54 protein-coding genes and 1 riboswitch (2 of these 55 cut by a window edge) are annotated in these 57671 nt (G+C 47.6%); of the genes, 19 read left to right on the forward strand and 35 right to left on the reverse strand.

Features of this window, described 5'->3' with window-relative positions:
* Window positions 1–1630 carry the 5' portion of a BamA/OMP85 family outer membrane protein gene (locus tag PKOR_RS05860; protein WP_235337278.1) on the reverse strand. Its footprint begins 191 nt before the window's first position, so only the first 1630 of its 1821 coding nucleotides appear in the window; it begins with the start codon at window positions 1628–1630; the stop codon falls past the left edge of the window.
* 171 nt (window positions 1631–1801) lie between these two features.
* Here PKOR_RS05860 and hemW point away from each other — a divergent pair, with 171 nt between their 5' ends.
* The gene (gene hemW, locus PKOR_RS05865) at window positions 1802–2935 is read left to right on the forward strand and encodes a radical SAM family heme chaperone HemW (RefSeq protein WP_046309670.1); all 1134 of its coding nucleotides are present in this window, start codon (window positions 1802–1804) and stop codon (window positions 2933–2935) included.
* Window positions 2936–3009: 74 nt separating this feature from the next.
* On the opposite strand, the gene lhgO is transcribed toward hemW, so the two are convergent.
* Entirely contained in the window at window positions 3010–4230 is a 1221-nt protein-coding gene (gene lhgO / locus PKOR_RS05870; protein ID WP_046309671.1) for an L-2-hydroxyglutarate oxidase, read from the reverse strand.
* Between the two features lie 247 nt (window positions 4231–4477).
* On the opposite strand from lhgO, the gene PKOR_RS05875 reads away from it, so the two are divergent.
* A complete protein-coding gene (locus PKOR_RS05875) occupies window positions 4478–5239 on the forward strand; it encodes a cyclase family protein (protein ID WP_046309672.1) in 762 nt (253 codons plus the stop codon).
* 62 nt (window positions 5240–5301) lie between these two features.
* Here the strand turns inward: PKOR_RS05875 and metF are convergent, their stop codons facing one another.
* From metF to rplU, 4 genes are all read right to left on the reverse strand, one after another.
* Entirely contained in the window at window positions 5302–6258 is a 957-nt protein-coding gene (gene metF, locus PKOR_RS05880) for a methylenetetrahydrofolate reductase [NAD(P)H] (protein ID WP_046309673.1), read from the reverse strand.
* 75 nt (window positions 6259–6333) lie between these two features.
* Window positions 6334–10044 (reverse strand): methionine synthase, encoded by a 3711-nt coding sequence (gene metH / locus PKOR_RS05885; protein WP_046309674.1) that lies wholly within the window; start codon window positions 10042–10044, stop codon window positions 6334–6336.
* A gap of 74 nt (window positions 10045–10118) precedes the next feature.
* Window positions 10119–10223: riboswitch (SAM riboswitch) on the reverse strand.
* 253 nt (window positions 10224–10476) lie between these two features.
* Window positions 10477–10746, reverse strand: coding sequence for a 50S ribosomal protein L27 (rpmA, locus tag PKOR_RS05895; protein ID WP_046309676.1), 270 nt, complete (start codon window positions 10744–10746; stop codon window positions 10477–10479).
* A 70-nt stretch (window positions 10747–10816) separates the two neighbouring features.
* Window positions 10817–11125, reverse strand: a complete 309-nt coding sequence (gene rplU / locus PKOR_RS05900; protein ID WP_046314148.1) for a 50S ribosomal protein L21 — start codon at window positions 11123–11125, stop codon at window positions 10817–10819.
* Between the two features lie 637 nt (window positions 11126–11762).
* Between rplU and PKOR_RS05905 the strand changes: the two genes are divergently transcribed.
* Together PKOR_RS05905 and PKOR_RS05910 are read left to right on the forward strand one after the other, a co-directional pair.
* Window positions 11763–12722 (forward strand): ribonucleoside-diphosphate reductase small subunit, encoded by a 960-nt coding sequence (locus PKOR_RS05905; RefSeq protein ID WP_071843118.1) that lies wholly within the window; start codon window positions 11763–11765, stop codon window positions 12720–12722.
* 368 nt (window positions 12723–13090) lie between these two features.
* On the forward strand, window positions 13091–15475 hold the full coding sequence (locus tag PKOR_RS05910) for a ribonucleoside-diphosphate reductase subunit alpha (protein ID WP_046309677.1): 2385 nt from the start codon (window positions 13091–13093) through the stop codon (window positions 15473–15475).
* 304 nt (window positions 15476–15779) lie between these two features.
* Here PKOR_RS05910 and PKOR_RS05915 read toward each other — a convergent pair whose 3' ends face one another.
* The 3 genes from PKOR_RS05915 to PKOR_RS05925 all read right to left on the reverse strand — a co-directional run bounded on the left by PKOR_RS05915 (window position 15780) and on the right by PKOR_RS05925 (window position 17882).
* Window positions 15780–16499: a hypothetical protein gene (locus tag PKOR_RS05915; protein WP_046309678.1), complete on the reverse strand. Its 720-nt coding sequence runs from the start codon at window positions 16497–16499 to the stop codon at window positions 15780–15782.
* 129 nt (window positions 16500–16628) lie between these two features.
* Window positions 16629–17261, reverse strand: coding sequence for an OmpA family protein (locus tag PKOR_RS05920; protein ID WP_084694735.1), 633 nt, complete (start codon window positions 17259–17261; stop codon window positions 16629–16631).
* Between the two features lie 216 nt (window positions 17262–17477).
* Window positions 17478–17882, reverse strand: coding sequence for a hypothetical protein (locus PKOR_RS05925; RefSeq protein WP_046309679.1), 405 nt, complete (start codon window positions 17880–17882; stop codon window positions 17478–17480).
* A gap of 284 nt (window positions 17883–18166) precedes the next feature.
* Here PKOR_RS05925 and PKOR_RS05930 point away from each other — a divergent pair, with 284 nt between their 5' ends.
* A complete protein-coding gene (locus tag PKOR_RS05930; RefSeq protein ID WP_046309680.1) occupies window positions 18167–19693 on the forward strand; it encodes an FAD-dependent oxidoreductase in 1527 nt (508 codons plus the stop codon).
* Between the two features lie 121 nt (window positions 19694–19814).
* Here PKOR_RS05930 and PKOR_RS23365 read toward each other — a convergent pair whose 3' ends face one another.
* Window positions 19815–20978 (reverse strand): T9SS type A sorting domain-containing protein, encoded by a 1164-nt coding sequence (locus PKOR_RS23365; protein WP_148561639.1) that lies wholly within the window; start codon window positions 20976–20978, stop codon window positions 19815–19817.
* A 566-nt stretch (window positions 20979–21544) separates the two neighbouring features.
* Between PKOR_RS23365 and PKOR_RS05940 the strand changes: the two genes are divergently transcribed.
* Complete coding sequence (locus PKOR_RS05940) at window positions 21545–21931, forward strand: Hsp20/alpha crystallin family protein (protein WP_046309681.1); 387 nt, start codon at window positions 21545–21547, stop codon at window positions 21929–21931.
* Between the two features lie 51 nt (window positions 21932–21982).
* Here PKOR_RS05940 and PKOR_RS05945 read toward each other — a convergent pair whose 3' ends face one another.
* From PKOR_RS05945 to PKOR_RS05955, 3 genes are all read right to left on the reverse strand, one after another.
* On the reverse strand, window positions 21983–22246 hold the full coding sequence (locus PKOR_RS05945) for a hypothetical protein (RefSeq protein WP_046309682.1): 264 nt from the start codon (window positions 22244–22246) through the stop codon (window positions 21983–21985).
* A gap of 144 nt (window positions 22247–22390) precedes the next feature.
* Window positions 22391–22570 carry a hypothetical protein gene (locus PKOR_RS05950; protein WP_046309683.1) on the reverse strand — a complete coding sequence of 60 codons (180 nt, stop codon included), beginning with the start codon at window positions 22568–22570 and terminating at the stop codon, window positions 22391–22393.
* Between the two features lie 81 nt (window positions 22571–22651).
* A complete protein-coding gene (locus tag PKOR_RS05955; RefSeq protein ID WP_235337280.1) occupies window positions 22652–22870 on the reverse strand; it encodes a hypothetical protein in 219 nt (72 codons plus the stop codon).
* Between the two features lie 560 nt (window positions 22871–23430).
* Here PKOR_RS05955 and PKOR_RS05960 point away from each other — a divergent pair.
* Window positions 23431–23736 (forward strand): hypothetical protein, encoded by a 306-nt coding sequence (locus PKOR_RS05960; RefSeq protein WP_046309685.1) that lies wholly within the window; start codon window positions 23431–23433, stop codon window positions 23734–23736.
* Between the two features lie 30 nt (window positions 23737–23766).
* On the forward strand, window positions 23767–24525 hold the full coding sequence (locus PKOR_RS05965; protein ID WP_046309686.1) for a hypothetical protein: 759 nt from the start codon (window positions 23767–23769) through the stop codon (window positions 24523–24525).
* Window positions 24526–24560: 35 nt separating this feature from the next.
* On the opposite strand, the gene PKOR_RS05970 is transcribed toward PKOR_RS05965, so the two are convergent.
* Window positions 24561–24914, reverse strand: a complete 354-nt coding sequence (locus tag PKOR_RS05970; protein WP_046309687.1) for an MmcQ/YjbR family DNA-binding protein — start codon at window positions 24912–24914, stop codon at window positions 24561–24563.
* A gap of 105 nt (window positions 24915–25019) precedes the next feature.
* Here PKOR_RS05970 and PKOR_RS05975 point away from each other — a divergent pair, with 105 nt between their 5' ends.
* The 3 genes from PKOR_RS05975 to PKOR_RS05985 all read left to right on the forward strand — a co-directional run bounded on the left by PKOR_RS05975 (window position 25020) and on the right by PKOR_RS05985 (window position 26687).
* Window positions 25020–25736 carry an alpha/beta fold hydrolase gene (locus tag PKOR_RS05975; protein ID WP_046309688.1) on the forward strand — a complete coding sequence of 239 codons (717 nt, stop codon included), beginning with the start codon at window positions 25020–25022 and terminating at the stop codon, window positions 25734–25736.
* 3 nt (window positions 25737–25739) lie between these two features.
* Complete coding sequence (locus tag PKOR_RS05980) at window positions 25740–26177, forward strand: septal ring lytic transglycosylase RlpA family protein (protein ID WP_084694736.1); 438 nt, start codon at window positions 25740–25742, stop codon at window positions 26175–26177.
* 129 nt (window positions 26178–26306) lie between these two features.
* On the forward strand, window positions 26307–26687 hold the full coding sequence (locus PKOR_RS05985) for a hypothetical protein (RefSeq protein WP_046309689.1): 381 nt from the start codon (window positions 26307–26309) through the stop codon (window positions 26685–26687).
* 391 nt (window positions 26688–27078) lie between these two features.
* Here the strand turns inward: PKOR_RS05985 and PKOR_RS05990 are convergent, their stop codons facing one another.
* From PKOR_RS05990 to PKOR_RS06015, 6 genes are all read right to left on the reverse strand, one after another.
* The gene (locus PKOR_RS05990; RefSeq protein ID WP_046309690.1) at window positions 27079–27834 is read right to left on the reverse strand and encodes a ZIP family metal transporter; all 756 of its coding nucleotides are present in this window, start codon (window positions 27832–27834) and stop codon (window positions 27079–27081) included.
* 8 nt (window positions 27835–27842) lie between these two features.
* On the reverse strand, window positions 27843–28586 hold the full coding sequence (locus PKOR_RS05995; protein ID WP_046309691.1) for a class I SAM-dependent methyltransferase: 744 nt from the start codon (window positions 28584–28586) through the stop codon (window positions 27843–27845).
* 168 nt (window positions 28587–28754) lie between these two features.
* Window positions 28755–29063, reverse strand: a complete 309-nt coding sequence (locus PKOR_RS06000; protein ID WP_046309692.1) for a hypothetical protein — start codon at window positions 29061–29063, stop codon at window positions 28755–28757.
* Window positions 29064–29171: 108 nt separating this feature from the next.
* Window positions 29172–29762: a hypothetical protein gene (locus PKOR_RS06005; protein ID WP_235337283.1), complete on the reverse strand. Its 591-nt coding sequence runs from the start codon at window positions 29760–29762 to the stop codon at window positions 29172–29174.
* 102 nt (window positions 29763–29864) lie between these two features.
* Window positions 29865–30722, reverse strand: a complete 858-nt coding sequence (gene nadC, locus PKOR_RS06010) for a carboxylating nicotinate-nucleotide diphosphorylase (RefSeq protein ID WP_046309693.1) — start codon at window positions 30720–30722, stop codon at window positions 29865–29867.
* A 66-nt stretch (window positions 30723–30788) separates the two neighbouring features.
* A complete protein-coding gene (locus PKOR_RS06015) occupies window positions 30789–31202 on the reverse strand; it encodes a DUF4783 domain-containing protein (RefSeq protein WP_046309694.1) in 414 nt (137 codons plus the stop codon).
* 236 nt (window positions 31203–31438) lie between these two features.
* On the opposite strand from PKOR_RS06015, the gene gpmI reads away from it, so the two are divergent.
* From gpmI to PKOR_RS06030, 3 genes are all read left to right on the forward strand, one after another.
* Window positions 31439–32965, forward strand: coding sequence for a 2,3-bisphosphoglycerate-independent phosphoglycerate mutase (gene gpmI / locus PKOR_RS06020; RefSeq protein WP_046309695.1), 1527 nt, complete (start codon window positions 31439–31441; stop codon window positions 32963–32965).
* 12 nt (window positions 32966–32977) lie between these two features.
* A complete protein-coding gene (locus tag PKOR_RS06025; RefSeq protein ID WP_046309696.1) occupies window positions 32978–33556 on the forward strand; it encodes a hypothetical protein in 579 nt (192 codons plus the stop codon).
* 117 nt (window positions 33557–33673) lie between these two features.
* Window positions 33674–35176 (forward strand): M43 family zinc metalloprotease, encoded by a 1503-nt coding sequence (locus tag PKOR_RS06030; protein ID WP_046309697.1) that lies wholly within the window; start codon window positions 33674–33676, stop codon window positions 35174–35176.
* Window positions 35177–35218: 42 nt separating this feature from the next.
* Here PKOR_RS06030 and PKOR_RS06035 read toward each other — a convergent pair whose 3' ends face one another.
* From PKOR_RS06035 to prfA, 3 genes are all read right to left on the reverse strand, one after another.
* Window positions 35219–35641, reverse strand: a complete 423-nt coding sequence (locus tag PKOR_RS06035; RefSeq protein ID WP_046309698.1) for a secondary thiamine-phosphate synthase enzyme YjbQ — start codon at window positions 35639–35641, stop codon at window positions 35219–35221.
* A 34-nt stretch (window positions 35642–35675) separates the two neighbouring features.
* Window positions 35676–37046: a hypothetical protein gene (locus PKOR_RS06040; protein ID WP_046309699.1), complete on the reverse strand. Its 1371-nt coding sequence runs from the start codon at window positions 37044–37046 to the stop codon at window positions 35676–35678.
* A 132-nt stretch (window positions 37047–37178) separates the two neighbouring features.
* A complete protein-coding gene (gene prfA, locus PKOR_RS06045; RefSeq protein ID WP_046309700.1) occupies window positions 37179–38255 on the reverse strand; it encodes a peptide chain release factor 1 in 1077 nt (358 codons plus the stop codon).
* 309 nt (window positions 38256–38564) lie between these two features.
* Here prfA and PKOR_RS06050 point away from each other — a divergent pair, with 309 nt between their 5' ends.
* Together PKOR_RS06050 and PKOR_RS06055 are read left to right on the forward strand one after the other, a co-directional pair.
* Entirely contained in the window at window positions 38565–38885 is a 321-nt protein-coding gene (locus tag PKOR_RS06050) for a thioredoxin domain-containing protein (protein WP_046309701.1), read from the forward strand.
* 6 nt (window positions 38886–38891) lie between these two features.
* Window positions 38892–39134, forward strand: coding sequence for a DUF6952 family protein (locus tag PKOR_RS06055; RefSeq protein ID WP_046309702.1), 243 nt, complete (start codon window positions 38892–38894; stop codon window positions 39132–39134).
* Between the two features lie 68 nt (window positions 39135–39202).
* Here the strand turns inward: PKOR_RS06055 and PKOR_RS06060 are convergent, their stop codons facing one another.
* The 4 genes from PKOR_RS06060 to PKOR_RS06075 all read right to left on the reverse strand — a co-directional run bounded on the left by PKOR_RS06060 (window position 39203) and on the right by PKOR_RS06075 (window position 42625).
* On the reverse strand, window positions 39203–39814 hold the full coding sequence (locus PKOR_RS06060) for a hypothetical protein (RefSeq protein ID WP_046309703.1): 612 nt from the start codon (window positions 39812–39814) through the stop codon (window positions 39203–39205).
* Between the two features lie 130 nt (window positions 39815–39944).
* Complete coding sequence (locus PKOR_RS06065) at window positions 39945–40625, reverse strand: carotenoid biosynthesis protein (protein WP_046309704.1); 681 nt, start codon at window positions 40623–40625, stop codon at window positions 39945–39947.
* Window positions 40618–42120 (reverse strand): 1-hydroxycarotenoid 3,4-desaturase CrtD, encoded by a 1503-nt coding sequence (gene crtD / locus PKOR_RS06070; RefSeq protein ID WP_046309705.1) that lies wholly within the window; start codon window positions 42118–42120, stop codon window positions 40618–40620. Before crtD ends, PKOR_RS06065 begins: the two co-directional genes overlap by 8 nt.
* A 64-nt stretch (window positions 42121–42184) precedes the next feature.
* Window positions 42185–42625: an SRPBCC family protein gene (locus tag PKOR_RS06075; RefSeq protein WP_046309706.1), complete on the reverse strand. Its 441-nt coding sequence runs from the start codon at window positions 42623–42625 to the stop codon at window positions 42185–42187.
* 141 nt (window positions 42626–42766) lie between these two features.
* On the opposite strand from PKOR_RS06075, the gene PKOR_RS25495 reads away from it, so the two are divergent.
* Window positions 42767–43066 carry a hypothetical protein gene (locus PKOR_RS25495; RefSeq protein ID WP_235337286.1) on the forward strand — a complete coding sequence of 100 codons (300 nt, stop codon included), beginning with the start codon at window positions 42767–42769 and terminating at the stop codon, window positions 43064–43066.
* Window positions 43044–43412: a hypothetical protein gene (locus PKOR_RS25500; protein ID WP_235337288.1), complete on the forward strand. Its 369-nt coding sequence runs from the start codon at window positions 43044–43046 to the stop codon at window positions 43410–43412. Before PKOR_RS25495 ends, PKOR_RS25500 begins: the two co-directional genes overlap by 23 nt.
* Window positions 43413–43488: 76 nt before the next feature.
* Here the strand turns inward: PKOR_RS25500 and PKOR_RS06085 are convergent, their stop codons facing one another.
* The 4 genes from PKOR_RS06085 to rbfA all read right to left on the reverse strand — a co-directional run bounded on the left by PKOR_RS06085 (window position 43489) and on the right by rbfA (window position 49127).
* Entirely contained in the window at window positions 43489–46413 is a 2925-nt protein-coding gene (locus tag PKOR_RS06085) for a DEAD/DEAH box helicase (RefSeq protein WP_046309707.1), read from the reverse strand.
* Between the two features lie 169 nt (window positions 46414–46582).
* A complete protein-coding gene (locus tag PKOR_RS06090; RefSeq protein WP_046309710.1) occupies window positions 46583–47806 on the reverse strand; it encodes an ABC transporter permease in 1224 nt (407 codons plus the stop codon).
* A 92-nt stretch (window positions 47807–47898) separates the two neighbouring features.
* Complete coding sequence (locus PKOR_RS06095; protein WP_046309711.1) at window positions 47899–48708, reverse strand: class I SAM-dependent methyltransferase; 810 nt, start codon at window positions 48706–48708, stop codon at window positions 47899–47901.
* A gap of 23 nt (window positions 48709–48731) precedes the next feature.
* Window positions 48732–49127: a 30S ribosome-binding factor RbfA gene (gene rbfA / locus PKOR_RS06100; RefSeq protein ID WP_046309713.1), complete on the reverse strand. Its 396-nt coding sequence runs from the start codon at window positions 49125–49127 to the stop codon at window positions 48732–48734.
* Between the two features lie 218 nt (window positions 49128–49345).
* Here rbfA and PKOR_RS06105 point away from each other — a divergent pair, with 218 nt between their 5' ends.
* Window positions 49346–50746 carry a hypothetical protein gene (locus PKOR_RS06105; RefSeq protein ID WP_148561640.1) on the forward strand — a complete coding sequence of 467 codons (1401 nt, stop codon included), beginning with the start codon at window positions 49346–49348 and terminating at the stop codon, window positions 50744–50746.
* 51 nt (window positions 50747–50797) lie between these two features.
* Here PKOR_RS06105 and rpiB read toward each other — a convergent pair whose 3' ends face one another.
* From rpiB to PKOR_RS06125, 4 genes are all read right to left on the reverse strand, one after another.
* A complete protein-coding gene (rpiB, locus tag PKOR_RS06110) occupies window positions 50798–51235 on the reverse strand; it encodes a ribose 5-phosphate isomerase B (RefSeq protein ID WP_046309716.1) in 438 nt (145 codons plus the stop codon).
* Window positions 51235–52077, reverse strand: coding sequence for a twin-arginine translocase subunit TatC (gene tatC, locus PKOR_RS06115; RefSeq protein WP_046309720.1), 843 nt, complete (start codon window positions 52075–52077; stop codon window positions 51235–51237). Before tatC ends, rpiB begins: the two co-directional genes overlap by 1 nt.
* A gap of 34 nt (window positions 52078–52111) precedes the next feature.
* On the reverse strand, window positions 52112–53386 hold the full coding sequence (gene glyA, locus PKOR_RS06120) for a serine hydroxymethyltransferase (protein ID WP_046309726.1): 1275 nt from the start codon (window positions 53384–53386) through the stop codon (window positions 52112–52114).
* Window positions 53387–53569: 183 nt separating this feature from the next.
* Window positions 53570–57671: the 3' portion of an IPT/TIG domain-containing protein gene (locus PKOR_RS06125; protein WP_084694737.1), read on the reverse strand. The gene runs 1679 nt beyond the window's last position; 4102 of the gene's 5781 nt are visible here — the last part of the coding sequence; its start codon lies off the right edge, out of view; its stop codon occupies window positions 53570–53572.

Below are 57671 nucleotides of genomic sequence, written 5' to 3' on the forward strand. Positions count from 1 at the left end.
CATAGAAAAGCAGCGCATAGGAGTCGGCAGCGGTGAAGAGGCGATACTCCAGCGTACTTACAGCATAGCTCGAAGCATAGAAGAAAAAGTCGTCGAAGCCGCGCAAGGAAGCCAAGCCACCCAGCCTGTACATGTCGTTCAGGAAGATGTGATCACTGAAGAGCGCCTCCCCACGTAGCCTTGTAAGCAAGGCGCTGTTTTTGCCCAGACGCAGGAAGTTCTCAAAGCGCAGACTAACACTTAACTGAGATGCCTTCATGTCCAGTGCATCATAAAAACTCTTCTCCAGCTCAGCATTGCGCAGTAGCTTCTTTGTACCGGCAGCAAACTGCAGCTCCAACAGGCGGCCACGCCTCGGAAAGTAAAAATCATCCAGGTTATTCCAGAGATAGTTTAGACCATAGGAGGTAGTTTGGGCATCAGATAGCTCTAGCTGCTGTAGCTTTTGTGGGCTAACTTCAGAAAGGATGCGTGAATTACGCCACTCAGTGAACACGCTAAACTTGCCATATTTCAAAGTATAATACCCTAGCTGTAGCCTTGGTTGCACAGTAATAAACGTGGAGTCTTGTTTGAGCAAGCTAAACTTGGTGCCGGCCTCAAACGGGCTGCCCAGCAGGTTAGGGTGCAGGTACTCCCCATTTAGTATAACAGACCCAGCACTTACCCGCCGCCATTGTAAACCCAGCTGCTTACCAGAACCCCGGATGTTGCGGATATTCACGTTAGCTTCTCCGGTAATCAGCAGTTTATTTTCCCGGTTTGGGTCAGGCAGAAAGCCTACTACTCCGTCTAGCTGGTTTGCCTGTCGATCCTCCAGGAAATAATGCACTTTGGCCTTATCGCTAACAAACCGTACTTGTGGGGCACGGGAAGCTTTTATGTAAGGAAGCTGCGTCAGCATCCGTTGCGATGCGTTTACCTGGTCCTGATTGTAGAGCTGGCCCGGCAACAGCTGTAAATAGCGCATCAGGAACTTTGGCTGCGTTTTAGTTTTACCAACAATCTCCAAGGTGTCATAAGTCACGACAAAAGCTTTGTCCAGCATCAGGGTGGCAGCCACCTTATTGTCTTCTATAGTAACCGAATCTAGCCAAACTGAGGCAAAAGGGTAGCCGTTGCGCTCGGCATAATCAAGAATACGCTGTTGCAACCGCACAAACTCAACAGGCTTGAAGGGTACGCCACGGTAAAACTTCTCCCTGAATCCAGACTCCACCAGAAGCCCTTCACCAATATTCCCGTTACGAAGCTGCGCCCACTCAAATGGTTGACCTACATGAAGTTTCACGTGGAGCGTATCGCGAGAGAAGTATAAGCTATCGGCAGAGGTAAGCAGGTAAGCATCCTGCTGCAGCCGGTATATCAACGCCCGCACCTCCTTTAGCGCCTCTGCAGAGTCGGCAAGCGTTTCCCGGAAGTTATACCTCTTGAGCACCTGTCCTCCAGCTGGCTCTATGGCCTTCACCTGCAACTGCACCTTGTTGGCTGGGGCTTTTTCCGGCTGCTTCTCGGGTTGCTTTTTCTGCTCCTGCTTTACAACAGGCACAGGCTGTGGCGGAGCCTCCTGGGCCCACAACTGCGGTAGCCAAAGCACCATGCAAAATAAGAAGGCAGCTATTTTGTACATTTGTGCAGTTGATTGTTGAATTGTTTGAGGGCTGAATTGTTAATGGTTACAGACACGCCATACTTTACACCTGCAAAGGTAAGGAGTGCTGATAGATTATCTGTTGTACAGGCAACAACTCCAGCTAGTGCAACAACAATCTAATTTACAATCAATTTAAGAATAAAAACTTTGGCCGGAATATACCTCCATATACCCTTTTGTAAGAAAGCCTGTCATTACTGCGACTTTCATTTCAGCACCTCCATGGGGCTGAAAACCACAACCATACAGGCTATTGCCCGCGAGCTGGAATTACGCCAGGATTACCTACAAAATCAGCTCGTAGAAACTATTTACTTTGGCGGCGGCACTCCATCTTTGCTCACACGGGAGGAGTTGCAGTTACTCCTGCAAACCATCAAGAGGCTGTTTATAGTTTCGGACAATGCAGAAATTACCTTAGAGGCTAATCCAGACGACCTGTCGCCAGCAAAACTGCAGGAGCTGCAGGCTACAGGCATCAACCGCCTGAGCATAGGATTGCAGTCGTTTCATGAGCCTCACCTGCAGTTGATGAACCGCGCCCATACCGCCACAGAGAGCCTTCAGTGCGTAAAGGATGCCCAGGCGGCAGGCTTTAATAACATCACAGTCGATCTTATTTATGGTATACCGGCCCCAGACCATAGCGTATGGTACGAGGACCTGAAAACGCTTTTCCCGCTAGGTGTACAGCATGTGTCCTGCTACGCGCTTACCATTGAGCCAGGCACAGCCTTCGGGCGCTGGAGCCAGAAAGGCCGTTTTAAGCCTTCTGAGGATGACTTCACGGCACAGCAGTTTGAGATTTTGTTGGAGCAAATGAAACAGCACGGTTTTGCGCAGTATGAGATATCCAACTTCTGCCAGCCGGGCTACGAATCGAAGCACAACAGCAACTACTGGCGAGGCGTGCATTACCTGGGCGTAGGACCAAGCGCGCATTCTTTTAACGGTTATAGCCGCCAATACAATGTAGCCAATAACAAGAAGTACACAGAGGCCATTAACCAAGACATTGTGCCGTTCGAGTTGGAAGAATTATCATTGGCTGATCAGGCTAACGATTACCTCCTGACGACCCTTCGCACTATCTGGGGCTGTGACCTAAGCCTTCTTGGCAGCAAGTATAACTATCATGTGCAGGCAACACATGCTACCTACCTGCAGGAGCTCCAGGAAAAGGAACTGGCAAGTATAAAAGATGATATACTGTACTTAACAGACAAAGGCAAGCTACTTGCCGACCAGATTACACTGGAGTTGTTTGTTGAGGAAGTATAAAAGAAGTAAAACGGCCTTTACGATAGTGTAAGCCCAATCGTAAAGGCCATTTTGTAGCTGAGTATCGTCTGAATTTATACCAGTGCTTCCTGCCCGCTTAGTTGGTTTACAATATACTTGCCTATAGCCAGCGAGGATGTTGCAGCAGGCGAAGGAGCGTTACGCACATGAATAATGTTTCTGCTCTTTAGAATATCAAAGTCATCAATCAGCTTACCGTTTCGATCACATGCCTGGGCTCTCACACCTGCTCCGCCTTCTACCAAGTCGTTTTCCTGCACTTCCGGAATCAACTTTTGGAGCGCTTTTGTAAAGGCAGCCTTCGATAAAGACCTGTACATTTCTCCTAAGCCTGTTTGCCCGTATTTGGCCGCAATCTTCCAGAACCCGGGCCAGGTGAAGGTATCTTTTGTGTCCTTTAGGTTAAAGTTCTGGAATTTATACCCTTCCCGCTTGAAAGCTAGCACAGCGTTTGGCCCTGCCTCCACACCGCCGCGAATCATGCGTGTAAAGTGCACTCCCAGGAAAGGGAAGCTAGGGTCTGGCACAGGATAGATCAGAGTTTTTACCAGGTGCTCTTTCTCCTTGCTTAGTTTGTAGTACTCCCCTCTAAAAGGAATGATACGCAGATCGTTCTCTTTCTCCGTCATGTTGGCCACCCTGTCTGAGAATAGACCTGCACAACTTACGATATTGTCCGCCATGTAGGACAGCTTGTTTGTCTCTACGAGCACCATATTTCTTTGAGTATGGATGTTAATCACCTTCTCCCCAAAGACAGCCTCACCTCCATACTTATTCTGATAAAGATCCAGTAGCTTATCAGCCATCTTAGGATAGTCGATGATTCCCGTTTGTGGAACATGGATGCCCTTGATGCCTGCACAGTGAGGTTCTATTTCCTGTATTTCCTCCCTAGACGACAGCTTTCTCAGGTTCATCAAGCCGTTGTTGATACCTCTTTCATAGATATCATTCAACTTATTCACCTCTCCTGGCGTGGTGGCTACTATAACTTTACCACAAAGCTCATAGGGTATGTTATGCTCATCGGCAAACTCTATCAAAGAGTTGTAGCCGGCTATGCAGTTCTTAGCCTTGAGGCTACCTGGCGCATAGTATATGCCGCTGTGCATTACACCACTGTTGTTTCCTGACTGGTGCTTGGCCACACTACTTTCTTTCTCTATGATCAGGACTTTGGCATCCGGGTTCTTTTGCTTTAGATGGTATGCGACGGAGAGGCCGACCAAGCCCGCTCCTATTACAATAGTATCGTATTTTTTAACTGACATGTTGCTAGGTATCCTTTCGTTGAAATAAGCACTCTCACTCACAATCACTCTCGCGTTGTAGGAAAGCAAGCAGGCTTCTATACGATAGGGTATATCTAAAGATCAGAATATACCTAAATATTTGTGCAAAAATTCCTGACGAATAACTAAGGCTACCCTTCTTCTGCTTTAACCTGTCTTCTGTAGATGCAACACCAGAAGTAACAAGTCTCGTCTATTTCTGCTATACTTGCCAAAAGCACGAAGTATGACAACAGCCACTATCACTTACCTGGATCAGACCTACTCTTTTAACCCACTGGAGCCACAGGACATTTCGATGCCCCTGCATAACGGGCAGCCACAGCCGGAGTGCTTCTGGGCAGAGCCGGTTGCGTTCGATGTAATCAGGGTAGGGGACTTTGTCGGAAGTGTGGCAGAAGGAGGCAACACAAATTATAAGCGCGTACACGTAACACCCCACGGCAACGGCACTCACACCGAGTGCTACGGACATATATCTCCCGACGAAAGTGCTACCATTCATAATTGCCTGAAGCGTTTTTTATTTGTGGCGCAGCTTATCACTGTTACACCCAGGCAGCAGGAAAACGGAGACGAAGTAGTGATGCTAGAGGATGTACTAAGCCAACTGCAGGAGATAAAGCCAGAGGCAGTTATACTTCGCACGCTGCCCAATACGGATGCTAAACTTACCCGCCACTACTCTGGCACTAATCCACCTTACCTGGACTACCACATTGGTGAGTACTTGGCAGAGCAAGGTATACAGCACCTGCTGCTCGACCTGCCCTCGGTAGACAGGGAATCGGATGAAGGCAAACTCTTGTGCCACCACGCCTTCTGGCAGTACCCGCACAATACCCGCAGCAGTGCCACCATCACCGAACTGATCTTTGCTCCACAGCACATTTCGGACGGTTTATACTTGCTGAACCTGCAAATCGCCAGCCTGCAGCTAGATGCCAGCCCCAGCAAACCAGTACTGTACCGACTGCAGCAGCTATAAAAAGTAAGGCTGGAGCTATTGCCCCAGCCTCAGGTAGTTTAGTTGTTTAAGGTGTGTGGTTTCTAAAATAAGGCTTCTGCCACTTTTCTTACTGAGCCAGACTTACCCATTGAGTAGTAGTGCAGGCATGGTACGCCAAACTCCATCAGCTCTTTTGACTGCTGTATTGCCCATTCTACGCCTACTTCGGCGGCGGCCTTGTTATCTGCGCAGGCCTCCACGGCATCAGCCAAATCGCACGGAATGTCTATGTGGAAGAGGCTTGGCAACAGCGACAGCTGTGTTTTAGTTGTCAACGGCTTTAGCCCTGGAATAATGGGCACGTCAATACCTTCCTCGCGGCACAGCTTCACAAAATCGAAGTACTTCTGGTTGTCGAAAAACATCTGCGTAACGATGTAATTTGCGCCCAGCTCAATTTTCTTCTTCAGCCAGCGCAGGTCCGACCTCAGATTTGGCGCCTCAAAGTGCTTTTCAGGGTAGCCAGCCACTCCGATGCAGAAATCGGTGCCATTGTTGTTCAGTTGCTCATCATCCAGATAGCGGCCATTGTTCATATCTACCACCTGCTCTATTAGTTCGGAAGCGTAGTTATGTCCGCCTGCCTCTGCCACAAAACGCTGCTCGCTTTTCACGCAGTCGCCGCGCAGCACCAGCACATTATCTATACCCAGAAAGTGCAGGTCGATAAGGGCATTCTCTGTTTCTTCTTTGTTAAAGCCCCCGCAAATCAGATGCGGCACAGTGTCTACTTTGTAATTGTTTTGGATGGCCGCACAAATACCCACCGTACCCGGGCGTTTTCTGGTGGAGCGTTTTTCCAACAGGCCATTTTCCCGCTGCTTGTACACATACTCCTCGCGGTGGTATGTCACGTCGATAAACGGCGGGTTAAACTCCATCAACGGGTCAATGTGGTTGAATAGAGTCTTCATGTTTTCTCCCTTCAGCGGAGGCAGTATCTCAAAAGTGAATAAGGTCTTCCCGTTGGCGTTATTGAAGTGGTCCGTTACTTTCATATATATTGAAAGGGTGAATTTTTAGTTAGGTTTAAGGTGCAGTTTAAATAAGACAAAGCTTTTACTGTGTCTTATTTAAACTGCCTGTTGTGCTACTGGCTTCGGTTCGTAGTTCAGGTTCGGCGACAACCAGCGCTCCAGCTCTTCTTTTGGCATGTTTTTGCGCTTCGCAATGTCGGCCACTTGGTCTTCTCCTATCTTGCCCAGGCCAAAGTAGCGCGACTCCGGATGCGAGAAGTATAAGCCGCTTACTGCTGCTGTCGGGTACATGGCCAGGTTCTCGGTCAGGATAACGCCTGTTTGTTCTTCAGCCTTCAGCAGGTTAAACAGCGTGATTTTCTCCGTGTGGTCCGGACAACCAGGGTAACCTGGCGCAGGACGTATGCCCTGGTACTGCTCTTTAATTAGCCCCTCATTGTCCAGGTTTTCCTGCGGTGCATAGCCCCACAGTTCCTTGCGAACTTTGGCGTGCAGCAGTTCGGCAAAGGCTTCGGCTAAACGGTCGGCCAGTGCTTTCACCATGATGGACAAGTAGTCATTGTGGTCAGCCTCGTACTTCTCTACCAGCTTCTCAATACCAAAGCCAGTGGAAACTACAAACCCGCCGATGTAATCCTGTTTGCCTGTTTCTTTCGGCGCCACAAAATCAGAAAAAGCCAGGTTTGGCACATTGCCGCCTTTCTTACCCTGCTGCCGCAGCGTGTGGAACTCCGTGAGCATGTTTTCACGTGAATCATCGGCATAGACTTCTATGGTATCATCGGCTTCCACGTTGGCAGGATAGAAACCTACCACCGCACGTGCTTCCAAAAGTTGATTGTCCACTATCTCCTGCAGCAGTTGCTGCGCATCGGCAAACAGTTTGCGCGCCTCTGCTCCGTATTCTGCATCATCCAGAATCTTCGGATACTGGCGCTTCAGCTCCCAGGTATGGAAGAACGGAGTCCAGTCAATGTAAGGCACGATTTCTGACAACGGATAGTTTTTAAACACTTTGGTGCCCAGGAAGCTTGGCCTCGTTGGCTGTGTGGCCTCCCAATCTACCTTGAGCTTATTGGCGCGCGCTTCTTCAATGGTGGCGAAAGAACGCTCTTTGGTGCGGCTCAGGTGATCTTCGCGCAGCTTCTGGTATTCTGCTCTGATTTCGGCCACATACTCCTTTTTATTGCTGCCCAGCAGGCTACCTACTACGGTTACACTACGGGAGGCATCGTGCACGTGCACCACCGGCCCGCTGTATTGCGGCGCGATTTTAACGGCTGTGTGTACGCGGGAGGTAGTGGCTCCGCCAATCAGCAGGGGAATCTTCATGCCTCTTCGTTCCATCTCCTGCGCCACATACACCATTTCATCCAGTGAAGGCGTAATCAGACCGCTCAGGCCAATGATATCCACCTTCTGTGCTTCGGCCTCTGATAATATCTTATCCAGCGACACCATCACGCCAAGGTCAATCACCTCATAGTTGTTACAGGCCAGTACCACGCCCACAATGTTTTTGCCGATGTCGTGTACGTCGCCTTTCACGGTCGCCATCAGGATGGTGCCTGCCGTTGATTTGGAGGTATCGGATGCCAGTTTCTCCTGCTCCATGAACGGCAGCAGGTACGCTACGGACTTCTTCATCACACGGGCACTCTTCACGACCTGTGGCAGGAACATTTTACCGGCACCGAACAAGTCGCCTACTACGGTCATACCGGCCATCAGCGGACCTTCAATCACCTCTAAGGTTTTAGTGGCTTTCTGTCGTGCTTCCTCGGTGTCCTCTTCTATAAATTCTACAATGCCTTTTACCAGGGCATGCTTCAGGCGCTCTTCCACAGGCACTTTGCGCCAGCTGTTGTCCGCCTGTGCAGCACCCTTGCCTTTGCCCTTGATGGTATCTGCATAGGTTACCAGTTTCTCTGTCGCATCCGGGTGGCGGTTGAAGATGACGTCCTCAATCAGGTCGCGCAGCTCTACAGGTACCTCGTCATAAACACCCAGCATACCGGCGTTCACAATACCCATGTCCATGCCGGCCTGCACCGCATAGTACAGGAAGACTGTATGCATGGCCTCGCGCACCAGGTCATTACCGCGGAATGAGAACGACAGGTTACTTACCCCACCACTCACTAGCGCGTGTGGCAGGTTAGCTTTTATCCATTTTACCGACTCCAGGTATTCTACTGCATAATTGTTATGCTCTTCTATACCGGTGGCAATGGCTAATATATTCGGGTCGAAAATGATGTCTTGTGGCGGGAAACCTACTTCTTCTGTCAGGATGCGGTAAGCACGTCCGCAGATTTCAATTCTTCGCTCTAGTGTGTCGGCCTGGCCTTCCTCATCGAATGCCATCACAACGGCAGCAGCGCCATACTGGCGCACTTTGCGGGCCTGCTGCTTAAAGTTCTCCTCGCCTTCTTTTAAGGAGATGGAGTTGACGATGGACTTACCCTGCACACACTTCAGGCCTGCTTCCAAGACCGTCCATTTAGACGAGTCGATCATGATCGGCAGCTTAGCTATGTCCGGCTCGGAGGCAATCAGGTTCAGGAAGTTGGTCATGGCCTCCTCAGAGTCCAGCATACCTTCGTCCATGTTCACGTCGATGATCTGGGCACCGCCTTCTACCTGCTGCTGCGCTACCGAAAGAGCCTCTTCAAACTCTCCGTTTACAATCAGGCGGGCAAATTTTTTGGAGCCGGTTACGTTCGTGCGCTCGCCCACATTCACAAACAGGGTTTCCGGTGTAATGGTAAGCGGTTCTAGTCCGCTGAAGCGCGAGTAAGCAGGAAGCTCAGGAACGACACGTGGTTTATGTTTGGCAGAAAGTTCTGCAATGCGCCGGATATGATCCGGTGTGGTACCGCAGCAGCCACCTAATATATTTATCAGGCCTTCCTGCAGGTACTCCTCTACAATAGCACCCATTTCATCTGCCGTTTCATCGTAACCGCCAAAGGCATTTGGCAGACCGGCATTCGGGTAGGCACTGATATACACATCCGCAATACGCGACAGTTCCTGGATGTGTGTTTTCAGCTGGCGCGCCCCCAGGGCACAGTTAAAACCAATGCTGATGATAGGAGCATGCGAGATAGAATTCCAGAATGCCTCTACCGTCTGGCCAGACAAGGTACGGCCGCTGGCATCGGTAATAGTACCAGACACCATGATGGGCAGCTCTTTGCCGCCATCCTGCACATATTGCTCTGCGGCAAAAAGGGCAGCCTTACAGTTGAGCGTATCGAACACCGTCTCTATCAGCAGCACATCGCAGCCACCATCCACCAGGCCACGCACCTGCTCATAGTAAGCTTCCACCAGTTGGTCGAAAGTGATGGCGCGGTAGCCAGGGTTATTTACATCCGGGGAAAGGGAAGCTGTACGGTTGGTTGGGCCAATGGCGCCGGCTACAAAACGCGGCTTGTCCGGGTTCTGCGCTGTTACCTCGTCTGCTGCCTCGCGTGCCAGCCTGGCCGATTCATAGTTCAACTCATACACCAGGTCCTCCATATGGTAATCGGCCATGGCAATGCTGGTGCCGCTGAAAGTGTTGGTTTCCACAATATCGGCACCAGCGTTCAGGTACTCCACGTGTATGGCCTTGATAATGTCCGGGCGGGTGATGGAGAGCAGATCGTTGTTGCCCTTCAGGTCACTGGGATGATCTTTAAAGCGTTCGCCACGGAAATCTGCTTCTGAAAGCTGGTAACGCTGAATCATGGTGCCCATCGCGCCGTCCAGCACGAGCACACGCTCCTTCAGCAAACTATGAATGGGATGTTTTGTCATTTTCGGTGTCTTCTTTCTTCTCTAAGTCTTCTACACAACTTATCAAGAAGGACACCTGAGTTTAGGCAGGAGCAATCTTATCTTCCCTGGCAATGCACCAGGAGGGAGTTAGCACCAAGCTTTATACATGGTTGCTAAGACGTCATCGGGCCCTATCCCTCAGTCTTTCTTGATAAGAGATGCAAATATAATGGGATATCCGTAGAAAGTAAATATTTGTTGCACCAGGCACACCTTTACTTTTTCTGAGAAGGCCATAAATGCGAAAAGGGACACTGATGCGTCCCTTTTCTTGAAGAGGTTTAATTTATTACCTATAACCTCTTTGTTATTTATACGCCAGTAAAACTGGTTTGTTGCTTTCCGCTGCCTAAAAACAAAAAAGAGGGACACCTGAGCGGCATCCCTCTTTTCTATAGTGGTAAAGCTAAATTAAGCTTCTGCCTCTACTTTAGGAACTACAGAAACGTAAGAACGGTTTTTCTTACCTTTTCTGAACTGTACAGTACCATCAACCAGTGCAAACAGAGTATGGTCTTTGCCTATACCTACGTTTGTGCTTGGGTGGTGCGCAGTACCTCTTTGTCTTACAATGATGTTACCTGCAATAATGTCCTGGCCACCGTAAATCTTAACACCAAGTCGTTTAGAATGCGATTCGCGGCCGTTATTGGAACTACCAACGCCTTTTTTGTGTGCCATTTTCTTTTACTATTTAACTGGGTTAGGAAACCTAAACCCAAAAGTTCTACGATTAATTTCTTCTTACTGCTTAACCAATGTTTTCGATAAGAACCTTGGTATACTGCTGGCGGTGGCCGCGAGACTTCTTATACCCTTTTCTTCTCTTCTTCTTGAAAACAAGCACTTTGTCAGCTTTAACGTCTCCTAGGATTTTGCCAGTTACCTTAACACCATCCACAAAAGGAGCGCCAACAGTGATTGTACCGTTGTCATCAGTTAGAAGAACATTGGCGAACTCAACGGCGTCACCTTCATTGCCGGAAAGCTTGTTAGCGTAGATGAACTTACCGCTCTCTACTTTGGTCTGTTGACCTGCGATTTCTACAATTGCGTACATCAGCTTCAATGTATGTTTAAAGTTTAGTCCGCAAAAGTACGGCTTCATTTTGATATTTGCAACGGCTTGTATAACAATTTGTTCTCACTTCATTTACCTTTCACAATACTGTGGAAAACTTTGTGCATAAACTCGTGTCATTTTTGGAAAACTCTCAAAACCCTGCATAAGATGTTTTGCAACAAGCAGTTGCAGCCAAAACTCCAAAACAAACTTTTCCACAAAAGTTGCCCAAAGCATGCCTGGCAGAGCCAAACAACCCCTTAACTACAGACACACACCTCTGTTTGCAACTGCAACACCCTCTCTTACACTATAATTACACAGCTCAAAGCAGCGCAAAATGCACTTAACACCGATTACATATAGCATTTACAATATTTATCACTTTATATATAAGTGGATTGCAATGTGGATAACGGTGTGAATTACCACTAAAATCAGCCAAAACAGAGCGCTGAGTGGGTGTGCATAAATTGAACAACTTTCGCCCCGCAAATCAAGTTCATTTCTATATATTTGAAGTCAGGATATAAGTAGTAAAACACCCATGGAGGCTGTAAACATTTCCTGAGCTCAAGAGGTTTTGATACTCATTATTAACCAAGACCCTTTAACTATATAAAATTACGTGATTATGGAGCCAATACTGCAAGAGAACCCTAACCGCTTTGTACTGTTCCCTATACAGCATGACGAGGTGTGGCAGATGTATAAGAAGGCAGAAGCCAGCTTTTGGACAGCCGAGGAAATTGACCTGGGCCAGGACCTGAAAGACTGGGAAAACCTGAACGACGGCGAGCGCCATTTCATTAGCCACGTACTGGCTTTCTTCGCTGCCTCCGACGGCATCGTGAACGAGAACCTGGCCGTGAACTTCATGAATGAGGTACAGATACCAGAGGCTCGTTGCTTTTATGGTTTCCAAATCATGATGGAGAATATCCATGCAGAAACATACTCTCTCCTGATCGACACTTATGTAAAGAAGCAGTCGGAGAAAGATTTCTTGTTTAACGCCCTGGATAACGTACCAGCCGTGAAGCGTAAAGGCGAATGGGCGCTTAAGTGGATTGAGAGCGAGAACTTTACCGAGCGTTTGATCGCCTTTGCAGCTGTAGAAGGCATTTTCTTCTCTGGCTCTTTCTGCTCTATCTTCTGGCTGAAGAAGCGCGGCCTTATGCCAGGCCTTACCTTCTCAAATGAGCTAATCTCCAGAGATGAAGGCCTGCACTGCGATTTTGCTTGCTTACTATACTCTATGCTGCAGAACAAACTGCCAGAGGAGCGCGTGCACGATATTATTCGTGATGCGGTAAGTATAGAGCAGGAGTTCGTAACCGATGCGCTACCAGTAGACCTGATCGGCATGAACGCTAAGCTGATGAGCCAGTACATCGAATTTGTGGCTGACCGCCTGTTAAGTGAGCTTGGTTATAGTAAGATCTATGGCTCCACAAATCCATTCGACTTTATGGAAATGATCTCGCTGCAGGGCAAGACAAACTTCTTCGAAAAGCGTGTGGGCGAGTACCAGAAAGCTGGCGTACTGGGCGACAAAGACAAAAATGTTTTCTCGCTGGACGAAGACTTTTAAGATTAGAGATTACTTAGTAAGTTTAGGTGGCCAAAGGGAGAAAGCACATCTTCTTTCCCCACCTAGACTTACTTTTAATATCGTAGTACCCGGGCGGCAGTAGAAGTAGCAGAGGCGACCGCACCACCGCTCCCGGAGCAAAAGCTGGCATCATCGCCATCTAAAGGGGCATCTCAGCCCTGCTATATAGTAAAAGCATTTTGCTTAACCTATAATCATTTGTACTACAACGGCTTACACTTTTCTCACCGTAAGAGCCGAGTAGTAATACCCCAAAGTATACCCGCCTGCTGCAGCGGCAGAGGCTAATTTATATACCTGTTTTAATTAATCACCCGGGCCCTTGACACCCGCTAATTGTATACGCTATGTTAGTAGTTAAACGAGACGGCAGACGCGAATCCGTCAAATTCGACAAGATTACCGCACGCATTGAAAAGCTGTGCTATGGTTTACACATGGATTATGTGTCGCCGATTGAGGTGGCTAAAAAGGTGATCGACGGCATCTACGATGGCGTGACCACCGTAGAGCTTGACAATCTGGCTGCCGAGACAGCTGCGTCGCTTACCACCAAACATCCGGATTACGCGGTGCTGGCTGCACGTGTAGCTATCTCTAACCTGCACAAGGTTACGAGCAAGTCTTTCTCCAACACCATGAAGCGCCTGTATACTTATACAGACCCTAAAACGGGAGAGAATGCATCGCTGATCGCCAAGGATGTATATGAGATCATCCGTAAGAATGCGGCCCTGCTCGACTCTACCATCATCTACGACCGCGATTACAACTACGATTACTTCGGTTACAAAACACTGGAGCGCTCTTACCTCCTTCGCCTGGATGGCAAGATTGTGGAGCGCCCACAGCATATGTTAATGCGTGTGGCCGTGGGTATCCATAAGGAGGACATCGAATCTGCCATCGAGACTTATAATCTCATGTCAGAGAAATGGTTTACGCACGCCACGCCAACATTATTTAACGCCGGCACGCCAAAACCACAGCTTTCTTCGTGCTTCCTGCTAACCATGCAGGACGACAGCATTCCGGGCATCTACGATACCCTGAAGCAGTGCGCGCAGATCTCGCAGAGCGCCGGCGGTATTGGCCTGAGCATCCACAATGTGCGTGCTACCGGTTCCTACATCAAAGGCACCAACGGTACTTCCAACGGTATCATCCCAATGCTGAAGGTGTTTAACGACACAGCCCGCTATGTAGACCAGGGTGGTGGCAAGCGTAAAGGCGCTTTCGCTATTTACCTGGAGCCATGGCATGCGGATATCTTTGACTTCCTGGAGCTGAAGAAGAACCATGGTAAGGAAGAAAACCGTGCCCGTGACTTGTTCTATGCCCTCTGGACACCAGACCTGTTCATGAAGCGCGTGGAAGAGAACGGCGACTGGAGCCTGTTCTGCCCGAACGAAGCACCAGGCCTGAGCGAGTGCTGGGGTAAAGACTTTGAGCGCCTGTACGAGAAGTATGAGCGTGAAGGCCGCGCCCGCAAAACAGTAAAAGCACAGGAACTGTGGTTCCACATACTGGAGTCTCAGATCGAGACGGGTACACCATACATGCTGTATAAGGACCACGCAAACCGCAAGTCTAACCAGCAGAACCTGGGCACCATCAAGTCTTCGAACCTGTGTACTGAGATTATGGAGTACACCAGCAAAGACGAAATTGCTGTATGTAACCTGGCATCTCTGGCACTGCCTCGCTTCGTGAAGGAAGATCAGAACGGTAACAAGACCTTCGACCACCAGAAGTTGTTTGATGTAACCTACCATGCAACTGTTAACCTGAACAAGGTTATCGATATAAACTACTACCCTGTACAGGAGGCCCAGAATTCTAACCTGCGCCACCGCCCAATTGGTTTGGGTGTACAAGGCCTGGCTGATACCTTTATTCACCTGCGCATGCCATTCGAAAGCGAAGAGGCAAAAGGCTTGAACAAGGATATCTTCGAGACCATCTACTTCGCTGCCATGACGGCTTCTAAAGACCTGGCGAAGAAGCAGGGACCATACGAGACATTTAAAGGTTCTCCACTTTCAGAGGGTAAATTCCAGTTCGACCTATGGGGCGTAACACCAGAGAGCGGCCGCTGGGATTGGGAAAGCCTGCGCCAGGACGTAGTGAAGCACGGTGTGCGTAACTCGCTGCTGGTAGCGCCTATGCCTACTGCCTCTACTGCACAGATTCTGGGTAACAACGAATCGTTTGAGCCTTATACCTCTAACATATACCTGCGCCGCGTACTGTCTGGCGAGTTCATGGTAGTGAACAAGCACCTGCTGCGTGACCTGATTGCGCTAGGTATCTGGAACGATAAGATGAAGAACGACATCATCGCGGCCAACGGTTCTGTTCAGGATATCCCGAACATCCCGCAGCACATCAAAGACCTGTACAAGACAGTATGGGAGATCAGCCAGCGTGCTGTAATTGATATGAGTGCTGACCGTGGTGCCTTTATCTGCCAGAGCCAGTCACTGAACCTGCACGTGCAGAACGTGAACTTCGGTAAGCTGACTTCGATGCACTTCCACGCCTGGAAGAAAGGCCTGAAAACAGGTATGTACTACCTGCGCACCAAGTCTGCTGTAGACGCGATTAAGTTTACGGTAGAGAAACAAGCCGCCGAAACCCTTTCGCCGGTATACAGCAACCAAGACCAGAACCGCAGCGACATGGCTTGCTCGCTAGACAACCCAGACGCTTGCGAAGCTTGCGGATCGTAAATAACTAAAGAAGGAGGGCACATCGCCCTCCTTTTTCTTTTTTCTACCTCTTATACACTCCATGCTACTGCTGGCGCCCTGCCAGCGGATGGAATACTGTTGTTCATACTTTTAGCCAATCCTAAAGACTTGCCATACAGCAAGCACAAAATGCTCACGAATCAAGATCAGTTTAACAAAGCAATGGCCCTGCGTATGGTTCTTACAAGAATTGCAACAGGGCAGACAAAGCAGAAGACAGTGGAATGAGCTGCAAAAACTACACAGGCTGTAATGTCTGAACTACTAAGCAAAGCCCCTGCGACTAATACTCCAGCTCCACCATTACGGTGTTGTAGTATAGTGTAGTGGTGCCCTCGAAGCCGGAGTCTGTGCCTACAATAACCCAGAGGCTACCGTTGCTGTCTGTTGTTATCTCGATAGGGTCTTGCCGGTTATCCCGCTGAATGAGCTGGTACTCGAACGCCTCTCCAGGTATACCAACCGTACCAAGCACCTTCATATCTCTGCCGCCCTGCGCTTGGTTACCTTTGTCTATATTCATCCCGATGTTGGTTCCTGCCTCGATAGGAGCAGGTTCTATGGTGGCCCCACCTGCCTTCAGGTAAACACTTGCCCCCGGGCTACCACCTATACCAACCGACTGCTCCGGATACATAGAGGCTAACTCCACCAAAAAAGTAACCCGATACTTATGATTAGGCTGCAGTCCTGTTATCTGCCTCTTCATAAACATAAACAGGTCATCGCTGATGTTTCGGCCAGATATCTTCATGCCTTGGCCTCCCTCATTTATTGTTTCAGGCAGGTCAGCATGCTCGAATATAAACTCCAGACGCTCGCGATCCCAATCTTTGGGGTAGTCGGACACACCTCCTTGCCATCCCTCAGCCCCCTGCTCAAAAGTGTAGGTAAGTTTTTCTATAGGTTTGATGGGGTTGGTGTCAGACTCATCATCTTCTCCGCACCCCAGGCTCAGTAGAGCCCATGCCACTAATAAGGCATATTTTACAACTGCTTTCATACCTCTCTGCTTTATGCCCCAGTAACTATTAAATATACGTTTGCCAACCTGCCGTGTTAGTGCGCACAGCCCCAAAAGAAAAGCCCCTGGTGGTGTACCAGAGGCTTTCTGCTCTTTATATGGTGGTGGCTATTGTTGCGGCCGTGTTACGGCTACAATAGCTACACGGCGGTTTAGCTGTCGGCCTCTCTCTGTATCGTTACTGGCTCGTGGTGCATCTTCGCCCATCGCTTCTATAGACAAGCGGTTAGATGCTATGCCTCCTTCGTTCCGAAGCCAATCTTTTACTGCATTGGCCCGCTCCCTTGAGAGCTCTACATTGTACTCTTCGCCAGCACGTGCATCGGCATGCCCGAAAACACGGATTGGCCCGTTAGGTGGCAGGCTCTTTAGCTCTTCTGCAATCTGCTGCAGCTTTTCTTTGCCTTCCGGGCGTATCTGAGCTTTGTCAGTATCAAAAAGTATCTTGTCTTCCATTCTGTAGATGTTGTATTCGTTGCTAGAGCGCATCTCTACTCCAGCGTTCTTCATCTCAGGGTCGTCAGCGACAGGTGAGTTCCAGTCTATGTTCACCCAGAAGCCTTCATCAACATCAATAATTTCTACTGCGTCGGCCTCTACTTGCCCCCGCTCATCGTCATATACTACAGCGGAGTCGGCTGTAACATTGGCCATAGTATCTTTCTCCACGCCTCCGTCCGGATTATTACATGCACCTAACATCCCAACTCCTATAAATATCAATAAAGTAGTCTTTTTCATAGCTCTAATAATCTTTGGTCATATTAAAATCTACGGGGTGCATACATAGGGCATGGTTATTTTAGCTGCCTCTGAGCTATTGTGCAGCGGCAAGCAGAAGGGCGCAGGAGAGTACCTGGGCCATAAACAAGAACGCCGCTGATTAAGCATCAGCGGCGTTCTTGTTTACTTAAATATCTCTGGTAGGAAAGGAGCACTTATATGAAATAGTTTAGCTTAAAATGGCTGTTTGAGCCAGCCCATAGCAAGTACCTTGTTGTTAAAGTCTTTGGTTACCAAATCGCTTAGCCCTTCAGCACGTTTGTAGATCTGCTCTACTGCTGTTTTGTTGAAGAAGTCTTCGGATACCAGCACAGCGTTACGTCGCAACGTTGAGTGCTGAAGCCTGGGCAGAATATTTTCTATAAACCACTCCTGGTCAGCCTGACGGATAACCCGCATTTTGCGGTTATCTCCCAGCCACCTCAGGATTTTGTACTCCTCCATCATCTGCACACATGTACTAATGGCCCCTCTAAACTCCTCGCTCGAAAGAAAACCTTTCCAAACAGCTGATCCTAATCGTAATTCCTCATCATACGTGATAGTTACCACATGATTTTGGAAGTAATTTATCTCCATAAATAAAAAAAGCGTGCTAATGGACTGTTGTAGCCTACAAAAATAGGCTTATACTCATAAAATAACAATAGATGTTATAGCATTCATACCTCTGTAACACTACTTTAAACCCCTTTTATAATTTGCATAAATGCGATAAACCCACCTCTTGGGTGTATTTCCACCAGGCAAAGCAAGCCAGCAGATAGCAACAACGCTTTATACAAGGAAATATTTTTAAGGTTATAGAACCTGCAGTCGCTTTTCTACGAAAGCCTAAGCAACACATCAAAAATCGTAAGATCATGGCAGCAGATCACATTACACAAGCATTATGGAGCGCAACCACTCCCTTCAGAACATATCCGCAACTCTCAGGCGACATAGAGGTAGACGTAGCCATAGTAGGTGCAGGCATAACCGGCATTAGCACTGCCTACAACTTAGCCAGGGCGGGCCAACGCGTAGCGGTGCTGGAAGCCTTGAAAGTAGGATCTGGCACCACCGGCTCCTCAACCGGCAACCTGTACGCACCTGTAGACGAGCGCTTGTACAATGTGGAATCGAAGCACAACGAAGAAACGCTGAAGGCAGTGGCATCTTCGCGCAGTACCGCTGTAGACTTTATTGAGCAGCGGGTACAGGAGTATAACATAGACTGCGAGTTTAAGCGGGTGCCCTGGTACCTGTTTTCAGAGCCAGGCAACGACCTGATGGCACAAGTGGAGCGTGAGCGGAGAGCCGCTGAGAAAGCTGGTCTACCCGTCACTGACCAGGCTCCTGCCGGATTCCCGTTCAAAGTAGAGTCTATAACAAACATAGCTAACCAGGCACAGTTTAACCCGCTAAAGTATGTACAGGGGCTGGCTGCTGCCATTGAAGGAGAAAACTGCCGTATTTTTGAAGGCACCAAGGTAACAAACGTAGAGGATGGAGAGCCTTGTGTGGTACATACAGAGCAGGGCAAAGTAACGGCTAAACATGTGGTAATGGCTACGCACTCACCTAAAGGTATCTACGCCGTGCACACAGCCATGGAGCCGTACCGGGAGTATGCTATGGCGGTCCGCCTGAAGGGAGAGGTCCCGGCAGGGGGCGTATACTGGCATGTGCAGCAGATGCAGCACTACTCTGTTCGCCCGTACAGCAACGAGCAAGGCAACTATTTGCTGGTACTAGGGGAGGCGCACAAGGTAGGACACCAGGAGCACAACGAAGAGAACTTCCTGAAGCTGGAGCAATACCTGACGGAGCGATTCGATGTAGACCATATTGTGTATAAATGGGCGGCCCAGAATTATAAGCCAGCTGATGTACTGCCTTACATTGGCACCAGCCCTATGCAGGACCATACTTACATCGCCACTGGTTTTGCTGCCGATGGCCTTACCTGGGGCACTGTGGCAGGCATGATTATTACTGATGCCATACTTGAGAAAGAAAACCCATGGGCTACCTTCTTCGATCCAAAGCGTTTTACCCCTATAGCCTCCGCGCCTAAGTTTGCCAAGGAGAACATTAGCGTGGCTACACACCTGGTAAAAGACTGGCTCTTCTACGGCGAAGCTGAACAGCTAAAAGATATCAAGCCTGGCGAGGGCAAAACCATAGAGATAGACGACGAGAAGCTGGCCGCCTACCGCGACGACGAAGGCAAACTACATGTAGTGTCGTCGGTGTGCACCCACATGGGTTGTATTGTTCACTTCAACAACGCTGAGAAAAGTTGGGATTGCCCATGCCACGGCAGCCGTTTTTCAGTAGAAGGGGAGGTGCTGGAAGGACCTGCTTATTACAATTTGGCTAAGCCTGATGCCACTAAAAACGATTGATAGGCTCTATCCCTTTCACTAATTTATCAGAGAAGGGGGCTAAACATATTACTGGATAAAAGCAAAGCCCCGGCACCTACAAAGGGCCGGGGCTTCTTGAACGAACAAAGTAAAGTTCTTATTACTGCTTCACGAAACGTTGTGTCTGGCGCTGCGCGCCGTCTGTAACTGTCACGAAGTACATACCGCGCTGTAGCTGGCTCACTGGCAACACAAGATGATGACCTGCATTGCTGTATTGTGCCACCTGGCGGCCGTTAGCGTCCATCACTGTTACCTGTGCATTGTTCAGGGCAAGGCTAACGTTTACCTCATCCGTAGCAATGGTAGGATATACCTTAGCCAGGTCACCGTTCAGCGAACGCTGGCGGCCCATAAACTGCAGGGCTATTACATTAGAAACTTCTTCAGCACCGCTGAAGTCTATCTGGCGCAGGCGGTAGTAGCTTGTTCCCTCAACCGGGTTAGTATCTGTAAAGCTATAGTACAGGCGGGTTACGCTGTTGCCGTTGCCTTTTACCTCACCAATTTTGCTGAAGCTCTGGCCATCCAGGCTGCGCTCTACCACAAACTTCTCGTTGTCTAGCTCCTGTTCTGTAGCCCAGCTCAGCTTAGCATTGTTACCCTGTACCGCACCTTTAAAGTAAACCAGCTCTACTGGCAGCGTTCCCATCTCCTGGTCGCTTTCGCCCCAGATTCTGATATCATCCAAAGCGTAGTAGTCTGCATTGGCGGCATTAACGGTGATTGTCCATCTGAAGTAAACCTTCTCCTGGTTCATTAGATCCCAAGGCAGGAAGATTGGCTGACCTTTGTTAACAGATGCCCAAGTAAAGAAATTGCTCGTGTTCTGGGTGAAATTGATGCCTTTAGAAGAGAAGTTAACTCCATCAAGGCTATACTCTAGTACGATAGGGTTGATGTTATCTATTTTAGTAGAGTGGCCGTTTTGTCTCTCTCTAAGGATTGTACGATTAGCATCGTTGTGGCGCCAGTTCTGCGTTCTGTACTCCTTCCAGGTAGCCATCAAACCAACCATACCTATAGTAGAAACTGTCTTGGTAACGGTGAATTGCTTAATGTTGCTGATAGATGTAGAAACTCTTGTTCTGAAATAAGCACCTCCGGTAGTACCGTTTGGATATTGTGTATCTACAACCCAGGTTGCGGTTTGTATTTCTGGTGTTGTAGAATTGAAATTTTGCTCGTAAAGCGTAACCTCCTGTGCCTGCACAGAAAAAGCCAATAAAAGCAAAAAGGAGATAAGGGTGTAAAGTTGTTTCACTGTATTACTTCGTTTCGTTCGATGTTATACAATGAAAGAAGCATGCCAGCCCTATACCCCTCTATCACAATAGAATATAGTAATATAACATTACCCAGCCGTTCCCATATTGGCCACCATATTACCCCTGTATATCAATCACTTATATTTATTGACTTATTTTACAATAAACTTTAACTAAGAACATTTTTATTTTCAATGCATTCATAGCTTTTCTCTATTATTCCCAAAATGACACCCTTATTCTATTTTATATACTTCCATTCTATTTTTGGGAAAACCGCTATACTATAAAGGATGTCTATCTGGAGAACTAGGCAATAAATGGCAGAAAAAGCACCTTAGAAATACACAATAGAAAGAGGCTTGAGAGCAAGAAGCTAACGCTACGGAAAAGTAGGTTTGATCCTATTTAAGTGACAGCTTGACACCTAAAATAGCTTATAAAGCATTGATTATAGTCATTTTGACTTAAAAATATATCTTCATATAACAGTATGACACAAAGTTGCATATGGCATCAGGTTTGCACTAGGAGGCATATAAGAACTAAGAAGGAGAAAGCGATGAAATTGATAAAGGATAAAGAGTTTTTAAGAAACATTGCACACCAGATTGACCTGCTGAACACGCTTGGCGGTGGCGTGAGCGAGACATATGTGGATATAAAGAAGTATAAGAAAGGCGCTGTAATTAATGTTTGGGCTGCCGGTGTAAGCCCAGAGTCATTCAAGGTAGTGCTGCACAATAACCAGCTTACCTTATTTTCAGTGCTGCACAACGAAGAAAACCCACAGATGGCTGCCCCAATGTTCAACAGAACATTTATACTGCCTCCGCAGGTTGACCTGGGCCGTATAGAGGCCGTGCATGAAGATGGACAGCTACAGGTAAGGCTGCCATACTACGAGGGTATCAATCAGCCTCGTGAGATCCAGATTAAGCAACAATAACGATAAAGGCTACCAATGGTAGCCTTCGTTGTTTGTAGACCTTCGAGCTGACTACACAAACTTTGCCTTGATAATTGAGGTCAGGAAGTCATGTACCTCCACTGTCTCCTTATCATGATCAAAGGTATTAAAATCGTCGGGGGTGGTTTGCTTTACGCGACAGCCGTTCTCAACCATCATGAAAATCAGCTCACGCAGGCGATACGGGTGACCTGCAATATTCAGTACACACACTACATCACTACTCTCCACTAGCAGAAACATGTGCTGCACGTGGTTCTCGTCGGCCATTATCCTCTCTTGCGTCTTGTTCATACTTATGTCTTTGGCTATACCCTATAAGAGTAAAAAGACATAAAAAGTGCCCATTTTGCCACAGGCTCCCGTTACCACGCCATTTTCTTGATTTTACTATTCGTTGTACTTGCCTCTGTACAACGCCAGAAGGGGGTAGAGCCACTAATGCCGCGGATGTTCTTTGCGCCAACCTACCACAAACAGTATAAACCAGACAGGGTAAAATGGAGATATAACAGAAGCCAAGTAGGGGTCTACGGCAAAAAACAGCACCAGCTGCACCGCCAAACTTATGATGGCACCAATTAAGGCTATTTTATAGTATGGGTTTTTCAGATTCATACCTGCGTATACGGGAACAGTACCTAAAGCTTTTTACAGGTAATCTGAATAGGGAAGGAGGCAATAAAAAACCCGTCCGGGTTACGGACGGGTGTTCATTAAACGAAAAGCTTCAGCTCTCGTTATTCCTTTTTCTATGAGTATAGGCGGGTCATTTTCTTTCGCTACCACCAGCTTAAACTTGTTGTCTTTGTCCTGGTAATAGATAAGCGTAGTAAGATCTTCGTAAGCTACACTAAAGATCTTTCTTGTTTCCCCACCGGCATAAAAATTATAATTATCTAACGTTATATTTCGCATTAACTTCATATCCCTACAATCTCCTGGTATTTTAACGGTGAAACACCCAATTTATGTTTCAAAAAAATTAATAGTACAAGTAGATTCTTCAGAAAACAACATAGCTGATAAACAGCATTTTAAGGCTATCGAGCCACTATTTCGGCATTCAATCCCATTGTTTGCATAAGATCGGCACTTGCAGATGTCCACCCAAAGCAGTACAAAAAGCAGGCCAAAGTATATAGTTACTGCTATACTCCTATGTATACATCAGACAACAAATAATAATATTCTGCACGAAGCCGGAGAAACAGCATAACCCACTGCATTCTAGACACCTGCATTATCGCACATAATACACTTTTGATGAATCCGAAAAATGCGTAGGTTTATCTGGTTTTTGGTGAGGTGCTAAGTTTACAGCGGAAGCTAGTAGGAAGCCCAGAATTTAGCAGCGGGTGGGGAGGATCAGAATACGATGAAGCAGCATGCTTTCGTTACTGAAGACACCGTACACCGCTATTACTTCCGGACCGGACACTGCATCAAGTGCTGGCAATTTATAAGATCCTGAACCTATGAGCAGCAGCAAACAGACTTGGCTGAACTGGCTACTATACTTTGTTGTTTTTGAGCTAGTAGTGTTCTTTGGACTGCAGTGGCTCTTGTCGGGTATGGGCATGAGCAACCAATACCAGCCCGAGAATACAGTGGTGCCTAACTGGGTGAAAGCAGTTACGTTTATACTTCTTTACCTGGTGTGCCTATTGGCAGCAGTCTTAATTGTGAGTAGCTCAGTACCAAGCAAGCACCGCCCCCAACTCATGCGCTGGGTATACCTGGCTCTACTGGGGATGATCATTATGTTGTTTTTCCTGTTTTAACCGATACTCAAGATTATATACACTACAAGTATGATAAGGACAAAGAATCTTTTACCGCTAATACTCTGCCTGCTGCTTGGTTATACCGCCTTTGGCCAAACCAGCAGTGGGCAAGGCCGCTATTTTATACAGCTGCAAGACGGACGAATTGTTTATGCTGACAAGCTGCAGTACAAATCGCCTATCTTTAAGTCAAACCACTTCCTGCTGGATGACTCTCTAAAGTATAATCCAAGCATGGTGAGTGTTTTTCAAAACGAGGATGGCTTTTTTGCACGTGTAGAAGCTGGCAGCAGGTACGATGCTTTTGCCAAGCGCCTTACCGATGGCCCACGTATAGATAGATTCTACACAACCCGCACGTATTATGACGGAGGTGGCTATGGTTACTCTCCGTACGGCTATGGTTACGGGTATGGCATGCCGCGCACCAGCCGCAAGCGCATCTACTTCTTCTCAAAAGACAACGGGCCTCTTTACATCATGAACTACGACAACCTGGAGACAGCCCTCGCAGACAATGCTTCCAGCATGGCGCTGCTTCGCCGGTACAAGAAGGACAAGCTGATTAACACAGGTGTATCTATAGTTGGAGCGGGCTTGCTGGCGGTAGGCGCAGTTAAGTCTATCAATGACTCGCAAGAGATAAATGGCACCACAAACCTAAAGGTATCCCCGCTCATGTATGCCGGGGCAGGCATCTTAGGTGCTCAGCTCGTTATCAACCTCTTCCAGAAGGATAAGCTGACTCAGGCCATGGAGGTTTACAACTACCAACTAAAGCAATAAAATAAAAGCCGGAGCCGCAAACTCCGGCTTTTATTTTATACTTCCAGGCCCAGCTCCTTCTGCACTTTTCTCGGCAGCTTTTGTGCCACCATTCTGTACGAGGCCAGAATATACTGCTCCCACTCCTGTGGCTTCAAGCGATTCAGATCGTCTACTGCTACCCACTTGTACCGCGCCAGGTAAGGAGCAGGGCTAAAACCAGGGCAGCTGCTTAACTCATCAAACTCCTCCGGACTAGCTTTAAAAGAAGCAGAGGTAGGCGTTTGATCAAGACCTGCTATCAGAAACATCTTGTCGCCTACGCAGAAGCACAAGTCGTGCTCCCACTTTATACTTTCAGTTACACCAGGCAGCTGCCGGCATAACTCCTGTAAGTTCTCAATTGTCATACGAACGTGCTGTTTATACTTGCGGCTGGCAATTTATACTTTCATCTGCATTGTTGAAGTGATTTTCGTAGTTTTGGATAAAGCCCACTACACCAGCTACCTTCTATGGAAAACCTACTGCTATTACACGGAGCATTAGGCTCATCAACTACAATGGAGCCGCTGAAACAGGCTCTACAAGATACCTTTCTAGTACATACCCTGGACTTTTCAGGCCACGGAGGTAAGCCCTTACCGCAGGAGCCTTTTACCATGCATCTGTTTGTACAGGACATTCTGCAGTTTCTGGAGCAGGAGCAGATCAGTAGCACGCATATCTTTGGCTACAGCATGGGCGGGTATGCCGCGCTAATCTTAGCCATGCACCACCCTGAGTGCATCCGCAGCATTTATACCTTAGCTACTAAGTTTGCCTGGTCCGAAGAAGCTGCGCAGAAGGAAATCAAATTGCTGAACCCAACGAAAGTGGAGGAGAAGGTACCAGCCTTTGCCGCTGCACTAGCCAATCGCCATACTCCGCAGGACTGGAAACAGGTAATGCACCATACAGCTGGCATGATGCTCCAGCTTGGCCAAAGCCCTATCCTCTCAACCGAAACACTTCCAAAGGTACAGCTCCCCGTGCGGGTAGCAGTAGGAGATCGGGACAATATGGTATCTGTAGAGGAAACGCTCTGGGCTTACCGCTTATTACCTGATGCGCGCCTGCAGGTGCAGCCCAACACACGCCATCCTCTTGAGGCACTCCCGGTTTGCGAATTAAGCCAGCAGATAAGGCAATTCATCGGGCAACTAACCGTTTACCCTTCAGTAACACATTAGCCTATGCTTTCTTTTTTACCCTTTTCATTCAAATCTGCATTTTACCGCCTGACCAAAGCCACAGTTGCCGCTGCCACAGCAGCACTTTGCCTCAGTTCCTGCGCCTCTTCTGCTCCTGGCTTTGGGGAGAAAGGATATACCGAAGAAGGCAAAGCTTCTTACTACGCCCGCAAGTTCCAAGGCCGGAAAATGGCTAATGGCGAGGAGTACCGCCGTGGTAAAATGACTGCCGCCCATAAAACGCTTCCTTTTGGCACCAAGGTAAAGGTTACAAACCTACAAACGCACAAAACGGTGAAGGTGGAGATTACCGACAGAGGCCCTTTTGTACGTGGCAGAGTTGTAGACTTATCAGAAGCCGCTGCCAAACGTGTAGATATGATGAAAGCGGGTGTGGTACCTGTCAGAGTGAAAGTAGTGAAGTCTGCAAAATCAAAATAGAGCCCCCCTAATATAACTGTAGTAAGCTGCACGTAAACTGCAACATACATTCACCCTATGTTTAGTGTATTTATCTAAAACATAGCAACTTCTTCTTGATATTCCGCAATTCTTTGTATAGCTTTGGGCATGTTTAAAGCTTGGGAAAAAGTGCGCGATTTTCTGCCTATGGCAGCCGTTCTGCTGCTATGCATGCTGGTTATGCCCGCTACCCAAGCCTATGCAGATAACAACAATGGCTCATCTGCCACTACCACTACTGTACAGACACAGGTAGTACAGCCGGGCCAAGAAACAAAAGCTGGCACAGATAAAGCTAGGCCAAAACCCACAGCCACCAAACCCCAGGATAAGTCGGTACTGGATTCGGACGTATTGGAAAGCCCACTGGCTTATTTCCGCGACGCCTTCACACCGGAAGAGGAAGACTCTAATGATGCCTCAGGCGCTGGCGTTATCATGATCACTATCAAAGCACTAATTGCAACGTTGCTGTCCACAGTAATGTAATTTCACTCTCCCTTTTTAAGCGTAACCTTCGAAAAGAACCTTCCACTATGGTTCGCTGCTTTTACGCACCTGAAGAAACCTTATTTCCTACTACTCTTACCCCTGCTTTCCCAAAGAATGCCGAGGAGGAGTTATAGCGACGCTCTGGCTGACCTATCAATGCAAAGTATACACAACTATAACGTGGCTACTCTTCTAGCTAACTAAGCAAGAAAGCAGCTGATTTTATACTCTTTATTAAACCTTGGCTTAGGCACCGGGTCTAAGAACTGAAGATTACTACAGCAGAAAAGCTGTTTTTAAAGGTGAGTTTGGCCGGAGTTGGTAGCTCCGGCCTTTTTTATGTTCCTCCGTTACACTCCTGATCAACAGGCAGAAGCCCATGTAAGCCTTATATAAAGTCACTCACCAGGGCGAGTACAAGGCCAAGCAGCGTTGCAAAAAGCTTATTACGGTTAAAGTGGTGGTCCGGGCTTGTTTCGAATAGTATGGTAGTGGAGATGTGCAGAAAGTTACCTGCAACCAATCCTGTAAGGGCAGTGAAAACCAATCCGTCTGCAGCTTCCTGTGTCAGTAACGTATTACTCACCAGGATACCCAGTGGCGAACCTATGGCAAACACCAACAACCACAGAAAAGCCTTCCGGAAATTCTCCAGCCGCGACAATAGTACCGACATAAGGGCAAAAGCCGCAGGTATATGGTGCAACGTTATGCCGAGTAGTACCAGGTAAAAATTATTTGACGTGTGCTCATATCCGCCACTGTGTGCATGCGCGTGCCCATGCTCTACCAGTATACTTCCTTCCAGGAAGGAGTGTACAAACAGCGAGCCCAGCAATAGAAACGGCATGGAGTCGGTGTGCCCGTGGTGGTGAATATGACCATGCTCTACACCATGAGAGAAAAGCTCCAGCACTAACTGTAAGAAGAAACCTGCCAGAACCCAGTATCCTACCCGATAGGGGCTACTGCTACTATTTAGCAACACCTCTGGCAGCAAATGAATAATGGTAATTGTAAATAGGTAGGCTCCGCTAAAAGCCAGGGCCATTTTAAGCCACTTAGCATTAGTTGGCGGAAACACTTTTACTAAAAAGCCGGATAATATTACTGTAAAGAAAAGCGCAAGTATAGCTATGGTCATGCAGGGCGTTATTTTTTTAGCACGAATATCATTCTATCGCTAGTAGCTTGGTTGTATGGTGTCAACTCGTAACTTCCGAAGGTTTCGACCAGGCGCAGTTGCGTCATGCTGAAGTACTCCAGAAAATCCTCTTGACGCAGTGCCCGCACTCGCTCTACATAGTTATGCTCCTTCCCCTGATCGTGAAACCTGATGCTCTTCACAATGAAGCCATTCTCTACGCCACGGGTAATCTTAAAGTTTATACCCTGCACTTCCTTCTCCTCCGTGGCTACTAAACGGTCTATCACCTTATCAGTGTTCATGAAATCGATTACCAGCTTGCCTCCGTGTTTCAGGTTCTCGGCTGCAGCACAAAGAGCTACTACATTCTCCGTATCGGTATCAAAGTACCCGAAACTGGTAAACAGGTTAAGTATAAAATCAAAACCCTCAGGCCTGAATACCTCCCGCATATCGTGTCGCACAAAATGCAACCGCTCGTTCTCATGCTGCTTGGCAAACTGTATGCTTTTTTCTGACAGGTCTATACCCGTAACATCAAAGCCTTTCTGGTTAAGGTAAAGCGAGTAGCGACCTTTGCCGCAAGCTAAATCCAGCAGCTTCTCGTGTGGCTTAGGGTGCAGGTATGCCAGCAACCTATCCATGAAATGCTGCGCCTCCTGCATGTCGCGGTGTTGGTAAAGAATATGGTAATACGGCGAATCGAACCAGGTACTAAACCACTCCGCCGTGTCCGGTTGTGCTTCCATGCAAGTGTTCTAAAAGCAATAGTGTTGCAAATATAGGTGAAAATTACCGAACCCGGGTATACGTATCATAAATTGGAAAGTGTTGTTCTAAAATACTGCTGTATGGACACAAAAAAGCCTGCCGCAGCTGCTTATGAGCTGCGGCAGGCCTTCTATATTTTCAGAAAATTATTCTTTTGTAGCGCCAGCTTTAGTGTTTGTCTCTGTAGCTTCAGAAACAGTGTCACCAGGGTTGATGGTATTACCTCCCAAGTCACGGTCTGGCATTATCTGTCCGTGCTCTGTTTCACCACCCTGCACACCACTAGTCGTTACTTCTGGCGATCCGGCATCAGAAACATTAAAAGTTTGGCGTGTACCTGGCTCTACATAGTCTGTAGACACTTTCTCGTCAGGTCTGAGGTCTGATGGTGTACCACAAGAAGCCACCAATAAACCGCAGGCTGCGGCAAATACTGCTGTTAGATTCTTATTCATTTTTTATACTTTTTTATACTTTCCGAATAAGCACCTTGCCTCCTATAGCAAAAGCAAAGCCTTATTTATCAATATTTTACGACACCTTACCTTAAATAGGTTATAGTACTACTCTGCCAGCAGATTTTTGCGGCGCAGATAGCTCTCCATCAACTTCAGGTCGTTAGGGCTGTTAAAGATGCGGAACGGCATATGGATGAAAACCGGCACCTGGAATGTACGTGCAACCCAACCTTTCCAACCTCCTGGTAGTTGGGCATTGTTTGGCGGCTGCAACCACAGCATATAACCACTGTCTTTCTTTTGGGCACGCTCGATCATATCCCAGGTCAGGGCCATTCCTTCGCGCTCATTTCGTCTGAGCAGGATCTGACGCTGATCTACCTCGTAAGTAAGCTTCTCGAACAGCGGGCTGCCCTGCTCTACCTGCGTTACACTCATTACCTGCGCCGAACGCAGCAGCACGAAAAGCAGCGTTACGATGATGGCACCAGCCACCCACCACCACGAAAAGCTAAAGATAGCTGGCAGCAGGAATAATACCAGTGGAATTAAAGCTTGCCACCAGCTCTTGCTCCATACCTGGCCTAGTGCCATACGGGTATAATCGTTTTTATCTAGTTGATATTTCTTTGTTCGGATAGCCAGTGGATTAGCTCCCTGCGCCATCCGGCGACCTCTTTGGTTTGGTTGCTGCATAAATTAATTAGTGTAAATTCTCTGTCTTCTTTTCCAGCCCCTCCGGCCATGCCTGCAGAGCAAAGTCAAGTTAATTCCCGCTGGTAAACAGGGGCAAATGGTTTAAAAAGCCTTAAGACTTAGGTCTATGCTTCTGTTAGAGTGGGTAAGTGCGCCAACGGAGATATAGTCTACGCCACACTCTGCCACGGCACGTATGGTTTCTTCTGTGATACCTCCAGATGCTTCTGTTTCGTACTTGCCTCCGATCATGGCCACTGCCTCCCGCATCATATCTGTACTCATGTTGTCTAACATAATGCGATGGATGCCGCCTGTCTCCAGAGCCTCCTGTACCTCCTGCAGGTTGCGCGTCTCCACCTCTATCTTCAGGTCTTTGCCTTTTTCCTGCAGGTAGCGTTGGGTAGCAGTAATGGCTGCGTTCACGCCTCCAGCATAGTCCACGTGATTATCCTTCAGCATTACCATATCATAGAGGCCAAAGCGGTGGTTATGGCCGCCACCTATCACTACAGCCCATTTCTCCATCAACCGGAAATTTGGGGTGGTTTTGCGGGTGTCTAACAGTTTTGCTCCGGTACCCTCTATCAGGCTGGCCATATAATTGGTATACGTCGCAATGCCGCTCATACGCTGCATACAGTTCAGCACCAGTCGCTCAGCAGTAAGTATACTTTGTGCCTTTCCCTTCACGGTAAAAGCCACATCGCCACGCTGCATGCGGTCGCCATCGTGCATCTTTACATCCAGTTCCAGACCAGGGTCTACTGCTTTAAAGATGTAGCCAGCCAGCTCTACACCAGCCAATACGCCATCGCCTTTTACCAGCAAGCGTGCCTGGTTTTGTGCATCGGTAGGTATGCCCGCCAACGAGGAATGATCTCCGTCGCCTACGTCCTCTGCCAAGGCCTTGGCGATGAACTCGTTTATGCTTGTTTCGGTCAGGTATGTCGGTTTCACGGTGCAAAAATAAAAAAAGGCTCGGTATAAACTCCGAGCCTTTGTAAAAATCTCATTAGTATCGTCTTAATCTTTGATAAAGTTCATCGAGTGGATGAGGTATTTGTCGCCAGAGGACTTCATCCGGATCAGCACTGTATAAGAGCCCCCCTTAGAAGTATAGGTGCCGATGGCGTACAACTGGCCCTTATCTGAGGTACCGTTATGGTTCACACTAAAGTCTACAGGTGCGTTCTTTGAGAAAAAGTTCTTCATCACGAACTCAGCCTGAGTGCTGCTGTAGCTAGTGGCTTCGCTGCCATCAAGGGTGATTTCTACCATGTTGCCAAAGCTTCTGGACAGATCTTTGGCCGAGCCTGCCTTCATTGCCTGCTTTACGCTGTTCATGGCATCGCCCTGTGCCATGGCTTGCCCTGCCGTTAAAAGAACGGCCACCAATAACATAGAAAAAGCTACTGCAAAGTGTTTAAAGTTTTTCATAAATGAGGTTTGTATTGCTTGCCCATGCACGAGCCAAAACTATGCCAAGTACTGGCGCAGAATCAATGTCTCTAATATAACATGAATATCCTGATAAAGAAAGAACTCAAGCTTGACAGCTCGTATACTTTTATATATACTTCTTAAGCTTAAGCAGCACTGGCACAGCAGCGCTTTAAAAGAAACACGGACAGGTTAGCGCCTGCAGCTTCAAAGATAATAGCTATATTTGCACCATGGACAAGAAGGTACTCTTAGTGATTTTAGATGGTTGGGGCCTCGGCACCAACCCAGAGGTTTCGGCTATTCATAAAGCCAACACGCCTTTTATCGATTCTATTTTTGAAAAATACCCTACCACTACGCTACAGGCATCCGGCGAAGCTGTTGGTTTGCCCGAAGGCCAGATGGGTAACTCTGAGGTAGGGCACATGAATATTGGTGCAGGGCGTGTGGTGTACCAGGACCTGGTACGAATCAACAAAGCTATCGCAGAGCGCAAGCTGGGATCTATGCCAGCACTGGCAAATGCTTTTGCCTATGCCAGAGAAAGCAAGAAGGCAGTACACCTGATCGGCCTGGTATCGGATGGGGGAGTGCACTCGCACCTTAACCACCTGAAGGCTCTTTGCTCTGTAGCACACGACCAGGAGCTGCACGAAGTATACATCCATGCCTTTACCGACGGTCGCGATACTGACCCTAAGAGCGGCGTGAAGTTTATCAATGAACTGGAGGAGCACCTGGAAAATACAACCGGTACCATTGCTTCTATAGTTGGCCGATACTATGCCATGGACCGCGACAACCGCTGGGAGCGCATTAAGCTGGCTTACGACCTGATGGTAAAAGGTACAGGAGAGCCTTCGCAGAACCTTATCAAATCAATGCTGGCTTCTTACAACGCTGGCGTTACGGATGAGTTTATCAAGCCAATTGTAAAGGTAAATGACCGCCAGGAGCCTATTGCCACTATCAAGGATGGCGATGTGGTTATCTGCTTTAACTTCCGTACAGACCGTGGCCGTGAAATTACCCAGGCACTGACCCAGCGCGATTTCCCGGAGCACGACATGCACAAGCTGAACCTGCGCTACGTTATGATGACCAACTACGATGAAAGCTTCCTGAACACAGAGGCTATATTCGAGAAAGACAACCTTAACAACACTTTGGGCGAGGTTTTGGCCGAAGCTGGTAAAAAGCAGATTCGTATTGCTGAAACAGAAAAATACCCGCACGTTACTTTCTTCTTCTCAGGAGGCCGTGAGACACAGTTTGAAGGCGAGGGTCGCCTGATGTGCCCATCTCCTAAGGTAGCCACTTATGACCTGAAGCCCGAGATGAGTGCCTATGACATCCGTGACGCTATTGTGCCGGAGCTGGAGAAGAAGAGCGCTGACTTTGTGTGCCTCAATTTTGCAAACCCAGACATGGTAGGCCATACCGGTGTATTTGAGGCTGCCGTAAAAGCTTGCGAGGTAGTGGATGAATGCGCCGAGAAAGTAATTACAACGGCATTGGAAAACGGCTATGATATCATTGTGATAGCCGACCATGGCAACGCCGACATGATGATTAATGAAGACGGAACACCAAACACCGCCCATACCACTAACCTGGTGCCATGTGTGCTGGTAAGTAACGACTTCAATGGCACACTTCACCCAGGCAAACTAGGCGACATTGCTCCAACTATCTTAGAGTTGATGGGCATTAGGCAGCCTGAAGAAATGGGTGGCACTTCTTTGATAGAACATTAATCTTATTTACTGATGGCCAAGTATAAACAGCTCTTCCTGATGGGCCTTTTACTGGCCATTGTTTCCTGTGAGCAACCTTCTCCGCCTGCAACAGCAGAGGCGGGAAAGGTTGCTTTCAATATAACTTCCTATCTGCAGCAGCAAAGGCAGATGCTGGAAACCCGGCAGCCTATGGTGCTAAAATCGGTTGCTACCCAAGGGCAGGAACCAGAGGTGGTGGAAACACCAGACATTGATTGGGAGGACGAGTTAGCCGTTTTCGAGCAGGCTGACTTAAGCCGGCCTTCGCTACAGGAATTTTATACCCGCCAAGAGCAAGTGCTGGAGGATGGTTCTACAGCTATAGAGTTTACAAAGCTGGAAGGCGCCAATCCTCAGGTACAGTACCTGCGCCTTGTCATGTCGCCTGAAGGTAAGCTAAAGCAACTCCACGCCCGGCTGGAAGATAAGAACATCATCTTCTTCTCCCGCCGCACAATAAACCTCAGCACCAACCCGCAAACAGGGGACATAGCAGATTACCATGTAGAGGGTGTACAGAAAATGGTACTGGGGGATACGCTGCGCTACGAGGTGAAGGCTAATCTCTAAGCACGACAGCTGTACAAAAGTTTTTCCGTTTGCCATACTTCCTCCTTTTTATTTATCTTGCATAACTACAGGCACATACACTGCCTGTACACTCTGCAAACCCTTTACCTTTGCTCCATGCGTAAGCTTGCACTGTTGGCGATTTCTTGCCTTGGCCTTGCTATACCCAGCCTTGCCCAACAGCATGCGCACACTCGTGGTTGTGCCACCAATACTTACCTGGAGGCGCTAAAGGCAAATCACCCTATACTAGAGCAGGAGCAACAGCAGGCGCAGCAGGCTGTACAGGAAAAATTAGAGCAGCAGCGCCAGTGGCAGAACCTTCGTGCCTTAACCACTATTACCATTCCGGTAGTTTTCCATGTGTTGTATAACAACAGTACCGAGAATATTTCGGATGAGCAAATACTGTCACAGCTAGAGGTGCTTAATGCTGACTTTAGAAGACGTAACGCAGATGCGGCTAACACACCCGCTCACTTTACACCTTACGCCGCCGACACACGCATAGAGTTCTGCCTTGCCTCCATAGATCCCAACGGTGACCCTACAAGCGGCATTACCCGCACCCGAACTTACCGTTCTGACTTTGATTACATCTATGATTACATTAAGAAGTCAGATAATGGGGGCAAGGATGCTTGGGACACAAATCGCTACCTGAACATTTGGATAGGGGACATAAAAGATGATGTGTTAGGCTACGCTACCATGCCTGGAGCCACTTTACCACACCTTGATGGCGTAGTACTGCATTACACTGCCGTGGGAGCTGCGCCTGCCAACAGGTTTGGGTCAGCATACAACCTAGGTCGTACCGCCACACATGAAATAGGCCACTGGCTAGGCCTCAGCCATATCTGGGGCGGAGACGATGCTAGCTGCTTTGATTCTGATGGTATAAGCGACACACCTAACCAGGAATACTATACCACTGACTGTACTGGCGGCATTGAGATTTCCTGCGACAATGGCCCTTACGGCAACATGTACCAGAACTACATGGACTATAGTACCGATGCCTGCATGAATCTGTTTACCCACGGCCAGGCAGCCTACATGAATGCTGTTTTGAACACCAGCCGCAGCTCTTTGTTAGAATCTCTTGCCTGTACGGCCTCAATTCGTTCCGAATTTAGCATGGCGCAGGAAAGTGATACGATGATAGTGGCTGGTAAAAGCATACAGTTTGCTGCTGCCCCTGAGGGTGTACGCGCAACAGAGTGGCACTGGGAGTTTGGAGGAGGTGTGCCTGCCACATCTTCGCAGCAAAACCCGGTGGTAACTTACCCACAACCCGGCAAGTATGCTGTTAAGCTAACTGTTAGCAATGGCAGCGTGAGTGATATTGAAATGAAAGAGGACTTTGTGCACGTAACGGTAAGCAACCTGACAGTATACCCAAACCCTACCGCAGATTATCTCTATATCGAGCAGCCCGCACGGATTTTTGTTAGGCAAATAGAGCTCATGAACAGCGTAGGGAAGACACTACTCACTGCCAAGGTTAGCAGCCGAACCTTAGAGCTGGATGTACGCCACCTGCCTCCTGCCGTTTACTTCCTCCGACTCCACAGCACGAATGGCACAGAGATACGGAAGATCAGCATAGTACGGTAAAGGAAAGGGAGCATCAATACGATGTAACACTTGATCCTTTCTTTACTCCTCCCCCTGCAAGGTTACTACTACAGTGCGTTTAGAGGCGTGGCCACGATGCTCGCACAAGTAAATGCCTTGCCAGGTACCCATATTCAATTCGCCATTAGCAATAGGTATAGTAACAGAAGCGCCAAGAAGAGCAGCTTTTAGGTGCGCCGGCATGTCGTCGGAGCCTTCCAAGGTGTGGCGATAGTAGGGCTGATTTTCGGGCACCATATGGTTAAAGTGGCTCTCAAAGTCCTGCCGCACCGTTGGGTCTGCATCCTCATTGATAGCCAAGCTAGCAGAAGTATGCTTGATAAAGATATGCGCCAGCCCCACATTTATACTTTCCAACTCCGGAAGCTGTGCAACCAGCAGGTCTGTTATCAAATGAAAACCTCGCTTTACAGCAGGTAACCTTATCTCTTTCTGAAACCACATATGTTAAAGTTTTGTAGAGAGGTGAAACTATATCTTAATCTATGGTACGCTCATATGCACCTATATCGGGCAGGGTACTGCTGCGGGTTGTGCCTTCTATATCCTGAAGTATTGTTGGCAGCAACTTCGCCGCACCGCTGGCAGGGGAGAGGGTATCCAATCGAAAATCATGCTTGGCAGGTGCCTCAAACTTAGGGTCTGTATTCAGAACGTTATTTGCCTCGAACTGCTCCTTGTACCTTTCGGTACGCAGTAAGTTACTGCTTACTGCGGTGGCAGCAGTTAATGGTTCCACCAGCACCTCATTCACGGTGCTATAGCCATCCGAGTAAACGATAGAGTTAATCAGGCGCAACGATGTAGGCTGATTTTCGATGTCTGTTCCAGGTATAAAATCTGCTATTACCAGCAAAGGTGTTTCGCGCGGCAACGGGTTCTGATAGCTTACAATGGAAGTGTACAACAGCTCATAATTACCACCGCCCAAGCCACCAAAGCCATACTGACCGCAGTTATAAATCAGCGTGTTTACCACCTGTACATCCGAAGTAAAAGCTACCACGCCTCCTAGCATGGCGTGCGATATTTTACAGCCTTCCACTAAGGTACCTGCCATACCAGGGTTGCCAATGCGCAGACCATACTGCGTGTTTCTAATATCGGCATACTTTATACTGTTACCTCCGCTGGTGGCTAGTATATGAATTCCATCCCATTGTCCCGGCGCTATTTGATATTCTTTCTCTCTACGGTAACCGCCAAAGCTCACCCGTTCTTTAGGTGTACCCTGCACTTGTAGTTGCCCAGCCACTAGCAGTACCGACCTGTTATAACCAAAAACTTGTGCTCCTTTCTCTATCGTAAGAGTGGCTCCCTCCCGCACAAGTACAGAATCTAACAGCACGTGGGGTTTATCGCTGGCCCAGGTGGTGGTGCCAATACTTCCTTTGCGGTGGAAATAGGCATTCTGCCCGTAAGCTACAAGCTTCACATTCTGTTGTTGCCCATTTGTGGTAAACAGAATGGAGTCTGCTGCTAAAAACGGCTGGCTTTGATCTGTAGGGCTGATATTGGCTTTCACGAGCACGTACAGGCTGTCGCCACCGCGCAGCTCCACATTATTAACCATGGGGCTTTGCACACCATTTATGATGAGCTGGTAAGGAGAGGCAGAAGCACCTGCTAGCGTAATCTCACTAATGCGTACTGCTTTCTCGTTTCGGTTATATACTTTGAGTCTTTTGGTAATGCTGCCCCGGCTCACAAAAACAGTATCAAACAGCACTGTATCGGCAGAGAACTCCAGCACCGCATTTGGGTCTGTGGTAATCACCTCATCCTTCGGCTCACAGCCGAACACCGACAGCAACAGGAGCAAGGGCAGTATGGCGAGTAGGTATCTCAAGTTATGTAGCTATAGCTCAGGTCTAGAATGCATGGTTATACATCCATCAATTTAGCAATTAAAACGAAAAAAGGATGCAGCTGACTGTACTTGCCTGCTGCACCCTTCTGATATTTTACTCCACAGTAGTTACTACTCTGCTGCGGCGCCTTCTTTCAATCTTTCGGCATTCTCTGCAATACGCAGCTGCTCCACAAAGTCCTCAATGCCACCATCCATTACGTTTGGCAGGTTGTATACAGTATAACCAATACGGTGATCCGTTACACGGCCTTGTGGATAGTTATAGGTACGGATTTTATCAGAGCGATCGCCGCTACCAACCATGCTCTTGCGCTGTGCACCTTCGGCCTCCTGCTTCTTGGCCAGCTCAATCTCGTACAGGCGTGAGCGAAGTACGGCAAGGGCTTTATCGAAATTCTTCAGCTGCGACTTCTGGTCCTGACACTGCGCCACGATACCTGTCGGGATGTGTGTTAAACGCACGGCAGAGTAAGTTGTGTTTACCGACTGACCGCCCGGACCTGATGACATGAAAAGGTCTTTACGCACATCGTTCATATCGATTTCCACGTCCAGCTCTTCTACCTCTGGCAGTACTACTACAGAAGCTACAGAAGTATGGATACGGCCTTGAGTTTCGGTAGCTGGTACGCGCTGCACGCGGTGCACACCAGACTCAAACTTCAACTTACCGTACACATCCTCACCAGACATGTTCACGATGATTTCTTTATAACCACCAGAAGTACCCTCAGTAGCATCTATTAGCTCTACACGCCAGCCCATGCGCTCTGCAAAGCGGCTGTACATGCGGTAAAGGTCACCGGCAAAGATAGAAGCCTCGTCGCCACCCGCACCAGCACGGATCTCCATGATGATGTCTTTGCTGTCGTTCGGGTCTTTCGGGATCAGAAGCTCTTTTAAAAGCTCCTCCATCTGCTCGCGCTGTGGGATAAGCTCATCTAGCTCTTCCTTAGCCATCTCCCTAAAGTCTTCATCCTTCTCCGTTGCAATCACCTGCTTGGCATTATCGATGTTGCTCAGGATGTTTTTATACTTCTTGTACTCGGTTACGATCTTATCCAGATCCTTATACTCTTTGTTCAGCGTCTTGAACTTCTTCATGTCGCTGGCCACATCAGGCTGAATAAGCAGCTGGCTTACTTCCTCAAAACGCTGATTAATGGCTTCTAACTTATCTAACATCGTGCTTGTCTGGTTTTAGGCTGCAAAGATACAAAATTGGCCTTTAGATTATATTATCCGTTTCGGCCACATATGCAATAATTGTGCAGGCTTATTTATTATTAGCTATAACTTTAAAGCTAGTGGTATAGTTTCAGGGCTCGTACGGATTTGTGTTCAGCCTTTCTTCAACCTTTTTATAGCCATTATCTATAAAGCAATAGGTTAAATCTATCAGAACTATTACAATCCTTTCGGCTGAAACATTTACTTTTGGCAGTAGTTAAATAAGGAGTAGAATTTGATTAAGTAACATATAAAAAGAAAAATATGGCTGTTATAGTAGCAACTGACAACGATTTTAACCAAGTACTGACTGCAAACTCTAAAGTGGTAGTGAAATATTACGCTGACTGGTGTGGTAACTGCCGTCTGTTCTCACCTAAGTTCAAGCGTATGTCTGACGACGAAAACTTTGCGGGCATTGCTTTTGTGGATGTGAACGCAGAGACAAGCCCTGAGGCACGCAAACTAGCTAATGTAACAAACCTGCCATTCTTCGCCATCTTCAAGAACGGACAATTAGTAGACTCTGTTGCTGCCAGCAAGGAGGACGCCGTTCGTGAACTTATTCATAAATTAGACCAGTAGATTGATATGAAGATACCTGCAATAAAAAAGCTTGTTGAAAATTACTCGCTTGAGCAACTGATGGCTGCCGAGGCCGCTATTGTGGAAGAGCAGCAGCCAGCAATTGAGGTGGAAGGCGAGGATGAGGGCGAGCAACTGACACACGTTTTAGCCGCTGTCTGGATCTTAAACGAGATGGAGGATAACGGTACAGAGTTCAAAGCCGCGCTGCGCATGTATACGCAGAAGGTTCGTGTTTCTATCAGCTAAAACTAGTTCGTCCCTAAAAACCAAAAGCGCTGCGGCTAAGGAGAAACTTTGGCCGCAGCGCTTTTACTTTATATATTATTCTTAGAGAAGTATTCCTCGGCTAGCTTACCGCCCTTGTCAGTACAAATACCCCGCACATAGTACATATACACACTGCGAAACACCTCTCCCAACTCATAGCGATCAGGCGGAAAAAAAGCAGGGTTCACAATCATATTGAATTGCTCTAAAATGATTTTCGTCACGAGCTGCAGGTTAATATCCTTTCGGAAGTAGCCTTGTACAACACCATTGTTGATGATACTGAGGTTCAGATAGTAGTTGTACGTGTTAAGATGCTCTAAACACATCTGCCACACAGCAGGGTAGTACTGCTGCAGGTCTATGATGTAGGCAGGATTAACCTCTCTTAGCCTTCTAATACCACTTTGCAACAGCAGTATGATTTCCTCTACGGGGTTCTCAGCATTTTTTAGTAACAACTTATCTTCCCGCTCCTGTTCTTGCAGATCATACTGTACAACTTTCCGCACCATATCTTCTTTACCGGAAAACAACGCCCTGTAGTCCTGTGCCTGCACTCCTAGTCGCGCCACCAAGTCTTCTTCCCGGTGATGCTCTATTCCCTCTGTTGTAAGCACTTGGCGGAGCTGACTAAAAATCATTTCCGGTAAAACCATATCTGTAAATTACTTTATTATGCTGTTGAAGTACAGCCTGTGTTCCCTTCAAGCGAAACTTGTGCCACAGGTAAATTTATCCTTTCTTCAAAACTAAGAATATTTTCGATACCTCTTCTAACAGACTTTGTTACAGAAAACTATAGATACTTATAAAGAAGAGAAGTTGAACTAGGAAAACGTAAGGTGCTAATTTATTTTCTTTATACATGGGTGCTTTCTGGAAGTAGACATGAAGTCCTGTTGCTATCATAAACCAGCCAATAAAGTTGGATAGCGGGATGTCCGCTCCACTCCAACTCCAGAAGTCAAACTGCATGGCTACTGGCTCTATAAAAATGTCTAGCAGCACCATTAGCAAGGCACCTAACAACGCTTTCACCAACCAGGGCAGACGTATGAAATTGCTGATGTGGCCGGTAGTGTATACCAGCATCAGCCAGTTAAGTCCAATCAGTAAGGGCACCTCCCACACTTTTAGCCCTAGTGCAGCACCATAAGCATAGTCTCCGAACAGCAACCCTGTGTGCACTCCCAGCACTTCCGAAAAGTAACCTACAGCCGACACTAAAACAGCAAAAAGTATAAAGGCCACACTCCAATGGCGGTGAAAGGCAAAGAGCAGTGCATTGGTGAGCAGAAGGTTCATAGGGGTGAGCTCCTGAAAGTATTCAGGTCTGCCGCTAAACAGAAACCCCCAAAAGCCGACTCCATGGAAAATTACCAGGATGGCAACAGCCACCGGCAAAGCATATTTGCCATACTTCTGAGCCAAGGGTGTTAGTACTGATGCTATTTTTGTATCAGGCATGGTGTTTAGGTGATTTTGCAGGCGAGGGAGCTACAGCTGGTGTTAACTCTCCTACAATTTTGGCTGATAGCAGGCACAACGGAATACCGCCGCCTGGATGCACACTGCCACCGCAAAAGTATAAACCTTTAATTTTAGAGCTGAAATTCGGGTGACGCAGGAATGCTGCCATTTTGTTGTTCGAGCTACTACCATACAAGGCCCCTCCAAACGAGGAAGTGCGGCTCTCAATTAGCAGCGGATCCAGCACCTGTTCTTCTTCTATCAAAGCTTCCACGTCTGTTCGGAGCATGTGCTTCAGTTTTTGCAGTACTGCTTGTCGTGTTTCCGCTGTTAACTGCTGCCAATCCTGCCCCTGGTTGTGCGGCACGTTAACCATTACAAACCAATTTTCACCTCCGGCAGGCGCATCCGCAGGATCGGCTTTAGAGGTGATGTTAACGTAAATGGTTGGATCCGGACTGACTGTTTTGTACTTAAAGATGTGCTCAAATTCACTCTTATAGTCTTGGCTAAAGAAGATGTTGTGCACATGAAGCTGCGGAAACACTTTCCTTACCCCCCAATAGAAAATCAGGGCAGAACTGGAACGCGGCTGCTGCAGCGTTTTCTCAGGCGCTGGCTGATCCGGCAGGAGCCTTCGATAAGTGGGCACTACATCCATGTTACTCACCACCACATCAGCAGCATACCTGCCTTTAATGGTCTCTACGCCTGTAACATTGTTTTGTTGAGTAATGATTCGCTCAACCTGCTCATTATATCTAAACTCCACACCTAGCTCCTCAGCCAATTTTACCAGGCTAGCGGCAATCGCGTAGATGCCACCTTCCGGGTAAAAGGCTCCTATGTTATGCTCCAGGTGCGGGATGATGTTTAGCGTGCCTGGTGCCTGGTACGGGTCAGAACCATTGTAAGTAGCAAACCTATCCAGCAGCTGCACAAAACGTGGGTCACTAAACTGATTGGCATTTGCTTCGTGCATGGTGGTCGTGAGGCCAAGGTCGGAAAGGCAACCTAGTGCCTTTAGCACGTCCGGGCTCAGGTAAGTATTTAGCCGATGCAGGGATTTCTGCAGAAATGTATTTGCTGTACCTTTGTATAGCCGCGCGCTTTTCTGCAATGCCTCCTGCACTGCTCTTTTTGGCACTCCTAGCTGCTGCTCTGCTTCCTGTGCAAACTTCTCAGCATCAGCACAGGCTTTCACATGACTGCCATCGGGCCAGAAGTAGTGGGTAATGGGATCAAGACGTGTATAGCGAAAGTAATCCGAGGGGTTGCGTCCTGCCAGCGTAAAAAGCTCATCTACCAGGTGTGGCAATGTGAACAGCGATGGTCCGGCATCAAACCTGTACTTACCCAGCCAGAACTCGTGCATCTTTCCGCCAAAGGTATGATTTGCCTCCAGCACAGTTACGTCATAGCCTTTTACGGCTAAACGCACTGCTGTGGCAATGCCTCCTATACCTGCCCCGATAATGGCTGCTTTCGTCATTCCTGCTTATATAGCTTTATACTTTGTGCTTAACTGATGGGGTAAGGTAAAGGTTATAGCGAAATTATGCTTCACCAAACTCTCTCCTGTAAATTGGCTTACGCATACCAAAGGCGGCTAACATGAACGGGTATAATAGCAGGTCCAGTAGTTTGTTGCCTGTGCTATAGGTAATGATATCATGAATGATAGCCCCGCCACCATTTTTGGTTACAAGGTGTCGGTGGTGCCACAGCTGCAGGGGAGGAGGCAGCTCCTGACCCTGGTCTACAAAGTATGCTTCTGCACCAGTTACTACTCGCTCAGTGATCAGGCTGGTCCAGCGGAAAGATTTTATGCCTGTCTGTAGCTCTACTTCCACCACATCACCAGGCTCGGAGCCATCGAAGCGCAGGAGTTGCAGCCTAGGGTAGGGGGGAGCTAACTTCCGAAACAGCTGTTCGTCAAAGGCATCGAACACGCTGCGGTAGTCCTGCCGCACTTTCGTCTCCAGGTGAATTTTCATGCTTTTGGTGTATAGCTACACTTTAGTAACCTCAACTGCAGCGCTTTGTTTGATAACCATAAAATATATTTTACTATGCCTATTTTTATATTTCTACCAAAACACTACATTCAATGCACTCAAATCACTACTTCTACATTTATGAAAAGTTACCGAATCTTTTTAGCACTGGTGGCTATGCTGTTAACAACTTTCAGCTTTGCCCAAACACGCGAGATCTATACTAACCCTAAGTTTAGTACGCTCGCCACGAACCACAAGTCGCTCGCTATTTTGCCTTTTAACACAAGTATAAAGCTGCGTCCCAACCAGATGAAAAGCCTAACCCCAGAGCAGCTCCACGATATGGAGGTAAAGCAGGGCTTAGCCGTTCAAAGCGCACTCGAGACATACTTCGAAAGGCAAAGACGGGTTTACAGTGTCGTTTCAGGATGCACATAAAACCAATGCTCTGCTCGCTAGGCATGAAATTACTGCAGAGAATCTCAGAAGCTATACTCCTGAGGAGTTGGCCAGGCTATTAGAGGTAGACGGAGTGATTACAGGCACTTTCGAGACAGACAAACCTATGTCGGACGGTGCTTCGCTGGCACTTGGGCTTGTTGTTGGCTTTTACGGTGCTACCAACTCCGGCAAAACGAGCATCAACATTTATGACGGTACCTCAGGAGAACTGCTTTGGAAGTACGAGAAAGCACTTTCCAGAAGTCTCGGCAGCGATACAAACACCATTGTCACAACTATTATGCGCAAGGCCTCCCGCAAGTTTCCCTATTCTAAAATGTAGTTCCAGCTGTACTTAAGCAAAAGAGCCGCTGCAGACATGTCTGCAGCGGCTCTTTTGCTTATACTCCAATACTCTGTTAACTCAGCAGGTTGTCAATATCCTCTTTGGTAAGGCTCTTGATTACTGTTTCGTCGGTACTTATCAGGTCTGTCACAAGCTGAATCTTACGGCTCTGCAGTGCCAGTATCTTCTCTTCTACTGTATCCTTGGTGATAAACTTATAGGTAAACACTGTGTTCTGCTGCCCAATGCGGTGTGCTCTGTCTACTGCCTGTGCCTCAACCGCTGGATTCCACCATGGGTCCAGGATGAACACGTAGTCTGCGGCAGTCAGGTTCAGGCCCACTCCGCCCGCTTTCAGCGATATCAGGAACACGTGTATACTTTTATCGCTTTGGAAGCGCTCAACCTGCTCATGGCGGTTCTTTGTGTTGCCATCCAGATAGGTATAGCTGATTTCCCGCTTGTCCAACACCTTACGGATAATCTCCAGGTGCTTTACAAATTGGCTAAAGATAAGCACTTTGTGCCCTTTGCCTACTACGGTTTTAGTCATATGCAGCACCTCCTTCAGCTTACCTGACTCGCCTTCGTAGCCAGGATCAGTCATGAGCGGGTGGTTTGCTATCTGACGCAGCTTCGTCAGGCCCTGCAAAAGCATAAACTGGGTATTGCCCGGCCCGTTCTCCTCCAGGTTCTTCAGAATCTTGTTGCGGTAGTATGACTTTGTTTCTTCGTAAGCATGCTCCTGCTCCTCGGTCATTTTACAGAAAACAGTCTGCTCTATTTTTTCAGGCAGCTCTTTGGCTACCTGAGATTTATGCCTGCGAAGTATAAATGGCTTAATCAGGGCGTGCAGGCGACGCGTTTTCTGCTCATCCTTCTCCTTCTCGATCGGTTTTAGAAACTCGTTGCGGAAGAAGTGCTGACTGCCCAATAAGCCCGGGTTGATGAAAGACATCTGCGACCACAGGTCCATTGTGCTGTTCTCCACGGGTGTACCTGTTAGTATCAAACGGTGCCGCGACTTTAACGCACGCACAGATTTTGATGTGTTTGAGTCAGGATTCTTGATCGCCTGCGACTCGTCAAGGATAATATAGTCGAAGTAGTAGCTCTGCAGCAGGTCTGCATCCAGGCGCACGATACCATACGAGGTCAGGATAACATCATAGTTAGAGAACTGCTCAACATTCTTATCGCGATAAGTGCCGGTGTAGTTCAGTACGCGAAGGTCCGGTGTGAACTTCAGTGCCTCATTCAGCCAGTTATAAACCAGCGAAGTAGGCATTACGAGCAACGAGGCTGACTCTGCGCCATTCTCTTTGCGGTGCTGCAGCATAGCCAGCGTTTGTACGGTTTTACCCAGACCCATGTCATCGGCCAAGCAGCCCCCGAACTTATAGTTCTGCACAAAGTGAAGCCAGTTATAGCCAGCCTTCTGGTAAGGGCGCAATTCACCGATAAAACCAGCCGGCAGTGGCTGATCTTCTATCGTTTCAAACTCACGCAGCTTCTCCAATTTGCGGCTCATAGTAACAGTAGCCAGGTTGCCGTTCTGCAGGTCGTTTACCAACGCCATGTGGTGCTTTCGCAGCGTCAGGTGCTCCTCTCCTTCCGCAAAGGCAAATAGCTCGATATACTGCGTAAACCACTCCTCCGGAATAATAGCTATCTTCCCGTTTGGCAACAAGAACTCGTTATTCTTTGTCAGAATATGGTTCTTGAGCCTGATAAATGGAATAGTGAACTCACCAAAGCGCACGGTGCCGTAGATATCGAACCAGTCGTTTTTCTCTGTGATACCTACATCTAAGGTTATTTCACCTATAAAGTAGTTCTTGCCGCTCTTCTGGTTCTGCTCTACTGTAAAGCCCAGTCTCTCCAGGTCCTGCAGGTTGTTGTTCAGCCAGGTAAATGCAGCACTCTTCTCCAACACAGCCTGTCCGTTTTTCACTTCCAGCGCCCGCTTGCTCAGTTCTTTCACAAACTCCTTTTCGCTGCCGGCATCACGTATCAGCTTATGGAAAATATAAGATTCTGGTGTTTTCTCCATGCTAACGCTAATGCGTTTTGCTTCCTGCGTCTGCACAAGGTAGTCGCCATACTTAAAGGAAAGGTCGAAGAGGATTTTGTTTCCTTCTGAGTCAGCTCCTTCATCCTTTTTAAAGGCAATGGCAGGCACCTCAGAAGCCGTTATTTCGGAAAAAGTGAGGTAAGGGCTTGGCACATACTTCTCGGCCCTGATATCAAAGCCTTTGGCATGCACATCAAACTGCTCTACCAGCGGTGCTACAAACTTGCGGTAGTAGTTTTCCTCCACCGAGCGTGGCACCACAATAAAGCGCTTGTTCAGGAAGGGCTGCAGCTTTTTACCGTCTACATTCTTCTCGAAGCTATACACCTGGTCATTTAGCATCAGCCACGCAGGCTCATGGCATATCAGAACAGCATTTTTATACTGGAAATCTAGCTTCTGTCCATTATACTTAATGGTAGGGAAGTAGTGCGTGTTGTCCTCATTGCGCATGAAGTGGAACAAGACCGTAGCACGTTCCGGCGCAATTTTAATCCTGCGCCAGGTCGGCTCGCCATCCTTGCCCATGATAAAGGTCATCTTGTCGTGGCGAAGCAGCTCTAATATCTTTCCCATACGGCTCTGCACATAATGGCTTATCGCCTCCTGCATTGCCTTGTCACCCTTCTCAGGGTCGTATACTTTCAGAAAAAACTCAGCGGGGGAAAGCTTCTTTTTAGTAGAGAAGCGCTTCAGCACTGCATCCTGCTGCACCTGATCTATCAGCTGGATCAACTTAAAATCTTCTGCATCGAGGCGCGCAGCAAACTCATCCGCGTTTTTTGCCGAGATGTTTTGGTGCTGTAGGGTGAGTTGGCCTTTGGAGTTAACCTGTACCACAAATGACTCAAACAGGTAACCCAGGTATTCGTGCTCAAAGAGCGAGTAGATCACCTGAAAAGGCTGCGTGGTATAAACATTCATGCCAAAGACATTTTTAGGACTTCAAATTTAGCCATAATGGTGCTTATTTCCTACTTTAAGCAAGGCTTTTAGCTTGTACTTTAGAAAGGTTGGCTAATTTTTAATTTCAGAATAACACGGAGCTTTAGCGTTCCTGTTTATCGTGAATTGTACTGTATCCGGGGTAGCTCTAGATATTCTCTGTCACAGACATGGCAGCTGCTTTGTTTGCTGGCCTGATGGACACCAACAGCGTAATTACAACTATAGCCAAGCCTGTTAGCACAAAGTCTTCAATTTCCATTTTTACTGGATAGGCCTCCACTACCGAAGTAGCCATACCCATACTTACCAGCCCAAATGTCTGCTGCAAATTGCAAATCAACATTCCTAAGGATAAGCCATAAGCTGCCCCGATAAAGGCTACCAACGCTCCCTCAAACAAGAAGATGTTGCGAATTGTTTTGGCAGTAGCACCCATTGAGGCAAGTATGGCGATGTCTTTCTTCTTGTCGATAACAAGCATAGAGAGCGAGAAGAAGATATTGAGTGAGGCGATGCCAAGAATGAACGCGAAAGTTATGAATACGAAGAGCTTTTCTACCTTCACGGCGCGCAGCAAACTGGTATGCTGCTCATCAGAGTTCTGTACCTTAAAGTTCTCGCCTAGCAGCTTTTGCAGCTCACGCTTTACCTGCTCTATCTTGTAGCCTTGCTCAATTTTGAGCTCAAGGGCTGTTCGGCGCCGGCCATATTCCAGTAGCTCCTCTGCAAAGTTGAGGGGTACAAACACGTAAGCGTCGTCATACTGGCGCTCTATGGCAAAAATACCTCCTGGCAGGATGTTCAGGCTGTTGAAAGAGCCTTCTGGGTTAAGCGGGTTGAATTTTACGTTGCGCGGGTACAGGAACTGCATCGGCACAAACTGATTGCTAGGTCGGATGGATAGTTGGTACTGCACCCCACGCCCTACAAGTGCCCGGTAGCTGTTGTTGAAGTATAGCTCATTGCTACCTTCTACTACCGAGGAATCAATCTCGTTCTGCTGAAAGAAGTTTTCGCTTACCCCCTTCACCTTTACAACCATTTGCCGGTCGTTATAGCGTAACAAGGCATTATCTTCAATTACCTCCGACACCACAGCCACACCAGGCGTGCGTCGAATACGGTTCATGAACTCAGTGTCTGTTTCAAACGACTTCCCCTCGGCAGCAGTAACCTTCAGGTCAGGGTCAAAGCTGGAGTAAATTTCCCGAATAAGATCTTCCAGGCCATTAAAAACCGATAGTACTATTATTAGTGCAGCCGAGCCAACAGCCACTCCAATCATGGCGATGTTGGAAATAATGCTGATGATGTTCCTCTTCTTTCTGGAGAAAAAGTATCGCTTCGCTATCAGAAAAGGTACGTTCATCTTTATTTATTAATTGGCTAAACTATCAAATAGTTGATGCATACGCGCTTTGAAGAACAGCAATTTAGCAATACAACCATTTATCCTCCAGGTTACTTCCAGGCTTTTACAATCAGACCAGTTCCCGACGGATGCTCTCCTTCTACATCCATTCTGTTTAGCAAAAGACAGAAGGGGAAGGTAATCAGGTAGTAGAACGGCAACAGCACGAAGAAAATTTTGGATACGTTCAGCATTAGCAGTGGATACTTCATAGACAGGCGCCATGAAATTTGCCCCGGCTTGCCATAGGAGTAACGTGCCTGCACTTTACTAAAGCCTGCTGTTTTTAGCTTATCCTCAATCTCTTTGATATTATAGCCATCCCGTACGTGCTCTTCGATAAATGAAGCCTCATCATCGCCATGCACATCAGAGCCACCTTGGTCAGACGGAGTAGAAATCAGCAGCATACCACCAGGACGTAACGATGTGTGAAAGTTCCTGAACACTTCTACATCCTCCAGTATGTGCTCCATTACGTCTACTGAAAGTATGAGATCATAACTCTCTGGTTGACGAAACTTCACCAGGTCGGCGATTTTAAAAAGCACATTGTGGTGACCAATAGCACGCATAAAGCGATTACAGTCAGACACTTGTTCCTCTTTCACGTCCACGGCCAGTACATTCCACTTTTGGCTCATGCTGGAGAGGTAGTACGTATACTGCCCAAAGCCGGAGCCTGCATCGAGAATGTGTTGCTCTCCGCCCCGGCGGTTAGCTGCCCACTCGCGCAGTTCTTTTTGCACGTGCCATGCACGCAACAGCAGCAGGTCCAGTAGGTTATAAAATACGCGGCGCAGGAAAGGGGTCTTGTTGAACACGTCGCCAAGTACCCGCTTTATAGGGTCGTACTGCATAAGGGTGTTGTGCGGCTAACTGCCTACTTATTAGGGTATGTTTCGTCGTCCTCGTCATCCTCGCTTGCAGGCGGGATTTCCAAATTATCGAACAATTTATCTATTTTGGCTGCGTATTCGGCGGTATCATCCAGGTAGAAAATCAGCTCAGGGATAATGCGCACCTGGTTTTTGATGCGCTGAGCCAGCTGGTGCCGGATAGTTTTTGAGTTGATGCGTACCTCTTGTAGCACTGCCTCGTTATTCTGAGCCATCATGATGCTCAGGTATACTTTAGCAACGCCCAAATCTGGTGAAACACGCACTACACTTACCGATATATAAGCGCCCCCGAACAGGTGCGGCACCTCTCTTTGAAAGATGTCTGCCAGTTCTTTTTGTATCAGGCGCGAGAATTTCTGTTGTCTTTTACTTTCCATACGAAGATGCAAATATCATATTAATTTCGCATTTTTACCCCAAAAGTGCTGTACTCATTTTGAGTTAGGTACTTTCAGCGGACTTTGCTGAGACAAAAGCTTTTGCTGCACTGCAAGCCCTAGTGCTGGGTCAGTGGCATGCCTCTTGTTAGGTAGCTCTTATACTTTGTCTGTGGCCTCTTGTCCTTTTATGTAGTTCCTTCTAACTCTCTCTTTCCTTGATAAGTTACTTTCGTAGCATACTGCCTTCTCGTCTTGTATTGCTGATTCTTCTGTTCTTGGGTATACAGTTGCCTCTTGTGCTGTTGGGTGTGCGGGCTACGGCACCTGAGCTCTTGCACATGCTGGTAGGGGAGCGGCTGGCAGAAGGCTTTAGCATGTATCGCGACATCCACGATAACACTGCTCCAATTTCAGCATTGGTGTTCTGGGTGTTGGATGTTGCGGCAGGACGCTCCTTTATGGCTTACAGGTTAACTGCTGTAGGGCTGTTACTACTGCAGGCCTTACTGCTAAATAGTACCCTAAACCGCCACAACGTGTATGGCACCAAGAACTATTTGCCAGCACTGTTATACTTGGTGCTTGGTAGCCTTTCGTTCGAGTTTAACATGCTCACGCCGCTGCTCATTGGCAATACTTTCCTTATACTTTCGCTGCCTTACATTATCACATTGTCGCGCGAAGGCTTTGATAACAACAGGCTTTTTGTAGGTGGCTTTATGCTTGGTTTAGCAGCTATGTGTTACCTGCCGTTGGCCGTATTTCTGCTGGTGGGCATTTTCGCTGTAATCTTTTTCGCGTCAAACACCTTCCGAAGCACCATGTTGATGCTGTGCGGTTTTGCTTTTCCGTATGCCGTGCTGATGACGTTCTACCTCTATACGAACACAACACAGGAGTTTCTGGAGCTACACCTGTTACGCCCATGGCAACTGCAGGTGGCGTTCCTTCGCCCGCCAGCCGATGTAGCAAAGCTAATGATTATACCTGCTGCCATACTTTTACTTTCACTGCTAAGTTCGGCTTCCCTGCCCCAGCGCCTGGTGTTTCAGGTAAAGTTTCAGCAACTGATGTGGGTATGGCTAGTAGCAAGCTTGCTGGTTATTTTTACCAGAGATGAGATATCTGTAGCCACTTTTGTAATCGTATTACCACCGATAGCATACTTCGGAGAGTTCTTTTTCACCTCTAACCGTAAAGGCTGGATCCTGAATACAGTTTTTCTGGTGATGCTGGCGGGAGTGCTGGTGCTACGTTATAGATTAGTACTGGGCCTCAACCCATACCTGATGATGGACGACTCACCGTTGCTTTTGCCAGAGCAAGTGGAAGTGCCAGTGCAGAACGCTACCATACTTGTGCTAGGGAATGACATCAGCTATTATATGCAGAACAAGCCAGTTACACCATACCTGAACTGGCAACTGGCACAGCGTCATTTCGGAAGACTTAACGAGTATCAGGCGTTGTTTCAGTTACACGAAAATTTCAGGCACGAAATGCCACAATATCTGGTGGATAAAGCAGGGATGATGCCAGAACTTAATTACAAACTGCCCGATGTTTTTGGCCGATACCAACAGACTGATGACCCTACCGTTTATAAGCTAAAATAGAAAAGCCGCTCCTTTCGGAGCGGCTTTTCTATTTTATAAACTATCTCTTGCTTAGCAAGCGGCTATTTTATTCACTCTGTTTTGATGGCGACCTCCTTCGAAGTCTGTAGCAAGGAAAGTGCGGACCATATCTCTAGCTGTCTCCTCTGAGACAAATCTTGCCGGAATGCAGAGAATATTAGCGTTATTGTGCTCACGGGCCAGCTTTGCCAACTCAGTTTCCCAGCACAACGCTGCACGAATATCCTGATACTTATTTGCTGTAATAGCCACTCCGTTACCGCTTCCGCAAATTAGCACTCCAAAGTCACAGTCTTTGCTTGCCACAGCCTTTGCTAAAGGATGCACATGATCAGGGTAATCTACTGAGGCCTCAGAATCCGGCCCAAAATCTTGTACCTGGTGACCAAGCTCAGCCAGCACACCTTTCAACATGCTTTTGTAAGTATAACCGGCGTGGTCGCCCCCAATTGCTATTTTCAATGACATTAGGATTGTGTGTTTTGTTCGTTTAATCGCTTCAGGTCTTTTTTACGAATAGACTGTGAGATATGGATACTTACCTCGTAGAGTAGCATTAGCGGCATAGAGATCAGTATCTGGCTTATCACATCTGGCGGCGTTATGATAGCGCCTACTACAAGTATAACCACCAAAGCATGGCGGCGGTACAACTTCATCGTCTCTGGTGAAATTAGGCCGGCCTTTGTAAGGAAGAACACTATCACTGGCATCTCAAACATAAAAGCACAAGCCAGACAAAGCGTTGTTAAAGTTGAGATGTATGACGACAGGTCAAACTCATTTACAATACTTGGATCTACCTGGTATCCAGCCAGAAAGTTTATAGAGATCGGGGACACTACATAGTATCCGAACAGTAGCCCTAAAACAAACAGAATAGATACAAAGAAAACTGCTCCTTCTGAATTTTTGCGCTCCTGCGGGTAAAGCCCTGGCCTTACGAAGCGCCAGATCTCCCAAAAAGCATAAGGAAAGGCACATGCCAAACCTAGTACCACCGACACGAGGAGGTGCATTGTAAACTGGCCGCTCATCTGACGGCTTTGTATGGTGAAGCCCATTTCCTCAAAGCAAAGGACGTCTGAGCCAAAATACTGCCCCACCTGGCACATCACCCTGTAGCTCAGGAAATCAGTGCGCGAAGGGGCTAGTATAATATCATGGAACACAAAGCTTTTCGCTAGAAAAGCAATGGTAGCGAATACAAAGATAGAACCAAGGGCTCTGATGATGTGCCACCTTAACTCCTCCAGATGGTCCACAAAGGACATCTCTTTCGGCTCTTCTTCCAGAAATGATTGATCCATCAAAAGCGGCTCCTCCTACAAGTTGTATTGTTGATTAATATGCAAAAAGCGGATACTCCTGCATCCAGTTATTGATCTCGCTGCGTACGCTGCTGATCTTACTGTCATTATCATGGTTGCTCAGCACTGTATCAATAAACTCTACTATGCGCTCCATCTCCTGCTCTTTTAGTCCACGTGTTGTGATAGCAGCCGTACCTACTCGCATACCTGACGTAACGAACGGTGACTTATCATCAAATGGCACCATATTCTTGTTTATCGTGATATCAGCTTTTACCAGCGTGTTTTCAGCCAGTTTACCCGTAATGTTTTTCGAGCGCAGGTCGATCAACATCATGTGGTTTTCAGTACCGCCAGAGATAATGTCATAGCCCCGCTCTAGGAACGCCTTGGCCATAGCTTGAGCATTTTGCTGCACCTGCTTTACATAACCTAAATAATCATCAGAAAGTGCCTCATAATAGGCTACAGCTTTAGCCGCAATTACATGCTCCAGTGGGCCACCCTGCGTACCAGGGAATACAGCTCCATCCAGCAGCGACGACATCATGCGTATCTCACCTTTAGGCGTCTTCAGGCCAAACGGGTTCTCAAAGTCTTTGCCCAACATGATCATACCACCACGAGGTCCACGCAATGTTTTGTGGGTGGTAGTAGTTACAATATGGCAGTGCTCAAACGGGCTATTCAACAAGCCACGTGCAATAAGGCCTGAAGGGTGGGAGATATCTGCCAATAGCAGGGCTCCAACCTCATCAGCTGCTTGGCGCAACTTCTTGTAATCCCAGTCGCGGCTATATGCTGATGCACCACAGATAATAAGTTTCGGTCGCTCACGGCGAGCTATCTCCACTACTTTATCAAAATCGATGAGGCCTGTTTCCTGCTCCACACCATAGAAGGTAGGGTTATACAGTTTACCAGAGAAGTTAACCGGTGAACCATGAGTCAGGTGACCGCCATGCGACAGGTCAAAACCTAAGATCTTATCTCCTGGTTGCAGAACCGCCAGCATTACTGCTGAGTTTGCTTGTGCCCCAGAATGCGGCTGCACATTTACCCATTCTACCCCGAACAGTTCCTTCGCGCGATCTATAGCCAACTGCTCTGACTGGTCTACTATTTCGCAACCACCATAGTAGCGCTTACCAGGCAAGCCCTCTGCGTACTTGTTCGTCATTACGCTACCCATGGCTTGCATCACCTGCTCTGACACAAAGTTCTCAGAGGCGATTAGTTCTATACCGTGGGTCTGGCGCGCTTTTTCCTTCGCAATCAGGTCAAATATGGCTATATCTTTTTGCATCGATTTTGATTCGGTTTAGTAAGCAGCCAAAATTAAAGTATGCGCCGGAATAAACCAATGTTTCAGAAGTTTATATACGAGGTTACACCTGCTAGCAGATTTATGGGCCTTGTAGAAAGGTTAAATAAAAAAGGCCCAGTGCTTTTGCACCGGGCCTTTGTAGTATAGCTCTTATTCTTTCGGCTACTCTTTCATCACTTTAATTTGGTAAACTTTACCGTTCAGCTCTACTTTCAGTACATACATGCCTTTTGTCAGCTTGTCGTACACTGGTAGCTGCACCTCATTCTGACCTTGTACCAGTTCTACTGCTTTAGTATAAACTTTCTTTCCAGTCATGTTGTACAGTGCTAAAGTAGCTCTTCCACTCTCTACAGCTGTTACATACAGCTTAGAGTTGAAGTTGATTGGGTTTGGAGCCACCAGCAATTTCTGCACCGACTCAGTAGCTTTAACAGTCACTGCTACTACTTTGCTGTAGTCTGTCGTGCCGTCCAAGTCAACTTGCTTCAGGCGGAAGTAGATAGTACCTGTTTCGTTCCCCAGCTTGTGCGTGAACTCATAATCTGTTCTCAGCACGCTGTTTGTCACCTTGCTAGCCACATGACCTACCTTGTTAAAGCCTTCTGTTCCGCTAAGCGACATCTCCACCTCGAAGTGTGAGTTCTTATTCTCAGAAGCTGTTGCCCAAATCAGGCGTACATTGTTACTCTGTACCGCCGCATTGAAGAACATCAGCTCTACTGGGAGAGGGGTTATGGAAGTACCACGCACCGTCATTGTTTTTGTCTGTGCATTCAAAGTACTATGGCTAATGGTTCCTTGATGGGTGTCCTCAGTCGTCGGCTTATACTTCACATAGATAGGATAGTTGCTTATACTCGTACCCGCTCCTTTCAAGATTGTAAGCGACGTAGTATAGGTACCATTTTCAGAGTCAGATATCAGGAAGTTACTTCTCGGTGCTGTCACCGTAATGTCTGCCTCCAGTTCTGTAGCACTTAGCGTATACTGCTGCGGCGCAGATTCTTCACCTACTTTGGCTGAGAATTCTGATAGCGTGCCAGAAAGTGTTATTACTGGAACAATTACAGTAAAGGTCTGATCGCTTGTTGCCGCTGGACCTGCTAAGGTGTGAACTGTTATCTGGCCCGTTTGGGCACCTGTTGGCACAATAACCTCTAAACTGCCGTCAGTCATTTCCAGGAACTGAGAAGTTGCTACTCCCCCTCCAAATACTACTTTGCCCACATCCACCAAGTTCACACCTGTGATCGTTACTGTAGAACCTATCTTTCCTTCTGTAGGCGTCAGCGCGTCTATAATTGGGCTAGTAACTACAAAGTTTTCAGATGTTGCCACCATTCCTCCGGCTGTCGTCAGTTCAATCAAGCCTGTTCTAGCACCATTTGGCACCGTCACTTTCACCTCTGTATTGGAATTTGAGGTTACCGCAGCTGTTACTCTTGCTCCGTCTTTGCCAGCAAAGGTTACGCTAGCATCAGTTAAAGACATACCTGTGATGGTTACCTCTGTACCGAAAGGACCGGTCTTCGGCGTAAAGTCAGTTATCTCAGGTATGATGCTGTAGGAGGCACTGCTTCCTGTTCCGCTTAGTGTTGTAAGGGTGATTGGCCCTGTAACAGCTCCTGCCGGCACTGCCATTGAGAAAGACTTCAGTGCCACGCCATCTGCATCAGTGCCTGCGTCCGCTAAAGTTCCTGTAAAGCTTGTTGCCGCCACGCCATTGAATTGAACTGTCTGCAGGTCATCAAAGTACTTACCTGTGATGGTTATTGAACCACCTACTTTACTGCCTTCTGCCGGCGTGATGGAGGTTACAACTGGTGCCAATACTGTAAAATCAAAAGAGCTTGTACCAGTACCACTTGGCGTTGTGACAGCTATTCGGCCCGTTCTGGCTCCTTCAGGAACTGTAACCGTTATTTGCGTATCGCTGTCAACTGTAAAGCTCGTCGCGTCCACATCGGCTGCACTACCGCTCAGGAAGGTTACTTTACTAGCCTCGAGGAAGTACTGCCCTGTTATGGTAAACGTTGTTCTGTTTACTAAACCCTCAGCTGGAGTAAAGGAGGTGAATTGAGGCACAAGTAAAGTAAATATTCCGCTTGTGTCCGTTCCACTTGGTGTTGTTACGGAAATAGGGCCGGTTTTGGCCCCAGCTGGCACAACAACGGTTATGGTGTTGTCATCCACTATCGTGAAGGCCGTCGGAGATAACACAACATCATCTGATGTACCATCTCCACCCATGAACCTCACTTCTGTGGCCTGTAGGAAGTACTGACCTGTGATTGTCACAGTTGTCATTCCCACTCTACCTGAAGTTGGATCAATTGTCAGGATATCTGGTGACAGCACAGTGAAGCTTTCAGCAGAGGCACCTGTACCACTTGTAGAGGTTACCGTTATCACGCCTGATCTTGCTCCTGAAGGTATCTGTACCGTGAACGACTTCACGTCTGTTCCTGACGGTTCAGTCTGACCACTAGTAGGAACACTTACAGAGACTCCTCCTCCGAAACCGATTGTGGTTACATTTTTGAAATAAACGCCAGATACAGTTACACTTTCACCCACTCTTCCTGACACGGGAGTAAACGTTATTTGTTCTGGAGCAAGTGTTTTAAAGCTTTCGCTGCTCTCGCCTGTACCACTTGGAGTAGTTACTGATATAGGGCCAATGTTCTGGTTCAGCCTAGCCTGTGGCACTCTCGCCAAGATGTACGTTTTACCAGATTCATCAGTTAAAGATTGGAAGGTTGCTGACACACCATTAAAGGTTACGTCTGTGGCACCATCTAAATAGTTACCTACTATAGTAACCTCTGTATCGAAGTAACCTTCGTTTACAGTGTTGCTTATGGTTCCTACATAAATGTCAGTAACTTCTGGAGACAGCACTTTGAACAATGTTGTTCCACTATCCCCTGTACCACTAGCCGTTGTCACCGCCACTACACCCTCTCCAGCATCAACCGGAGGATAGGCTGTAATTTGCTTATCATTATCAACCACATAGCTAGCAGCCTCCACCCCATTAAATGTTACAGCAGAAGCTCCTGTAAAGAATTCTCCAGTTATAACCACTGGATCTCCTACAAAACCCTCTGTTTTGGAAAGAGAAGCTACCGTAGGGGCCGGCACGGCAAACTCTGCTGCACTGGTGGCAGTACCGGCAGGGTTGGTTACTGTGATAAACCCTCTTGCGGCATCTACAGGCACAGCTGCAGTAATACTTAATCCATCTGTGGCAACAGTGTAAGATGCTGCATCCAGCCCATTGAATTGTACCGAGGAAATATCTGTAAAATTACTTCCTGTTATGGTTACAACAGTGCCTACTGGGCCAGTTGTAGGACTAAATTCAGAAATCTGGGGTGCTTGAATCAATCTAAACGCTTCACTACTTGTAGCAGAACCATTGCCTCCTGTTACAGTGATAACACCTGTTGTCGCATCATTTGGTACATTTACTATTACCTGCGTCTCCGAAACAGAGGTTGGAGCTGTTACTGCGCCTGATCCAAAGGTTACTCCTGTTATCTGTCCAAGTAGTTTACCTGTAATAGTTACAGTAGTGCCTACAGGACCTTCTGCCGGTGTAAATCCTGAAATAAGAGGTGTAGTGAGTACGGTAAAATCATCTGCACTGGTTCCAGTGCCTGCTATGTTAGACACTGCCACTTTTCCGGTAGCGGCCTCTGGTGTAAGCGTAACTGTTATTTCAGTATCACTTACATAAGTATAGGTCACGGCTCCCCCGCCAACGGTAACAGTAAGATCTCCTGAGAAACCTGTACCTGTAACAGTAAACGTATCGCCTGCACGTCCTTCAGTTGGAGAGAAAGAAGCAACTGTTGGCGCTGTGATAATTGTTAGGTTCGAAGAACTTGTCGCAGAGCCTGCTGCTGTCGCAACGGAAAGTGGGCCTGTTGCAGCACCGTCCGGAACAACTACATCAAAGCTTTGTGTTGCGTTGGCATTTGTCGTTACCGCGGTACCTGAAACATCAACAACCACTGCATCAAAGAAGGTGACGCTTGTTACGCCCTCCAGATTCTGACCATTGATGGTTATGGTTCCCCCTTGATAGGACACTGTAGGATCAAAGCTGATGATGTGTGGGGTTGGGTCTACTGTGAATTCACTTGTCGCTAAATTAGCTGTCGTTGCTGTAGCCACATTATTTGTAACAGAAAGCTGCCCTGTAGCAGCACCAACAGGCACTGTCACCTTTATTTCTGTGTCACTTACAACGGAA

The organism is Pontibacter korlensis, assembly GCF_000973725.1.
GTDB lineage: Bacteria > Bacteroidota > Bacteroidia > Cytophagales > Hymenobacteraceae > Pontibacter > Pontibacter korlensis.

Bases quoted from the DNA above. Each gene is read 5' to 3' on its own strand.
- lhgO (WP_046309671.1), bottom strand. From the start codon at position 4,230: ATGTCAGTTAAAAAATACGATACTATTGTAATAGGAGCGGGCTTGGTC.
- PKOR_RS05875 (WP_046309672.1), top strand. From the start codon at position 4,478: ATGACAACAGCCACTATCACTTACCTGGATCAGACCTACTCTTTTAAC.
- metF (WP_046309673.1), bottom strand. From the start codon at position 6,258: ATGAAAGTAACGGACCACTTCAATAACGCCAACGGGAAGACCTTATTC.
- metH (WP_046309674.1), bottom strand. From the start codon at position 10,044: ATGACAAAACATCCCATTCATAGTTTGCTGAAGGAGCGTGTGCTCGTG.
- rpmA (WP_046309676.1), bottom strand. From the start codon at position 10,746: ATGGCACACAAAAAAGGCGTTGGTAGTTCCAATAACGGCCGCGAATCG.
- rplU (WP_046314148.1), bottom strand. From the start codon at position 11,125: ATGTACGCAATTGTAGAAATCGCAGGTCAACAGACCAAAGTAGAGAGC.
- PKOR_RS05905 (WP_071843118.1), top strand. From the start codon at position 11,763: ATGGAGCCAATACTGCAAGAGAACCCTAACCGCTTTGTACTGTTCCCT.
- PKOR_RS05910 (WP_046309677.1), top strand. From the start codon at position 13,091: ATGTTAGTAGTTAAACGAGACGGCAGACGCGAATCCGTCAAATTCGAC.
- PKOR_RS05915 (WP_046309678.1), bottom strand. From the start codon at position 16,499: ATGAAAGCAGTTGTAAAATATGCCTTATTAGTGGCATGGGCTCTACTG.
- PKOR_RS05920 (WP_084694735.1), bottom strand. From the start codon at position 17,261: ATGAAAAAGACTACTTTATTGATATTTATAGGAGTTGGGATGTTAGGT.
- PKOR_RS05925 (WP_046309679.1), bottom strand. From the start codon at position 17,882: ATGGAGATAAATTACTTCCAAAATCATGTGGTAACTATCACGTATGAT.
- PKOR_RS05930 (WP_046309680.1), top strand. From the start codon at position 18,167: ATGGCAGCAGATCACATTACACAAGCATTATGGAGCGCAACCACTCCC.
- PKOR_RS05940 (WP_046309681.1), top strand. From the start codon at position 21,545: ATGAAATTGATAAAGGATAAAGAGTTTTTAAGAAACATTGCACACCAG.
- PKOR_RS05945 (WP_046309682.1), bottom strand. From the start codon at position 22,246: ATGAACAAGACGCAAGAGAGGATAATGGCCGACGAGAACCACGTGCAG.
- PKOR_RS05950 (WP_046309683.1), bottom strand. From the start codon at position 22,570: ATGAATCTGAAAAACCCATACTATAAAATAGCCTTAATTGGTGCCATC.
- PKOR_RS05955 (WP_235337280.1), bottom strand. From the start codon at position 22,870: ATGCGAAATATAACGTTAGATAATTATAATTTTTATGCCGGTGGGGAA.
- PKOR_RS05960 (WP_046309685.1), top strand. From the start codon at position 23,431: ATGAGCAGCAGCAAACAGACTTGGCTGAACTGGCTACTATACTTTGTT.
- PKOR_RS05965 (WP_046309686.1), top strand. From the start codon at position 23,767: ATGATAAGGACAAAGAATCTTTTACCGCTAATACTCTGCCTGCTGCTT.
- PKOR_RS05970 (WP_046309687.1), bottom strand. From the start codon at position 24,914: ATGACAATTGAGAACTTACAGGAGTTATGCCGGCAGCTGCCTGGTGTA.
- PKOR_RS05975 (WP_046309688.1), top strand. From the start codon at position 25,020: ATGGAAAACCTACTGCTATTACACGGAGCATTAGGCTCATCAACTACA.
- PKOR_RS05980 (WP_084694736.1), top strand. From the start codon at position 25,740: ATGCTTTCTTTTTTACCCTTTTCATTCAAATCTGCATTTTACCGCCTG.
- PKOR_RS05985 (WP_046309689.1), top strand. From the start codon at position 26,307: ATGTTTAAAGCTTGGGAAAAAGTGCGCGATTTTCTGCCTATGGCAGCC.
- PKOR_RS05990 (WP_046309690.1), bottom strand. From the start codon at position 27,834: ATGACCATAGCTATACTTGCGCTTTTCTTTACAGTAATATTATCCGGC.
- PKOR_RS05995 (WP_046309691.1), bottom strand. From the start codon at position 28,586: ATGGAAGCACAACCGGACACGGCGGAGTGGTTTAGTACCTGGTTCGAT.
- PKOR_RS06000 (WP_046309692.1), bottom strand. From the start codon at position 29,063: ATGAATAAGAATCTAACAGCAGTATTTGCCGCAGCCTGCGGTTTATTG.
- PKOR_RS06005 (WP_235337283.1), bottom strand. From the start codon at position 29,762: ATGCAGCAACCAAACCAAAGAGGTCGCCGGATGGCGCAGGGAGCTAAT.
- PKOR_RS06015 (WP_046309694.1), bottom strand. From the start codon at position 31,202: ATGAAAAACTTTAAACACTTTGCAGTAGCTTTTTCTATGTTATTGGTG.
- gpmI (WP_046309695.1), top strand. From the start codon at position 31,439: ATGGACAAGAAGGTACTCTTAGTGATTTTAGATGGTTGGGGCCTCGGC.
- PKOR_RS06025 (WP_046309696.1), top strand. From the start codon at position 32,978: ATGGCCAAGTATAAACAGCTCTTCCTGATGGGCCTTTTACTGGCCATT.
- PKOR_RS06030 (WP_046309697.1), top strand. From the start codon at position 33,674: ATGCGTAAGCTTGCACTGTTGGCGATTTCTTGCCTTGGCCTTGCTATA.
- PKOR_RS06035 (WP_046309698.1), bottom strand. From the start codon at position 35,641: ATGTGGTTTCAGAAAGAGATAAGGTTACCTGCTGTAAAGCGAGGTTTT.
- prfA (WP_046309700.1), bottom strand. From the start codon at position 38,255: ATGTTAGATAAGTTAGAAGCCATTAATCAGCGTTTTGAGGAAGTAAGC.
- PKOR_RS06050 (WP_046309701.1), top strand. From the start codon at position 38,565: ATGGCTGTTATAGTAGCAACTGACAACGATTTTAACCAAGTACTGACT.
- PKOR_RS06055 (WP_046309702.1), top strand. From the start codon at position 38,892: ATGAAGATACCTGCAATAAAAAAGCTTGTTGAAAATTACTCGCTTGAG.
- PKOR_RS06060 (WP_046309703.1), bottom strand. From the start codon at position 39,814: ATGGTTTTACCGGAAATGATTTTTAGTCAGCTCCGCCAAGTGCTTACA.
- PKOR_RS06065 (WP_046309704.1), bottom strand. From the start codon at position 40,625: ATGCCTGATACAAAAATAGCATCAGTACTAACACCCTTGGCTCAGAAG.
- crtD (WP_046309705.1), bottom strand. From the start codon at position 42,120: ATGACGAAAGCAGCCATTATCGGGGCAGGTATAGGAGGCATTGCCACA.
- PKOR_RS06075 (WP_046309706.1), bottom strand. From the start codon at position 42,625: ATGAAAATTCACCTGGAGACGAAAGTGCGGCAGGACTACCGCAGCGTG.
- PKOR_RS25495 (WP_235337286.1), top strand. From the start codon at position 42,767: ATGAAAAGTTACCGAATCTTTTTAGCACTGGTGGCTATGCTGTTAACA.
- PKOR_RS06085 (WP_046309707.1), bottom strand. From the start codon at position 46,413: ATGAATGTTTATACCACGCAGCCTTTTCAGGTGATCTACTCGCTCTTT.
- PKOR_RS06090 (WP_046309710.1), bottom strand. From the start codon at position 47,806: ATGAACGTACCTTTTCTGATAGCGAAGCGATACTTTTTCTCCAGAAAG.
- PKOR_RS06095 (WP_046309711.1), bottom strand. From the start codon at position 48,708: ATGCAGTACGACCCTATAAAGCGGGTACTTGGCGACGTGTTCAACAAG.
- rbfA (WP_046309713.1), bottom strand. From the start codon at position 49,127: ATGGAAAGTAAAAGACAACAGAAATTCTCGCGCCTGATACAAAAAGAA.
- rpiB (WP_046309716.1), bottom strand. From the start codon at position 51,235: ATGTCATTGAAAATAGCAATTGGGGGCGACCACGCCGGTTATACTTAC.
- tatC (WP_046309720.1), bottom strand. From the start codon at position 52,077: ATGGATCAATCATTTCTGGAAGAAGAGCCGAAAGAGATGTCCTTTGTG.
- glyA (WP_046309726.1), bottom strand. From the start codon at position 53,386: ATGCAAAAAGATATAGCCATATTTGACCTGATTGCGAAGGAAAAAGCG.